The following is a 57,671-nucleotide window of genomic DNA, read 5'->3' as shown; positions in this document are numbered from 1 at the left end:
GGATCTGACATTTGCAGATCAAGGCAGTCTGCCAGACTGGGCAAAAGGTGATGTTGCCGCAGCCGTGCAAGCAGGAATCGTGAAAGGCTACGGTGATAACACATTCAAGCCCGATCGGACGATTACCCGTGCCGAGATGGCTGTCATGATGGCGAATGCGCTGAAAGTAAGTTCAGATGCACAAGCCGGAATGTCTGGCAATACATCCGTTAAACCAAGCTTCACCGATGCATCGCAGACGCCATCTTGGGCACAAGAAGCACTGGATGCAGCGGTGCAGGCCAAGATTGTGAGCGGATATACAGACCATACGGTTCGTGCAGGAAGTGAAACGACCCGAGCGGAAGCTGCGACGATGATCTATAAATTGTTGCTGGCGATGTATGTGTAAGAAGTAAAGAAAGACCTTAACCAAATACGTAATGCCATTTTGGAGCAGCGTAAAATCAGCTTTATGTACCTGGAAAAAATGCCAGGAACGGATGGCAATCGGTATAACATGCGTGAGGTTTCTCCATATGGACTCTCACTTGTTCAGGAGAATTGGGTGTTGATTGCACGTTGTGATATGCGACAAGACATTCGTCATTTCCGCTTGTCACGCATGACTGAACTTTCCGTGCTGGAGGAGCCTTTCCTCTTGCCGTCTGGCTTTGATCTCAACAATTATCGACCTCCTGACGACTGAACCGAACAGGTATTAATTAGGGCGAAACCCGAAATTGCTGACAAAATTTTGGAGGCAATTCATTTTTATATGGATGCATTTGAGGAGCGAGAGGAAGGTATGATTTATCATTTGCGTGTCCGCTATCCCGAGGGAATATTGCATTATTTACTAGGCTGGGGTGGAGATATCGAGGTCTTGGAGCCGGAGTCTTTACGCTTCCGAATTCAGGAAGTAGCCAAAGATATCTTAAAACACTACTGACATACACTTGTCAGTAGTGTTTTTTTATACTGTGGTATATCACAGATAAAGAGGGTTGGTTGAAGGATGAGAAGTACAACGGAAGTATTGAAATCATTTGAAACGACAGTAGAACGATATTTGGCAGAACTGAAAAAATTGGATATGGGTAGCTTACATAGAAAACAGAGTGAGGAGGAATGGTCCATTGGACAGATGTATGTGCATTTGATTCAATCCGCGCTTTTCATGCATCTGCGTAATATTGAGCAGTGTTTGAGCAGCAATGATTCGACGCTAAACTCCGATGAGGAAAAAACAGAACTGGGTAGGCAAGTGTTCGAATTAGGACAATTCCTTGCCGTTCCTATTAAGGTCCCTGCTTCCCCGCAGTATACCCCGCAACCACCCGAGAGCATGGAGTCCTTGATCGATGGGCTTCACATGGTCGTGGAACGGATGAGGAGTACGGAATCCCTGTTACACCAAGCGTCCGTAAGCAACAAAATACTTCATCCAGCGCTTGGAGCTCTAAACGCTCAGGAGTGGTTTTTGTTAATAGAGATGCACTACAGACATCATTTTTTGCAATTGGATCGATTGGAAACGAATCTGGAAATGTAAACGAGAGTTAGACCAACTCTTTACGCGCGGAAATCGCGATTGATGATAGCTTGCTCGATGTTAGAAGACGAGACACAGTTACTACTGGATTTAACTTAAGCCAGAAATGTTAACCCAACCAAAAGGCCCAAAGATCGTCTATGGGCCTTTTGGATTTACGGATAATCAAATCCTCCACCGGTGATATTCATTTCCGAAGACGCTGGTGTTTGTTGCTGTGAAGGTTTAATTCGCAGTGGAAAAGTCAATGAAAGCTCTGTAAGCAACGCTGTACAATCCCTTGAAAACCAGTACAATTGATCCTATAAACCATGAGATAAAGAGGGGTGCTTCTCTATGACAGATACGAGTGGAAATCGCAAAGTTGACGGCTATCTAAAGAAATTAAAAACGTGGAAGGAAGAGTCCACGAAGCTGAGAGAGATCATTCGGAATTTTGAACTGACAGAAGATATGAAATGGATGCATCCTTGGTTACATGCTGGATGGGAAAAACATCGTTTTAATCCATGGATTCAAAGAGTACGTCGCCATTCTGTTTATCAAAGGCGCTTTGTTGAAAGACACCCACGGCATTTTGGTCCAGCAAACGGAGAATGTACAGGCAGGGCGTCAGATCCGATTCACCAATGTTGAGCAAATCGTGGAGCAGGAAGCCATTCTGAAAGCCTACATCCAAGAAGCTATTGAGGTGGAACAAGCCGGATTACAAGTGGAAATGAAAAAGACTGCCGAGTATAGCGTTCCAGAGGAACTTCAACAGTTATTCGATGAGAATCCTGCTTTCAAAGATGCATTTGAAGCACTGACACCCGGACGGCAGCGGGCATATCTCTATTATTTCTCACAACCAAAGCAATCCAAAACGAAAGTGTCACGAATTGAGAAGTCCATGCAGCCGATCCTGGATGGCAAAGGATTGAACGATTAATTTTATAACGACAAGGTCGGAACGAATATACGGGCAACAGGTCAAGTCTTTCGGATATCATCTGAAAGACTTTTTGCTGCTTCTCACGGCATTCGAGGCAAGAAGAAGCTAGACGAGATTGAGAGCCTGCGTTCCGCCGTTCTGTGGGACGAGGTGAAAGACAACCTGAAGCGCTCCGCGTTAAGCCTGTCCGGTGGGCAGCAGCAACGTCTCTGTATCGCTCGTGCACTCGCAGTGGAACCGGATATTCTGCTGATGGATGAGGCGACCCCTTCGCTTGATCCCGTCTCAACCTTCAAGATTGAGGAGCATGTGTATGAACTGAAGGAAAGTTATATTCCGCTACCCAGAGCTTGTTCGCCGAGCCTGTGGATGCGCGTACGCAGGATTATATTAGCGGCCGATTTGGGTGATTGTTTTTTCTTTGAGAAATGTGGGTGTCTTTCAGATATGATCTGAAAGGCTTGTTGCCCACTCATGATTTTGTGCTCCGAACTTTATTGTCTTGCAACTCGTGTTAATCATCCTGATTCCATTTTTTCAAAAATGTTGAAGTAATTTTTTTCGTGCCCTTGCCAACCGTTGAGTAAGGACAGACTCAGTCAAATGCAGTTCTTGACGGATTTCTCTATAAGATTTTTCTTTCATATAGAAAAGAATTAAAACTGCTCGATATTCTGGTTTTAATTCTTCAATTGATTGATGGAGCAATTTACTTTTTTCTTTAGCTTCTACCTCACTTGCTACACAATTTTTTTCAGAAAAAGCCTTATGTATATCAACATAATTGTGCGGGTGATTTACCATCTGATGCTCACGTTTTAATTTCCGTAAATGATCGAGAGCAGTATTGCGAGTAATTTGTTTGATCCAAGCTAGGATGTTTGTCTGAGAACGTATTTCAGAACCTTTGGTGATGATCTTTATAAAGGCGTCATGAATTATATCTTCTGTAATTGAGTGGTCATGAGTTATTAAATAAACATCCCAATAAACAAAGCGGTGGAATGAAAGATATATCATCTTTTGTTTGCTAATATCTAATTCATAGAGCGATTTGCATAATAATAAATGGAACCATTGTAACCAGCTGCATTGTGTTACTTGCCATCACTTTGCTTATTTTCTTTTTTGTAAAAGGCAGTGTCGGAAAAAAGTTATGGATGACAATCTTTTTTTCCATCATTATTTTCACCATTTCAGCAGTATACTTTTACTCTAATTTACCGCAATACACCTATGAAGAAGCTGCTAAGAAAGTGGCGGATGCCGAGAAGCAGGAAGGAAAATCAGTTCAGATTCAGATTCCCATGTATAGAGAAGATAAGCTGGGGGTAGGGAAAGATTCATTTTTTCAAATGACGAACCACACTTATTATATTTACTTGAATGTTGATGAGAAGCCTCTTGTATTTAAGTTCAATCCTCTAGGTGGTCAGTTTGAAGAAGTTCCATGATAATCAGATCGGCATGTTTTCCGATATCGACCGTCCCTGTAACATCGTCAACACCCAGGATCTTCGCATTGGTTCGGGTCACCATGTCGATGACCTGTTTGTTGTTCAGGTTGGCCTGTCTCATGTAGTGGTCCATCTCTCTCCACATATCATAGTGAGTCACGTAAGGCATGGCGGCATCGGTGCCTATACCAATGGTGATGTCGTTTTCGATCGCTTGCTTCACGCCTGTGAGCATGGAATCGTAGACTAGTCTGGAATTCTCTTTTACCGTTGCACTTACCTTCGTTACGCTAGTATCCAGTGAAGCGGATGGATAAGTGGCTTGCAGGGTGGGGATGAGTGCGGTATAGCCATTCAGGGCATTGGGATTATTTTTGTACAAACGAATGATTTCGTCATCCATCTCCGAACCGTGCTCAATAATATCGACGCCACCTTGTAACGCGACTCTAACGCCTTCCGTGCTTTCCACATGGGCTGCCACCCGCAGGTCAATCTTATGCGCTTCATCGCAGATCGCCGGAACTTCGTCCACCGTCATATGCAAACGGCCAGCTTCGCCCACCATTTTCGCATCTGTCAAGCCACTCGTCACACAGATTTTGATCAGATCCACGCCGTGTTTCACATTGATGCGTACATTTCTTCGTGCTTCCCACGGGGAATCGCCCACCAGAGCCAGGAATGGAGCACCATGTCCGCCCGTTACACTTAGGAAAAACCCGGAGACAAGCAGATTAGGGCCGACAAAGTCACCATTATTAATCTCATCTCGCAGCTGGACATCGGTGTAAAAGAATTCCCCCACACTGCGCATCGTTGTCACACCCGCATGAAGTGCGGTCAGCGCGTTGCGTTTCATTCGTTTTTTCAAAACGTTTCTACCAAACTTGGTGTTCAATATCCGATCATAGGCAAACTGTAGCAACCCTTCACTGACCGAGAGACTGAACGGTTTACCATCTGCAAAGAGGTGCACGTGGGCATTGATCAGTCCTGGCATTACGTATTTGCCGGTGAGGTCGATCGTTGTGTAGTGACTAGGGGTATGCAGGTCATTTTCTTTGCCGATATCCTGAATAAGTCCTTGTTCATTGACGAGAATGGTCATGTTTTTTTGCAGATTACGGCTTGAGTCGCCGTAAATCAGATTGACGTTTTTCAATGCGTAAGCGGTGTTCATGTTGTGTTCCTCCTTTGGATATGGGTGAAGCGAGTAGTTAGGGTAATGAAGATACCTGGTTAAATAATGAATAATTAATTCATTTTTAGATCAAAAAAATAGGTTGATCTATGATGAAGTTTTTTGCGTGCAAACCAAGTGAAGTTGGTATGATCTGCACGCTTTGTCTAACCGGCATAAGTGTTGAGACGGAGCATTACTCGTTGAGACTCTTCATACCGTACAGTCTGTATACATACAACGCTTCGAAAATTTGCTTCCGGCTGTCCTCACTCATATCCCTCTTCAATAGATCCAGGTTCATGTCGATCACGTTGTGCGCGAGGATGTTCAGTAAGATCAAGTTCTCCTCGGTGCCAATCTCATACCGTTTATATTGATTCTTCAGATAGGCCTTCTTGGTTTCGATCATCAGCTCAACAAGCTCGTTCTTGGCGTTGGTGTAGATCGTACCTTTATTCTTTTCGAAGATGATGACGATCTGATTACGGTACTTCCGTAATACATCTACCTGTTCCTGCAACAGTGCGGACTTTCGCTCGGTATTCGTTTCCTCGAACAGAGTCTGGTTATCAAAGTGAATCGTCTCCACCAACACATTTTTCAAATAATCTACCAGATCCGATGGCACGACGGCGTAGAATAGTTCTTTCTTGTTCTTAAAATAAGTATAGATGTTGCCCACGGAAATATTGATCTCATCCGCGATATCGCTCATCTTGGCATCCACATAGCCTTTTTCAAAAAAGACCTTGAGCGCCGCATATTCAATCTCTTTCCTGACTTCGTCTTTCTTGGCTTGCACCATCGGGAACGACTCCTTAATAATGAATGAATGATTCGTTATTAGGATAGACCTTTTTGAGGGGGGTGTCAAATAGGGGGAGGCTGAACTAAATCTTGGCATATAGAAGATCTAGTGCTTATTCGTATGTTTATTTAAAATAAGCCACTAGGACAGGAACAGTATGGATGAAGACATTGAAATACATATTATTCATTTGGGGAAAAGTGACACTAATAGATTTAATCAATAATTAGTGGAGGAATTTGAAGCTTTATGCGAGAGCGGCGTGATGAATTATGTTGTATATGGGAAGATATAGAGGTAATGAACAAGGAGCACTTAAACATGTGCTCCTTGTTTTAATATTAGATAGTCTTATTTCGAATTTAAAAGTTCAATTATGTCAGAATTTTCTTTCTTTATGGCGAGTGTTTTTTTTTCATTGTTCGGTAATAGTTGCTCGAATGTTACGTTATATAGTTCCAAAGCTTTTTTCCAATCGCCTGTATTTGTAACCTCAGAAGCTTTAGAAAGAAATTTTTCATAAATAGCCTTTTGTTGTTCATTAGAAGGGACTTCGTCATTGTTAAATTGTAGACCTAAATAAAACATCTGTTTTTCTGGATTATATGCATAGTGGGTTGAGGCGACTTCAGCTTCATCTGTTTCAATGTTTAGACTTGATTCTTTCATAGTCTTAATTAAGTCATCGAGAGATGCTTCTTTTTTCTCATTACACGAAATAAGCAATACAGAGATAAGGGCAATTAGGCTTATTATTATAGTAAAACGTAACTTGGCCATTATTTATCCTCCCGAGACTTTAATGTTAAGAAGCATTTTAATTTTATTTATTATTTTAAAAAATATAACAGTTATTTGGCTTGATTCACATATTTAATTATACTTTTAAAATCGATAAGTCCAAATCCATAGTGATCATCTCTTCCTTTTTTGCCTAAATCGAGCGAGGTTTCTTTAAAAGTTTCGACAAGCTTTTTTCCATCCATTTCAGGATCAATTGTTTTCAAGAGTACTGCCAAGCTTGATACTAAAATACTTGAGGCAGATGTACCAGATATAATCTGATTTTTACCCTGTTCGTCCATTAAAGATGTGGGAATATCAATCCCTGGGGCACTCAAAGTTATGTCAATATTAAAATTATTTGTTTGCACATAGTTATTTTTTTGGTCAATCGCCGCAACTGTGATAACTCCTTCATATGCAGATGGATATAATTTTTGACGTGTCATATCGTTACCTGCGGATGTGATAACCAATATGCCCCTATTAAGTGCTTCATTAATTAAATCCTTTAGTTTTGCATTGTTCTTATAGGTACCTATACTCAGATTAATAATATCAACGTTGTTTTCTAGTGCAGCGGATATTCCCTTATTTAAAGATTCAATTTCTATTTTTTGGTCTGTTCCAACATCAATTGAATATATTTTCAAATGGTTTCTTAGCAATTTTCCATCTAATGATGGGGTGTCTAAAAATTTACTTGTGCAAAATGCCGAGGTAATCAACGTACCATGTTTACTATCATTATCTTCTGATCCAGTTATTTTAATTTCTTCCATATCCATATTTTTCAAGCAAGAACTCGTTTTATCAGTGCCAGTGTCAATAATTGCAATGGATAAAGGTTTCATTGCAATTTCATCTTTTACTGGATAATAATTTAGATTACTGTATGGCCACTCTTTAATACTATCTGTCGCTAAAATTACCTCTATTTTATTATGAGGTTTCAAAATTAGAATAGCAAAACATATAATAATAGATATGATAATACAACTGTAAAAAATATGTTTAGATTTGATCATAAGTAACCCCACTTACAAAGTAATAAGTTATACGACAATATTCGTTGTCGTATAACTTATTATTGATTATTTAAATACCTACTCCATAAATACCAGCATAATAGTGCGAACCAATCAAAGAACAACGAATGCTTACATATTGTTCCCAAGTACTGTTCTGATTGACTGTGAAGGAGTATACTCCAGCCAAAGATACACTATGCGAAGCCGACAGCTTAAAGGAAGCTTTAGCCTCGTTTTGGGTCCAAATCTCTGGTTTTTTATAGTAATCGGTTTCAGTAATTTGTCCCTGTAAAGTGCAATCACCTACTTCAGAAATACCAACTGCTGCTCTTCCGCATGCTTCTCCAGTGAATTCAACGTGTTTTTGTCCGTTACTGACTTTAGTGATCTGAGTAACATAGATCTTTGAATAAGTTGTACCATCAAATTGCTTCAATTCAGCTGTGGCACTGAAATTACCATCTGAAGGCCAGTTTTTACTTGTCATCTCTTTTTGGTTAGGCAAAGCGTATACGTTTACATTATCCTCAGTAATCTCGTCAATTCTCTCTTGAGTTACTGTGAATTCAATCCAAGAGCCATCTTCAAATTCCAGCTTATCATTGGTAACTGTTGGATTCTTTTCTCTATACTCTTCAAACTCTTTCATACGTTCTTCATGAGTCAGAACGTTTAATTCTTTCTTTTCTTCGTAATCTTCTTGTAAGAAAGAAATATCTTCTTCTGGAAGTCCAACTGCTTTAGTTGAAGTCAGGCTTCTGATACTAGGATCTGTTGTAACAATAATTTGATCATTTCCATTCAGATCCAGGACTTGTCCAGTTTCAGCAAGTTGACTTTTAATTTTTTCATATTGTAATACTTTAGAGGCCTCAGACTCAGTTAAACCCTCGGTAATTAATTCATCGAGCTTTGTACTGGGGGAATTTAATTCTGTAGCGTTAGTAACAGGAGCTACTGACATAAGTAAAGAACATCCTAAAAGTATAGATATTATTTTCTTCAATATATTTCCTCCTATATTTGCAATAATTGCAAATGCGCATTTGCCGTTGTTAATCTTAACCCTGATACGTAAAAACTTAAATAGGTCAAAAAGTCTAAAAAATGTATTATTTTGTCGTTTTTTGATATTATACAAAAGGAGATCTTATTTATATTAAGATACATGCTATTTAATGGATTAAATCGCTGAGTCCAGTGTTATAATTATTTATTATTAATAGAAAATAAATATAGGAGGAATTTTATTTATGGATACACTCAAGACAAAGCTTGTTGAATTGCAACAACTTGCTAAAGAGAGGACTGTCAAAACCCAAAGTATAGAGTATGATTTAGAAACATTAGTCAAGAAAATAGAAAGAAAAACAATTAAACTCGATCCTGAATATCAAAGAAATCATAGATGGAGCGAAGAAACATCTTCTAAGTTAATTGAAAGTCTAATTTTAAATATACCGGTTCCTTTAGTTTACCTCTCTCAAGACATTGATGTTGATGATGAAGCAGATGATTTGGCAAGATACTCTGTAATAGATGGACAACAAAGGTTAACTGCAATTAATAAATTTATGACAAACGTTTTAGTATTAGAAGGAATGGAAGTGTTAAAGCCATTAAACGGATCTTTGTACAGAGACTTACCACCCTTTTTAATAAGAAGGCTGGAAGAACGGACAATCAAATGTCTAAGAATTGATTCAACACTTGATCCACAAGTTAAATATGACATATTTGAGAGGTTAAATTCCGGATCTGTTAAATTGGAAGCGCAAGAGTTGCGAAATGCAATTTATAGAGGTCCTTTTAATAAAATGATCAAGGAGTTAGCGGAAAATGAAGATTTTAGAATGCTAAACCAAGTTGATCTGGAAAGACCTGAATTAAGTAAAAAGGTTCAAAAAATGGAGGATGTTGAACTGGTTCTTCGCTTTTTTGCTTTACAGAATAATAATTATAAAAATTTAAGAGGAGGATTCAAATCATTTCTTTCAGAGTCAATGAGTGAGTTTAATAAACTATCTGAGGATCAACTAACTGGATTTAAAGATAAATTTTTGAGTACAATGAAATTAATAAGAGATCGATTTGGAGATCAGGCGTTTGCAAAGTATAGGTATGAAGATGGTAATTTTATTCAAATGTCTAAGTTTAATGCAGCTGTATATGACTCATTAGCTATAGCAGTAGCAGACATTATTGATCTTAATTCTCCTAACTTTTCATTGTTGAACAGGGAAACTTTCCGAAATTTGTTCAATGATAAGGATTATTTTGAAGCAGTTTCAGGAAGTGTTAATGACAAAGAAAAGGTCTCTACACGAATAGATGCAGTTAAGGAGTTACTAAAATGACTTCCGCGGAACATACCACAATTAATGATGGAGCGGAGGTTAGTACTTTCGCTTCCCTTTTTATTGAAGAATTAGAGGAACGATGGTCTGAAATAGATATATTAATAGAACAAATTAAATTACAAAGTAATGATGATGTAAAAGAATGTTCTTTGTAGATCGGCGGTAGCTCTGTTAGTTGCTCATATTGAAGGTTTTATGAAAGAAGCGGCATCAACATTAATAAGAGACTTAAACCAGTATTGTACTTTCTTGGACTTTCCAAAACGAATTCAAAAAACCTACTGCAGTTTGTTCTTGTCAACTATAAATGATAGTGGAGGCATCGATAATAGGATTCAGGGTAGGTTACTTGAGGAGTTTTCCAAATTAAATGCTCGTCTTACTGTCGAACCTTTTCTATTTGACAGAAATAAAAATCCATCACCGAGTGTAATTGAACTTATTCTTAATAATTTTGGTATCAAGGATTTTTTTAAGTTACTGCATAATTCAAAATTAGATGTTGTGTTTGAAAACAATATTTCTGAAACGAAAGAGCTTTTAACAGATTTAAAAGATTATACAAAGCAAGCAGTTGTAAGCTATCCATATAAAATTAATTTATTGGATTATCAAATCTTGATTAAAAATGGACAACTTTTAAGAGATGATTCATTGTGGGTAGTATTTATAGATGAGTTATTAAGAAAACGACATTCTATCGCACATGGAGCGAATTTTCAAAATGAGATAGCAGTAAAGGAACTAGAAGATGCAAGGATTAAAGTTCAGATACTGCAATACACAATTGCGTTAGTACTGTTTAACTCTTCGATTACGACTCTCTAAAGCTGCTCTTAACTTGATTTGTGAATGGTACGTCTTAGCGTACCGATTCAAGTTCATTTTTATGTTATCCTCTCCTTAACAAAGGAGTGGTGACATGACAAGTACCAACAGCGAAGAACTCTCTTCGCAGTACGCACAACTAGTCCAACAGGAAGACGATTACGTTAACCAACTGGTCACATGCAACAAACTCATTCTGGACGCCATGGACATCATTGCAAAGCGAGCAGGAGTGCTACACATGGACACGGTGAAACAGGCTGCGTACCATCTGCACGCCATGGAACAGGATCTAAACCGAAAGTTATTTGAAGTCCGACTGGAGAAGAGCATTTTGGCAAATCAAATGAGGCAGTCTACATAAAGTCACCTTAACAAAAGGACAGCGCAGGATCATATTAGATGATCTTGAACTGTCCTTTTGCCTTTCCATCCATACGTTTTTCGCTTCCAATTAAGCATTGACTTTCCTTCCAAATCCCCCTACACTTCAATTATTAAAATACTTTTAAAAACATTCATTGAATGGTTCGAAACGAACGAAAGGAGGCATACAACTAACCATGTTACCTACATCACACAACACCCAACAGGTGAAGCGTATCAACGTTGAACTTGTGAAGAACACACTCAGATCCATGGGCGTAGGCACGAAGGCTTCCATAGCGAACCTGACCAAACTAAGCGTAGCCACATGCGGCACAATCTTGAACGAGTTGCTTCAGACAGGCGAGATTATCGATCTGGGTCCAGACGAATCGAGCGGGGGAAGACCGGCGAGTCGGTATCAGTTTAATGCGGACTACGCAAGCGTACTATGCCTGATTATAAGAACGGAAGGAGGCATTCACTCGATCACACATACATATGCCAATCTGAACGGAGAGGTGGCAGACGAACAGACACTCTTTTTGGATGAGATTAATGTTACGGTGGTGGAGGAGTTAATTGCGGAACTGATCGAACGACATCACAATGTGCAGGCGATTGGTATCGGCATACCTGGGGTGGCACACAACGGCGTTATCGGGATTTGCGACGTACCGGAGCTGGCGGGTCAACCACTCGGGAAAAAGCTCAAGGAGAAATATGATGACGTGGAAGTGGTCATTGGCAACGACATGAACCTGACCGTCTACGGACTGTACAACCAGCAGCAATTTGAGGAAGAGAAGAACTTTGCGGTGGTGACTTTTCCGGAGAACCATTTTCCGGGTGCAGGCTTTATCATTGATGGTCGTCCGCTGACCGGGAATACGCAATTTGGGGGCGAGGTCTCCTTTTTACCTTTTGGCGTGTCACGGGAAGAGCAGCTGCGAATGTTAAAAACGCCGGAAGGGTTGCAGGAACTGGTCGTACAGACGCTGGTATCCATCATCGCGATCATCAATCCGGCTACGATTGTGGTTACAGGCGATACGATGGACCCGGCCATGCGAGATGGCCTGACGCAAGGTTGTCTGAATCGAATGATTCCACTGGAGCATATGCCGGAGTTGATCATTCAAAGAGATACTCGGCGCGAATATGTGACTGGGCTGGTCGCGGTGACGCTGGAGAGCCTGACCTACCGCATTCAGGTAATTGAGAAGCAATGGTAGACAACTACTTTTATAAAGTTAAGCAAAATATTTTACGCGATAACGGAGAGTGCGGAACCAATTTGAAGAACGCCTTTATCACTTTATTTTCCCCTTCAGGAAGGGAATCAGAAAAATACGGGGATAACAGCGGGCGGAAGATGGTACTGCAATCGTAGTAGTTATAGAGTGTAACAATCCTTTCTGAACACAATGGAGGAACTTATTTTGAATCAACAAGCAGGTACGCAAGGGAATAAGAAAAAGTTCAACAAGCTGTACGCCATGCAGCTGGCAACGATTTTTCTGGGATTTATCGTATTTGGCATATCGGAGAATATTAAGGGGCCAGCCATTCCGCGTATTCAATTCGACTTCAACCTGGATGAGAAACAGCTCGGGACGTTATTGTCCCTGAACGCACTGGGATACCTAATCGCCTGCTCGTTTACGGCTGTCCTGGTTCGCCTATGGGGGATCAAGGCGGTTAGCATTATCTCATTTGCATCCATGATCCTGTCGGGTGTACTTATTTATGTGTCTCATACCTATCCGCTCTTTGCTTCATCGTACTTTATCATGTACATCGGGAACGGCATGCTGGAGATTGCCTTGGCGATTCTGGGTGCGCGGATCTTTGTGAAAAACACTGGTACGATGATGAACCTGTCCCATTTCTTCTATGGGCTGAGTTCAACGGTGGCGCCTTTGCTGGCGACGGGTGTGATGTCCTTGACGGTATTTGGACACGAGCTGGACTGGCGCGGCATGTATGTCGTAATGTTGTCACTCTGTCTGCTGCCGATCATTGCGGCGTTGCGCAGCAAGTTTCCGGGGGATGATCTTGCTCATGAAGATCGGACCTCACTCAAGACGTTAACACGTGATCCAGCCATCTGGCTGATGGTGCTCATTCTTTCTTTTGGCGTGGTATCGGAACTTGCGGTTGGAGGTTGGCTCGTTAACTTTCTGGAGAAAGCCTATACGTGGGACACGGTCAAAGCATCCGGGCTGCTGTCTGCGTTCTTCCTCACGTTCTCGCTGGGGCGCTTGCTGCTTGGTCCGCTGACGGACCGGATCGGATTTGTATTGTCGCTGATTCTGTTCTCGGCCTTCTCGGGAGTGTGTACGTTCGTGGCGCTTGCAGGGGGAGAGCGTCTTGCGATTTTCTTTGCGATATCTGGCGCGGGAATAGCGATGATCTATCCAACAGTTATGGCGTTTATCGCACGCAGATATCCGAACGGCAGTGACACCGCGATTACGTTCACAGTTACCCTGATGGGGGTTGGTAGTGTCATCGGTAACTATGTGATTGGCTGGGTGATTGAAGGTGTGAAGAATCTGTACGGTTCAACGACTCAGTTGGGGCTGTTGCGCGGGCTTCAGGCGGGATATGGATTCATCGGTTTATGTGCGGTGATCTGTGCGGCATCGGGAGTAGTGTTGTATGTGTATTTGAAAAGACGACAGGAACTGATTTAGAAATCATTTGAAACGATTAAGCCCCGCCGATTTTCAAAATCGGCGGGGCTTTACATATAAATTAGATGAGTTTTATCATACGATTTCAAAAAATCAACATCAAACTGCGCATCTCATTTCCTTACTTAAACAAACCTATGACTCGCTTTGAGCCGTTCTTCTTTTCCAACGTTTCAGAAGCACATACAATCCAAAAGCGCCTAAGAAGATCGCCGCTGCTGGAATAATATAAGGCTTAACAATCTCGTCCACATGCTCCCATTGAGATCCCAATTTGAAGCCTAAGTAGATGTACAATGATGTGATCGGAAGCATGGCCAAGAATGTAAAGATACTGAATTTAAACACATTCATCTTCGCCATTCCACAAGGGATGGAGATCACGGTCCGAATGCCGGTACAAAACGTCCATAGAAAGCTACCCCGCTGCCATATTTCTCGAAGAACTTATCGGAAGCATCCAGATGGTGGGGGCGAATCAAGAAATACTTGCCGTATTTTTCGACCATTGGTCTGCCGCCGTATCGTTCCAGGGCATATAACGTCAGAGGTCCAAACGTTCCGCCTACGGTACCAGCCAGAATTGCCAGCCAAAGCTTCATATCCCCAAGATACACCCAGTATCCCGCCATGGGCAGCACAAGTTCAGCGGGTACAAATTCAAACGACAAGGCAATGACCAGACCTGCGTACGATAAATCTTTAAAAAAGAGTATAAATTGCGTGATCCATTCCGTCATGCTTTCCCTCCAAGAATCTACCTTCGTGGCAGTAATCGACCACACCTACAATACATTTGCAACCGAGTTTCCGGACGGTCGAATCACAAACAGCACAACCAACGACTTATTTTCGCACGACCAGGATTACCGGACGGGTAGAAGAATTCGCGACAAGTTGGGAGAAGTTTTAACCGACGATGTAACGTTTGCGCTTGACCAATTCGAGCTCATCCAATCCGGGCAGATTCTACACAGATGCAGAGCTTAACCGTATGGGCTCAACATGAGAGTGGGAGGATCAAGTAACGGAAGATAAAAAGTTGGAGCTTGAACGGATACGCGAAACGTTCGACGAAGGGGGACAAGTCCTCTATATCGAAAATACAGAGCATTTGAATTTTGCCGACGTACAGTTCATTTCTCCGATTTTCAACATGCTGGGCATTACAGGGAAGATTGCGCCCGAAAGAGCGAACTTCGCTATTAATGCATATATGCTGGATTTTTTCGATATGTATCTGAAAAATCAAGGCGGAATCTTAATGAAAGGACCGGATAGCCGCTTTCCGGAGGTGAAGTTCGTAACTCGCTATTATAAATACGGAACAGGCTACCGATTGTCGATTTTATGACGATCTAAACCCGCTCTTATAGATCAAACATTGAGAATGAAAATCAGGCATCGATTGAGTACACCAGCCAAAATAGCGAAAAAAAATTTGATTAATCGATTGGGTATTAGTCCTCGTCCACCTGGATCGATTCGTCTGCATTCGATGGTTGATTGGTCAGCGTTCCGGAGGCATTTCCGCGGAGAGAATGGCCAAACAACCATGAGCTTCGGTTATATCTTAAAAGTCTAGTGATCGTATCAATCGATGTAGGAAGTAGAGACCTCTTACCTGAAGATTAATCGTTTTGTTCAGGTAAGTTCGGATTTGTTCTGCAAGCTTGATCACCTGCTCAATGTTTTGGAATTCTAACAGTGCAATTGATTGCTTTAAGTGTACAGTCTCCTCGGAATAAACAGAACTTTGCAATATCTGGATCATCTTAATTTTAAGCAAGTGTGCTTCATTATATAGACGGTATTCGTTATCAGAGTTACGTTCAGTAGTGAACAGGCCACTTTTCTCCCAGTATCGAATCGCTGATTTAGGGACCCCCGTCCGTCTAGAGACCTCGTGGATGCGGAAGCGCTGGTTCAAGTCGAAAACTTGACCTTCGTCGGCATACGAATTCAACTCCTCTACCAGTTGTTCCAAACTTGCTTTTTCCTGATGCAGTTTGACCTCCCTTTCCCTAATGACCCACAATGCGTCATCCAACTCATTTCTTTGGAGACCATGTAGCACCTCAGTCGTCACGTCCATCCCGAATGCAGGGGCCATGGCTTGAATACATGCCAGATAGGCTTCATGCCTTCCCGTATACATGCGATAACCATTGGCAGAACGCTCAGCAGGAGGAATTAACCCCTTCGCTTCGTAGTTTCGCAACGTGCTAGCGCTTATCATAAATTTATTCGCCAGTTTTTTGGGTCGCATTCCCATGTTATCCCGCCTTTCTAATAAAAAGAACATTGAAACTATTGTAACGTTAACTCTACCCTTATGTTGATTTTATTTGAACTTTCCTAAAAAACCTTCCAATTGGCTTACATGTTGTATGATGAAGGCAATACAAATCAAGGAGGAATAAAAATGACCTTTAATCCAGTATTCCATTACGAGATGACAATCGAGGAGATTAGCCAGGTAGGCAATCGGTACATTGAATCGGCATGGAAGCCCTTGTATGACTCTATGCACGATCAACTAATGGTCGCTTTTCATGAGATCGAGGATGCTGTCTATGGGCTGTATTTAGACAAGCTGATGCCTCTTTTTTTTGATGGCCTTGAGGACGCGGGCTTTGAAGCAATGGAATCACTCGATGATCATGATTTCGTTATCGGAAAATGTTTACTATTTCGAAATTCGCTAGAAAAGTGGGGAACAGAGGAAAATAGGTCCAGGTTATTTTGGAATGTTGTACGTAGTAAAAAAAGCCAACAACCTATTGGAACTTTATTGACGGAAATACCTCATTCCCATCTGAAATTTGAGATTCCTACAGCACCTGTACTTTATTCGTTGAGGGAAATTGAGAGAGAACAGATCGTGCAAGGAATCCGACGTATTAAGGGATAGATCGAGATCGACGAACGCAGTGCCAGTATAAAATGATTCATTGGAAGGTGGGGTTGATTGAACGATGTATGGAAAACTAGAGCTAGTGAACGGAAAGTGGAAGTTAAGCGAAGTTCACCCGCATGTTGTAATTCGCTTGAAGCAGCTGTTTCCACGCGTTGCAATGAAACAAGCGGACACATTTTTGTTTTCGAACAGATCGAATATATGTGCGGATCTTGTCTGGTTTACTCAGCGTTTTCCGATGGAGATAACTTCTGAAGACAGGGCTAAGTTATTGCGTGGCCACGATAAGTTCTTTGAGAAGAAAGCGTACATGGAACAGATACTCACTCCTGATTATGACCCCATCTTACGCCCAGGCCTCAAACCTGGACAAAAGATTCGCCACTATCAATTACAGGCTATCGATCTGTGCTTGGAACGCCGTTCTCTGCTCCTCGGTGATGATCTTGGCCTCGGAAAGACGTACACAGCGGCTGGCATGTTGCTAGAACCGGATACACATCCCGCTGCCGTTGTCGTTCAGGCTCATCTCCAAGACCAATGGAAAGAGAAGATTGAATCCTTTACGGAGCTTATTGTTCATAAAATTGAAAGAACACGACCATATTCGCTTCCCGTTGCAGATGTTTATTTGTTCAAGTATAGCCAGCTTGCCGGTTGGAAGAACTTCTTTGCAGACGGGCACTTCCAATGTGTCATTTATGACGAAATCCAAGAACTTCGAACCGGTCTTACAAGTAATAAAGGAGAGGCCGCGAAAATTTTATCCGATGCAGCAGAATTCCGGTTGGGTCTTTCGGCAACACCGATTTACAACTACGGTACTGAGATTTGGAATGTCTTACAATTCCTCGACCCCGACCTATTGGGAACCTATTCAGAGTTTATTCGGGAATGGTGCAAGAATGATCGGAAAGTTCATGACCCGGTTGTACTAGGTAGCTTCCTTCGGGAGCATAATGTCATGCTCCGGCGGACGAAAAGAGAAGTTAGCCAACAGTTGCCCCCCCGTCAACCAGATCGTCGAGGTGGTCGAGCCCGATTTATCAAAGTTAAAATCGGTGAAAGCACAAGCAAAACAACTTGCCTTAAAAGCTTCCCAAGGGACATACCTGGAACGTGGTCCAGCAGCTCGTGAGCTGGACCTTTTGATGAGACAGGCAACGGGTGTGGCTAAGGCTGCAGGTGTTGCGCAGTATGCGAAACAGTTGTTGGAAGCAGGCACCCCCTGCTTCTTGTTGGATGGCATCGCGATGTTTATGAGATATGGCTTAAGGAATTGGCAGATTATCGCCCAGCTATGTATACGGGCAGTGAGTCAGATATTCAGAAGATCGAATCCGTTAGGCGGTTTGTTCAAGGGGAGACAAATGTATTCATATTATCGTTGCGTAGCGGTGCAGGGTTGGACGGTTTGCAGTATCGCTGCTCGACTATATTGTTCGGAGAGTTGGATTGGTCGCCTAAGGTACATGAACAAATCGTTGGTCGTTTAAATAGGGAAGGTCAAGAGGAAAAAATCACAGTAGTATACTTAAATTCAAAGGAAGGTTCCGATCCGGTAATGCTAGACGTATTAGGCTTGAAGCATGCCCAATCAGAAAAAATAATCGACCCTCACGACCTATCGAACACTAAGTCAATTCAAAAGCTAAACAAGACCCAAGCGCTTGCCAATCAGATTCGATAAAGGAATTGAATTGTACGAACACCCTTGTCGCTCCGGACAATGCAGACGAACTACCATAACGATTCTTCTCCGAATGACTTCCTACTGCTGGATACGAACAGGTCGATGGAATGGAATTTGAAATTACAGAGTTAAAGACGGACTTAATTTCGTTGAGCTATGGTTTGCAGATCAGGACAATAATTTAGGTGTGATTGTTAAAAACATCTTCTTTGATTATATTCAAATCAAATAGAGCAGTTTGCAAGTTGTCAACTGCTCTATTTTTCGTTTAGCCGTTAATGAACTGGATCAGCATAGTATGACGTATGAGCCACATAAGCCTTCCAAAAATGTTGGGAAGCATCATCCAATCTACAAGTGCTTTTTCAGTTTTTCATATGTGCTGAGTTCGGTACTATGAAGGATACCGTAGTTCCCCCACCAGGTGTACTTTGAATCGCTAAGCCTTGTCCATATATTTTTTTGAGACGACGATCCGTATTAATTATTCCCACCCCGGATGTCCCAGCTTTTTTCTTGCCATCCAATAGGGAAGAAAGTTTGGTCTCATCCATACCGACTCCATTGTCGTGTATGACGAATTTGATGCAGTTTTCTTCTTTCTTAGCTGTTATGGTTAGTTTTCCTCCGCTTGCCCGGTTCAATATTCCGTGACGAATTGCATTTTCAACGATAGGCTGTATCGTGAGTGGAGGAAGTTTAGCCTCCAGATGATCAGGCAGGTTCCATTCGACTTCCAAACGCTCTCCGAACCGTTCCTTTTCGATGTATAAATAGGTTCGTAGCAAATCAAGTTCATGGGAAAGGGGAACCAGACGCTCCAAATTTCTCGAATTAAAGCTTCCCTTCAGATAATCACCAAATGCTACGAGCAAGGCAATCATTCGATCTGGATCTAAGAGGCTGAGTGAAGCGATAGAATTGATCGTGTTGAATAAAAAGTGAGGCTGAATTTGAGCTTGGAGCCAGGCAGCTTCCATCCGCAGCTGCTCGTCAACAGATTGCTTGAAATGGATTAATGCACGGACTCTGGATTGTAGCTCTAACACTTCAACCGGTTTTGCCAAGTAATCATTAGCTCCTGATAGAAATCCAGTATGAATATCCTCAGGTCGGATTCTTGCCGTAAGCAGCAATACGGGCAGCTCGAAAATGGTGAATTTCTTACGGATCAACTCGGTAAGCTCATAACCGGACATCTCGGGCATCATGACATCCACAACAACCAGATCCCATTGGTTATGGCTAATTTGTTTGAGTGCCTTCTCAGCACTGTTCACAGTTGTAACTTCATAACTGTTCAGCTCCAGCAATGACTTTATAACCTTCAAATTGATGGCATCATCATCAACAATAAGGATAGACCCAGTGACACTCTCCATCTTGTATCCGTTCTCTGAAGAAACAGCTGCCTCACTATTTCCTTTCATCGTGTGTTGTATCTGAACGGGATGATCCTCTATGACGTTACCCTTATTTAAACCCTCTATAGATGTTGTTGTTGTTGTTGCCAGAGGAAGGTTAAAAGTGAAAATGGACCCTTTTCCCAAGACAGATTTCAGCTCCAATGTTCCGCCATGAAGTTCCACTAAATTTTTGCATATACTTAGCCCTAGACCTACACCGCTACCTTGAGAGGTGATACTCGAATCAGATTGTTCATAGGGGGAGAAGATTCTATGCTTCATCTCCTCGTTGATACCGATACCCGTATCCGCAATATGGATATAAACAGTCTCATTCAGGACTTCTGCACGAAGGGAAACACGGCCTTCCCTAGTATATTTCAGAGCATTATGCACTAAATTAAATATAATTTGAATAAGGCGGTTTTCATCTGCTGCCACGTTAGGCAGTGAATCGGGAATTTCATTCACCAGCTGCACGTTTTTATCCACCGTCATATAGTTAAGCATCTGGATTATGCCCCCTGACACAGCAGATAAAGAAACACTCGCTATATTTAGCGTGATCCGGCTGTCTTTGAGAAGAGTGATGTCTATCAGGTCATCGAGCAGATGTGACATACGTTGTCCAACTTTAGTGATCAGCATTAAATCTTCTTGGTCCATCGTATCCATCCTACTGTTCCTTCGAATGATAATGGATTGAGCTATATTAATGATCGCGTGTAGCGGATTTCGAAGTTCATGTGACGTATTAGCAAGAAATTCATCTTTCTGCTTGTCCACCTTTTTGAGCTCTGCGGCTTGTTTCTCAGCACGTATTGCCGTTTTGGTGAAGCGTACAAACCAGAAAGAGGCAAAAACAACAAAAGCCACAATAAGGTCGATGGCGTAGAAAGGTGGATCATTATCAAACCTAGACTTTAAAAATCCGCTGAATATCATATTGATTGAAACGGCAATTCCGGCAAGTAATATTGAAATTGCTGCTTCTTGGCCTGTCCTGACGGCTTGCCTTGAAATAATAGGGACAAGTAATATGGCCGAGAGCATAAAAATGGCAAGAATCTTAGATGTGTAATCTAACCAGGCAAGAGGGAAGAATAGGTTAATAGCTGCATAAGAATAAAAGAAAATAGAGAAGATAATGATCAGTTTCTTAAAACTATTAACAGACAGCAGATGCTTTGTACATAACACTAAACAGTATGAAAGGGCAGAATATCCAATGATTCTCATCCGTATTGCCCATTCAAAGTTTATAGGAAGCCATTGAAGCAGCATTCTGTCATCGTCCATCCACGTAACAATCAAGGCAAATATAATAATTCCGGCAAAATAAAAAAGCTCTTTCTTTCGATGGCCGACGAAAAGCAGGATAACGACATATAACATGTGGAGCAACAGAATAATGCCGACTAGCAGCTGCATGTTCTCACTATTATATTTTTCTTTCATGACTGCAGCTGAAGTTCCAAATTTGATGGATTGAATAATTCCGCCTTTGTTATGATAGTGGAAATTGCTGACGTGAATCACAATATCAATGTTTGACTGCTCCACTGTAAAGTTACCTGTATACGGTACGACCTTAGAGATCGTTCCAATTGAAGTTTCATCAGGGTGGCCTGATTCGTATAACAGGTTACCGTTAATATATAAGCGATAAGCAGTCTTAATTTCAGGAATATGAATGCCATAGGACGTATTCGATTTAGGCAAAGATACACGAAGTCGATAACTTCCAAAATTGGCTTCTGGACTCGTATCATTAAAAGTACCGGGAACCTTTGTTGGATTTGCAATACTAAGCCTGTCACTAAAGGATATACGGGGAGAAAGAAAGATATCGGGGTGAAAGTTCCATTGCCCGTTCAGTGTGATCGTCTGTCTATCATCAAATTGCCAACTAGATAAATCAAGTTCCCCTTGTACTGCATGAGGTTGACTTGGAGGAGAGTACTCCGTATACCACAACAGCCTCATTCCGATTAAAGCTGCTAAGTAAATTAGGATAAGCCATGTCAGCCTATGTTTTAATATGTTTTTCTTAATCTGAATGAATGATGGCAACATTAACAATCCTTTATCATACGGTATAGTGGACTAATAAAAAAACCAGACTCTCCTAAAGAATTGGCATAAGACAACAACTGCCTCAAAGTGCTGATTTTAAGCGGTTCTGTTTCTTCTCCCACCCCCTAAACCATTGTTGAATATCGTCTCCCGGGGGCATATCGTACTCCTCTTCTAGTACTGCTACGAGTTTTTGATAACACTCTAAAGCCTTTATTGGTTCGCCCATCTTGTCATAGAGCTTCATCAAAGCAAATGAAGACTTTTCCTCAGCCGGATTGAGACGGTTTATTTGTAAGTATGTTGTCAAGGCTTCGCTAAATTTCTGTTGATCTTCATACCACTGTCCTACACATAGAGCTGTATTAAGCCATAATTGTTTGAGTCTTTGTCGCTCTCCCTCTGCCCACCAGTAATCGTATTCTTGCAGATAATCACCTGTATAGCTGTTAATTTTCTTAAGGTAGGTTTCCAGATTGTTTTCCGAAATATCTTTAACGTCCGGAGAAGAATCCCACTCTGCTACATCCAGGATGACATTCTCTAGCTCCAATAAGTAGCCGTCATTCGCACTCTTGATCTGAAACCTTTTTTCATAAGGGGTGAGGCTTTTGCGAATATGGTAAATCGTTGTGTAAAGTTGTGAATATGCTTTATTTACATCTACATTAGTCCATAGCGAGTCCAAGATAAATGATTTGCGAACTAGCTGTCCTCTGTGCTGAAGTAGATACAAAAAAAGTTCCTGCGCTCTGGTGGTTCTCCATTGGATTAACGAGAAGTGGCCAGATGCTTGCGGCTCTTCAATCATGACTTGTTTGAACAACGTCATCTTAAGTGGTTTTAGAGAATCAGCGTGATTAAAGCTCACGGTATTACTACTGATTATCCGATTCATCGTTTTGGACAATCGATCAAAACGGACCGGTTTTAAAATATAATCAATGGCGTTCACTTCGAAGGCTTTTACAGCGTATTCTTGATAGGCCGTGACAAATACAACGTTCAAACCAGGTTCATGCTCCATTAATCTTTCGGCTAACTCAATACCATTCATCTCTGGTAATTCAATATCAATAAAAGCAATATCCACCCTTGTATGTTTTGTTATATCTATGGCGTCATAGGGGTTTGTAAATTTACCGATAATTTCAAGACTGAAGTTAGCCATCTTCATTAAATGATGCTCTAAATAAGACAAAGCTAAAAGTTCATCGTCAATAATAATAGCCTTCATCTTGGAATACTCCTTATTTAACTTGTGAGTTTATTTTACTATATTGATTTTATCACGGATGTTGAAAAATGGAATTAAAACTCGAAATATGTAGTCACCTATACATATTCTTATACAAAGAGATGATGAATAGAGATGATTTTGATAAAAGGACGTGGATTTTTAGGTGTTATTAGTAGCACAGTCTGTTAAGGATGGTGGATATCAGGATACATCACGCTAAGGGTTTCAGTATACAACACAGAGTTATGCCAAATTGCTTGAAGAGAAGAAGCAAACAGGAAGCCATTCTCGGCCTGGAAACTGCTATGACAATGCCTGTATTGAGTCGTTCTTCTCCCATTTGAAGACGGAGCAGTTGTATTTGGAGAAGCCTCAAAATCTGGAACAAGCAAGAACCAAAATTATGGAGTATATTTCGTTTTACAACAAGGAACGTTTCCAAAACAAACTCGGCGACCTCTCCCCGATTGAATTCCGGGAAAAAGTCGCCGCTTGATAATTTTCTTTTTTGATTGTCTACTTGATGGGGCTATGACCAATTCAGATGGTTGTATATATCTTTAATAATGATGATAATCTTAGTCACGGCGTGCACGAACCAAAAAAAGCAGGACATAAATGACTTAGAAGTTGTTTTTGGAAAATGGGACCTTGATTATCAAGGTGCTGTGGGAGATACATATCCTATAAACCTTTATTCTATTTCACCTAAGATAAAATACAGAGTAGGTGCTGAAACTAAAGAAACAGTGCTTCCTTCTTCATTATTCGGCTTAATGTCGATAACTCCAGAAAAATATAATCGATTCTGAATGAATCACTCAACATTTTAAAGTAGCTACCATGTACTTGGGTAACTAGTTTGAAATTCCATAAACTGATAAAGCCCCACTGATCGTCGTGATCGGTTGGGCTTTGCATATGAATAACCAAGTTAGATTAGTACGGTGTATCACCTATCGCAGTATCTTCAACAAATCATAACCACGGGCCATGTAGAGTAAGGTTTTTTTCAACATAAACCAGCTACTCTACTACACAGTCCGCATTTCCTCAACAAGCCTATGACTTGTTCAAAGCCGTTCTTCTTTTCCAACGTTTCAGAAGCACATACAAACCAAAAGCACCCAAGAAAATCACCGCTGCCGGAACGATATAAGGTTTAACAATCTCATCCACATGCTCCCATTGAGAGCCCAATTTGAATCCTAAGTAGATGTACAATGAGGTGATCGGAAGCATGGCCAAGAATGTAAAGATACTGAATTTAAACACATTCATCTTCGCCATACCACAAGGGATGGAGATCACGGTCCGAATGCCGGGTACAAAACGTCCATAGAAAGCTACCCCGCTCCCATATTTCTCGAAGAACTTATCGGAAGCGTCCAGATGGTGGGGGCGAATCAAGAAATACTTGCCGTATTTTTCGACCATCGGTCTGCCGCCGTATCGTCCCAGGGCATACAACGTCAGAGGTCCAAACGTTCCGCCTACGGTACCAGCCAGAATAGCCAGCCAAAGCTTCATATCCCCAAGATACACCCAATATCCCGCCATGGGCAGTACGAGTTCAGCGGGTACAAATTCGAACGACAAGGCAATGACGAGACCTGCGTACGATAAATCTTTGAAAAAAAGTATAAATTGCGTGATCCATTCAGTCATGCTTTCCCTCCAGAATCTACCTATTTTTTTATAAGAAGAAACGCTCCTGTATAAAGAGTAACAATAGCGAATAGAGCTTGTCAAAACTCACATGCATAGCCATTTCAGCAAACACTGTAGGGATATGTTAGCCCATACATAAGTTAGACAACGTTCGACATGGATGCAGCAGACGTCTGCGAGTGGAGGAATGATATTATCTCTCTGAAAATGTTTCCAGTTATAGTATGATAAGACTATCACCAGCCTCTTCACATATGGCCTGCATCCTCTCGTCGTCTAACAGTCATAGGCCATATCGAAAGTTCACGAAGACCATCCTATACATAAAGATAAGGAGATTCCAATATGACCGTAACATCAATCATCAGTCAGATTCGCATTATCGAATACGATCCCTCTTATGCTGCCGCACTCGCTGATATGTGGAACCGCAGCAATGAAAGCTGGGGAGGCGGTACCAGCCTCAGAACAGAGGATACGGTTCGCCAGGAGATGGAGAGTTCCTCTAATCTCCACGCATTTCTGGCCGTTCATGAGCAAGAGGTCGTAGGCTTCTGCAGCTTCGCCCACTACCGCTTTGACGAGAATGCACTATATGTACCGTTATTGAATGTGCGTCCTGACTATCACGGCTACAAGGTTGGACGTAACCTGATCCTGAATGCCGTGCGCAAGACTGTGGAGGCCGGATGGCCGCGCCTGGACCTGTTCACATGGGCAGGGAATACGAAGGCGGTACCGATGTACAAGAAATGCGGATTCTTCTGGGAGAAAAAAGATGAGAACGTGCATCTGATGAATTTCATTCCCACCATATTACAGACCGAAGCACTGTCTCCTTATTTCAAGGAGCTGGATTGGTATGCAGACAGCACGCGCGAACTCGTGATCGAGCCGGATGGCCGGCGGGAGCGTGGGTTTGATTTCTTTGACTATACCTGGAGCAAGGGAGATATCTCCCTGCGAGCCGAATTCGAGAAGTCCGGTCGCGGGCTGACGGCTCTTGAAACCCCGGATTATGAAATTTCCACAGAGATTGACGATCATGATCTGGTGTTTGGTTCTGCATACAAGGTACGCTATCGGATCAAGAACTGCTCAGCAGCGGAGCTGGCGGTCGAGATCAAGGGCCAGGACAATAAAAATATTCGTTTTGCGCTGGACGCTGCACAAGCAGTGGCTCCGGGAGAAACGGTTATCGTAGAGGGCGAGTTCCACCTTGATCCGGTTCAAGAGGAGCAAAGTAATAATAAGACCCATCCCGTTGTCACCAGCACATGGCTGATCGGCGGCAAGAAAGCCGAATTCCGTATGGGCGTTGCCCCGAAATTCCCGGCCAAAATTAACACGGCATTGCCCGTGAAGGAGCTATATACAGATGTCCCGGCCGAGTTGTATCTGAACGTGGAGAATAATTTTGATTCCGATGCAGAGTTCGCTTTTGATCTGCCAGAGGATGAATTCCTGAAGTGGGCAGAACGTTCGGTACGGATCACGGTTCCTTCCAAAGGTAAAGCATCTGTGCCGATATCCTTCACCTTGCGTTCGTATGGACTCTATTCACGAGAAGTAGAGGTAACTGCTGTTCCGGCGGATGGACAGGCGATCTCTTTCACAACCAAGCTGTCTGCTCTGATGAAGGGAACGGAGGGACGTTATGGTGGAGAAAACGGGGATCAGTGGGTGGCTGTAAACGGTGCATTCTCCCTCCACATGAGTAAATTCGATAACAACATGTGGATTGAATACCCTGGCTCCCATCACACGTTCTGGTGGACCTATCCGAAGCTGGGCAAGCCTTTTGCAGAAGAGTTATCCAAGAAACAAGCAAAAGAAGTGAATATCTTTCCCGAAGGGGAAATTCAGGTTCTTGAAGCGCTGTATGAGTCGCAAGCCTTTCCTGGTTTACAGATCAAGTCTGTTGTCAAGCTGTCTGCGAACGGAATTGCCGAATTCTATCAAGAGATTGAAAATACACGCAGCACAGCATGGGAAGAAGAATTATTCCTGATGAATAACTTCGGTTTCTACGGCAGCAAGTTAATTCTCCCGTACCAAGGCCGTTTTGTGGACATGGAGGATACTTACACAGGCGATCCTAACCATTGGGACAGCGCAAAAATTACGGAGAACTGGCTGTTCTGTAAGGAAGCGTACGGTGCATGCGGTATATACTGGCACCCTTCCCTGAAGCTGCTTCGTCCGGAATACACGCTGGGCTTGGAGCATGAGCTTGGCCGAATTCCGGCAGGAGCCGTGGTGCGAACAAAGCCGACTGTATTTGCTTTGAACACCTTTGCCAAATGGCAGGATTTCCGATCTTTTGCCCGAAAACAGCCGAGTGCGGTTATACCGACACTGGACAATCATCTTGAACTGGTATTGGGTGGTGGCAATCCGTTCACTCAGGACGTACTGACAGCAGAACTGATTGAACGGAAAATGGTTCCGCTCGCCGGAAATCTGGAACTGTATGTGCAGAATGGTGGTGCACCGGAGCGTTTAGCTGCTGATATGGAATTAAACCGCGAGCAGGATCTGCGCTCCGCTCCGTTGGAGTTCTCCCCTGAGGAAAAGTTTGCGACAGCAGAACGCGATTTCGGCTGGAAGGTTCGGGCGGTTTATCGTGGTGAGGATCGTATTCAGGAACGGACGGCTCTCTGGTTTCCACAGACAGGAACAACCGTTGATCGTGTAATTGAAGAAGGTCCGGCAGGACCCGATTACACGGTGAGCAATGGGGTTCTTTCGATGGCAGTTGCGCCTGGCTTCGGGAGTGTGGTGCATTCCTTGAAGCACCAAGGCGAGGAATGGCTGGATAGTTCATATCCGGAAGCAGCCCCGCGTTCTTGGTGGAATCCATGGTACGGTGGACTTGGCGTGGTTATCCCCGGTATGAACGGTTTTAGCCGCCAGCTGGAGCAGAGAAGTGCGGCTTGGACGGAGCAGAGGGATCAGTACGGTAACATCTGGAAAGGAATTCAGATCACAACCCGCATTGAGAAGCATGAAGCGAATCGGGGAATCACGATACACCAGCATTACCTCATGCTGCCGGGAGTTCCTGTCCTTTGTTCACTGCATTCGGTGACGAATGAAAGCGGATTGGCGCTGACGGATTACTCGCTAACAGAGGAAAAATTCTTTATACCTTCGTCTGTGTTTGCTGAAGGTTGGGTTGAACATCCCGAACAAGGGCGGTTCCCTCTCGGGAAGGTGGATGCAGGACTTCCATTGAAGGGGCTCTTGCGAATTGGTGCGGTTTCACGTAAGAACATGCTGCATGCCGTAGATGGTTACCCCAACCAGAACGCTTCTGCGTTTGCGAACAACCAGGTGGTCTGTCAAAATGTGAGTGAACATCTGAACATTCCCAATGGGGAAACCGTCTGGATGAAACCAACGTATCTGATCGTGGGGCAAGTCGCTCTGAATCCAGAGGATGTACGAAGCCTTCGACAGCTCACCTTTGCAACTACTAACGACGAAAAGGAGGCTTCACATGCCCATCATTGATATTCATATTCATCTGTCGGACATCGACAGCTTTCATCGAACGGCGATTGATCTGTCCAAAGTGGACTACACTGCCGCCGGCCTCAAGGCGGAATTTGATCAGAATGACGTCATTCTCGGCATCGGCATGGGGGTGACGGAGCAGACGAAGGGTGCATTCCCGGACTCCAGTTCTCCCAATCCGATGGGACTTGATTTGGAAGAAACAGTTCCGCCATTCCTTATGGAATGTGTGGGTATCAATCCAAACGCGCTGGATGGTAAACACGCTCAGGACGAGTTAGACCGGATTGAAGCACGATTGCAAGCGCCTGAGGTAGCTGGAATCAAACTTTATGCGGGGTACTATCACCACTACGTCTATGACAGGATCTACACACCGGTTTATGAGCTGGCAGCCAAATACAACCTGCCTGTGGTCATTCATACGGGGGATACGTACTCCATGAATGGATTGCTTAAGTATTCACATCCGCTGACGGTGGATGAGTTGGCCTTTCAGCAGCGCGGCGTGAACTTCATGATCTGTCATCTGGGTGATCCGTGGGTGATGGATGCTGCTGAGGTAGTGGCGAAGAACCCTAACGTGTACGCGGATTTGTCCGGTCTTGTGGTCGGGGATCGGCCGCACTTCGAACGGTTCATGAATGAACCCCTGTTCATGGATCATTTCCGCCGGGCTTTGGTCTATTCGGATCATTATGAGAAAATGCTGTTTGGAACCGACTGGCCGCTCGCGCCCATCGATCTATATGCCGAATTCGTCCGTCGTCTTGTGCCGGAGCAGCATCATGAGAAGGTGTTCTATGAAAATGCTTTTGGGCTGTTCCCACGCATAGGACAGCGAATCGCGGATCTGGGTTAAAACCTAAGTAACCGAATTATTAATATCTGAGGGAATGTAAACCATGTATGTCATGGAAGCATGCGATGTTCATGCTGAATCCCCGTCATGTAAACTCCTGCCACATCTGCTGACAGGAGTTTTTTGTCCAGGAGAACAGTGAATTCATCTTACGCCTAATCTGGAATAAGGGGATTAGAAGAATAGAGGTTGAGTCACCATCTTCATGTATTTTTTTAAGTCATCTTTTGCATGCGATTGCTGTTCCCAAACCCCAAGGTTCCAACTCATATAACGGATACCCAGATAACGGGACGCCAGTGAGAAGTGTTTTTCGAATTGCTCTTGTGGAATATCGTATCCATGAGAACTTAGGGCCTCCCGATAAATCTCTACTTGTCTCAACTGGCTACAACGCAACGGGAGATCGAAGAACAGCGAACCATACCTTGCTTCCTCCCAATCGATAAAATAAACATCCTCATTGTTGTGTACCAATACATTGCCGGGGTTCAGATCATTATGGATCATCGTATGCATGTGTTCATCCCTAATTAGAACTTCAAGATCATTCACGATGCTACTGGCTACAGCTTCAATTTCCGATATAATCTGTGATCCAAATTCCTCAATGAATACCGGGTTTTCTAAGGCAGCGTTCCACGAAGGTCTCCAACGTTTTTCCATCATTTCGATGATATGAGTCCGATCCACAGCAGGTAACCAGGGGAGTTCTTTTTTTAACCCCATATTCGTTCCATGTATGTATGCTAGCGCTCGTAATTCTTTATGCTGAAGCAAGTCCATATCCAGATGACTATAATCGGTTTGGTAGTCCACATCCTGAATGCAGATCAAGCTGCGGTCTTCAGTATGAGGTTCATTTGATAGACTAAAGGGCACATTTGCGCCCTGTGAAAATAATCTGGACAAGGCAGAACGTTCAATAAACGTGGCCTTTTTCGTAACGAGAGAAACGTGCTTTTTCACTCCATTCATTAGGAGTTCAATATGATGTCGAAGCAATTCCACGGCCTGAGTTCCCGTACTGATAGGGTTCTTTTCCATGCTTAGGATGTGAACCTCCGTTGATACATATTGATTGATGGTTTGTTTTATTAATTGTTGTTCTGAGGTAGACTCCATACTCATCTGATGTCTCCTTTCTGTTCGTCAGTTCAGTAGCATTGTTAATATTATCATAGATAAGATGTATAGATTGTCGAAGAGAATGTAAGAATATCGTAGCTAAATACGTTACGCCAATGATCGTTCCATTTGTTTTTCCGAATAAAGAGAAATATAATGGTGGATGCACAAAATTTCAGAATTTTTTGGAGGAAACAACCGTTATGAGATCTTTTCAATTTTACAATCCGACCCGGCTGATTTTTGGTAAAGGACAACTTGAAGCACTACAAACAGAAGTTCCAAAATACGGAAAACGTATTTTGCTTGTATATGGTGGCGGCAGCATAAAACGAAGTGGACTGTACGATCAGGTGATCGCCCAGTTGAATGAAATCGGAGCAGAGGTAACGGAATTGGCTGGTGTAGAACCTAACCCGCGTCTTTCCACGGTTCATAAGGGCGTAGAGCTATGCAGAACCCATAACATTGATTTGGTTCTTGCGGTTGGTGGCGGCAGTGTGCTTGATTGTGGTAAAGCGATCGCAGTAGGGGCCAAATACGATGGAGATATGTGGGATGTTGTGGTGCGCGAAGCAACCCCGCAAGGTGGACTTCCGCTGGGAACGGTGCTGACCATGGCAGCGACAGGTTCCGAGATGAACAACGGTTCAGTGATTACCAACCAGGATACGCAGGAGAAATGGGCGTGGTTCAGCGAGTATTCCTTTCCGGCGTTTTCCATTCTTGATCCGGTAAACACAACTACCGTGCCTCTGGATCAGACCGTATACGGCATGGTGGATATGATGTCTCATGTGTTTGAACATTACTTCCATTTGGATACCAATACACCCGTTCAGCTTGGATTCTGTGAGACGATTCTCCGAACAGTCATTGAGACAGCGCCTCTGCTAATCAAAGACTTGGAAAACGATGAGCTACGCGAAACCATTCTCTATTGCGGGACAATGGCGCTTAACGATGTGCTGAATATGGGGCTTGCCGGGGACTGGGCATCTCACAATATTGAACATGCCGTGTCGGCCGTGTATGACATTCCTCATGGGGGAGGCCTTGCCATTCTGTTCCCGCACTGGATGAAGCATAATCTGGATGTGGATGTAGATCGATTCAAACGTTTGGCTATTAACGTATTCAATGTGAATCCTGCCGGAAAGTCGGACAAACAGGTTGCTGAGGAAGGCATTGAAGCGTTGCGTACATTCTGGACTTCCATTGGTGCCCCTAGCCGTCTGGCTGACTATGACATCGACGACAGTCAGATTGATGCGATGGCTGATAAAGCGATGCGCTTTGGTCCGTTCGGCTTTTTTAACCAATTGCAACGTGAAGATGTGGTGCAAATTTATCAAGCTTCGCTGTAATGCCAATAGCACATTCACTTTATAGGTGAACCTAATCAACAAGGACGTTCCTGTATTTCCAGGAGCGTCCTTGTTTTGGTATCGTTCTATGTAAGAGCCTGATAGTAATATCAGGTCTTCTGGAATTACACTTTTGGCTCAACTGGAGTTGCATCCTGCCGTTTCAAATACAACTTGCTTGGACGATGCAGAAGCACAATGAGCAAGGCGAAGAGATGAATAAGGATGAATAGCGTGCTCTCATTTGGAATGGAAATAATGAGGGCAAGACTCAGGAACGTCACAGTGAGCTTGAACTTTTTCTTCGTAATGAAAATAACAGCCAGTAAACTTGGCCCGATTATAAACAGCATCCTGCTTATAACTAGGCCAGAGAGGTAAGCCATGTCATTGCCTTTGCGTGATAAAGCAAAATATGCTTCCGTGTTCTGGTTGAAATCCATGAGGAAAATGATGAACGAAACCACCAGATAAATCAGTTTGACACTCAATAAAATGCGGACAACGTTTAATAGCGTGGGTAATGCTGCTTTTACCATATCACTTCTCCTATCTCCTGTATCATATCACATCTATAAACGAAGATTCCGCTGGTTGTATTCTCGTTCAAGGTCCTCCTGCTTCAGATACATCTTGGCCGGCTTGTGGAGCAGCAGACTGAGCAGCATGAAGATGTGCAGCAAGACGAGGAAATTCTGGAAAAACACAACGCTGAAAAAGAAGGTTAGGCTCATAAATGTGACGGTTAGCTTATATCTTCGCCTTGAGATAAATACGATGGTAAGGATCGGAGGTACCAGGATCATCAGAACACGTAGTCCTATGCTTGCAAAATAGGCGATCTGATCGGATAGCGGAAACGCGGAGTAATCCGCACTATTACGGAACAGGTCTACGATGAGGAAAGCCATGGAAATCCCGATGTAAATCGATTGCACCCCTAACAAAGCGCGAATGACATTTAATAATGTGGGCATTTTGGTAATCAATTGGATGGCTCTCTCCCTATGCGATATATAGTTCTTTAATTATAAGGTATGGATGTCAAATTTTGAATTAACCCAAAGTCTACATTTTCCACTCGTACACAGTGGCCTTTGACCTAGAAATAAAACTACTTAGGAGGCTGCTTGTTATAAGGTAATAAATGCTGTCTATGTTGGATCTAAATAAGGTGCAGTGATCTCTTTTTGGTGGAATTTGTAAGAGTAGTACAATGATGAATAAAAAAATTATTCGTAAGCGCTATCCTACTGGCGGATTATTTGATATTGACCGATATAAAGTAGATACATAGAATTTGGATTTCATTATGACGAAGATGGATGTGAATGTAATTATGGTATTTAGCAAGGCAAGAGAACGCATGATCAACATGTCGTTCAGAGTCAAATTGCCGTTGATGATCAGTCTGCTGGTATGTATCGTACTGGCGGTAACTGCGGTAGTATCCTACACTGTAGCGGCTGTCATTACGCTCGACAAAAGCAAAGATGAGATTAAAGCAACCTCTGACCGGATTGGTGCAGGCTTGTATGCCTCATTAAGTTTGGAAGAAAAATCCACATTTTTGATTACAACACATCGGACCTTCCAGGATCTGCTGGAGATTCGGAATACGGAAGGACAGGATGGCGAGGACTTTTTCTCGGAAAATAATGAACTTCTTGATAAGGCAAGTGGCATACTGGCGGACAGTCTGGCAGGCATGGAAGGCAACAACAGTCTAATTTTGTTGGATCGGAATGGCATTATTGTTGCAGCGAATGATCCGGCAGTTATCAAGGCGGAACGTGGAGACCGGGCGTATTTCCAGGAAGCGATTCAGGGTAAAGACGTGATTAGTGAAGGTATAGTAGCCAAGTCCTCGGGACAACTCGGTACTGCTTTTGCCATGCCGATCTACAATGAGAATCAAGAAGTACAGGGGGTGCTCGTATCTGCGGCATCCACTTCGTTCTTTGTTAATCAGCTACAGAATATTAATATTAATGATGAGGGAAAAGTCATCATTCTGGACCGTATAGGTACAGTCATCTACAATTCGACGGATGAGAAGATGGAGGGCCAGAAGATGGAGTCCGGCGAATATCAATCATTAATAGATCTTGCTCAAAGCACTGAACTTCAACAGGGGGAAGCCAGCACCGCTGAGAAGGTGGTGTATTATTCCAAAATCCCAAGATCCGACTGGACCGTCATTGTTGAAGATAAACTAAGTGATGTGCAGAAGCCTTTACGTGCAATGGCGAAGCAGATGTATATTGTTCTGTTTAGTGGAATCGCGGTTTCCATCGTGGCGGGTATTCTGATCTCGTTGCTGGTGACCAGACCCATTACTAGACTGACTGTGCTATTCAGACAGCTTGCAGGCGGGGATCTGACGGTGCAGGCCAAAGGTAAATATAGCGGAGAATTCAAACAACTGGTGGATAGCTTCAACACCATGGCTGCTGGCAACAAACAGCTGATCTCCAGCATGAACCATTCCATCAATGTACTGAAAACTAGTACATCGGAGTTGGAGAAGTCCACCCAGCAGACCTCAACTTCCATTGCCGAAACAACGACAACTGCATTTGAGATTTCACGAGCCATGGAATCCCAGGCGAACGACACGGAAGCCATTGTGGACAAATTCATGAACGTGGGCAACAAGATTGCAAACGTGAATGGAATGTCGCAGGCAGTGAAGTTCAAGGCAGACGGGATTACGGATGCATTTAAGAACAATCATGAAGTCATTGATGCGCTCATTGCGGTGAACGGGCGGAACGAGATTGAAGTTGGCAACATTTCCAAAATCACAGTGCAACTCGCCGAGAGTTCGACCGGCATTCACCAAATTACGGGTACGATTGCCGAAATTGCCAATCAGACGAAATTACTTGCGCTGAATGCTTCCATTGAGGCAGCAAGAGCAGGGGAACAAGGACGTGGCTTCGCCGTGGTCGCTTCAGAGATCCGCAAGCTGGCAGAGCAGACGACGGTGCAATCGGAGTACATCAACCGAATTGTGATGCAGACGATTGAGCATGTGGAGCAGAATAACCGAAGTGTACAGGCTATCGAAGCGATTGCGGAACAGCATAAGAGCAGCGTTGGCCAGACCAAGGAGACATTCAATTTTGTTACCGAGAATATGAATGAGATGATGAACCAGGTTCAGGCCATTGCCTCCGAGATCGAATCCATTGAACGGGACAAAGATGACGTCATTGGAGCTGCACAGAACTTGTCGGCTTCTGGTGAAGAGGTATCCGCATCTGTTGAGGAAGTAACAGCAACAATGCAGGAACAGTCTGGCATGACAGAACATTTGGCAGACATGGTACAGAGAATAGATGAACTGACCAAACAACTTGCCGAAGAATCATCAAGGTTCAAAACAAATTAGGCTAGCCTGAGTTTAAAGACAAATCCAGTAGCTATAAAAAAACCTCCCGTCCCGCAGAACATCTGGGATTGGGAGGTTTTGGCTATAACGAACGTTACTTGATTGAGACCATATGTGACTCAATCCATATATGAGATCAGTTATTTACCCATAAGTGGGACGTATATTGACCATATTTAGGTGTGTTCTATGTTTTCTATATCCTCATAAGGAAACCACATAGGACCTTTTGCCGTGCTTATCTTAGCTCGTACAGGATCGGTGGATACTTCTACTCCTGTAGGAGTTAGTTGTTCATCGCATGAATTGTCAACACGAACAAAAATGGGGCTTGCATCGAGTAATCCATTATCCAGATGATTTTTCTGGATTTATGAAGAATTTTGATGACGTTATAAGGTCACCTCGCCAGATATAAAGCGCCAAGACTGGATCGAGCTTCGATTCAGTTGTGTGAACCATCCCACTCTGATGAAGAATAAAAGATCCGGGTGCTCTTGGTGTTGGCTGTTCGCTGCCTTTTGTCCAAACCCCTGTCCCACCTATGGGTATGTATATTTCATTAGCAGGATGCACATGTGCTGGATAAAGCGTTTCAGGAGCTAATAAGGTAAGTCCCATGAGCAAGTGGTCAGCCCTTCCCAGATCTTCCGGTCCGATAATTTGCGCGAAAGATACATGTGATTCTAGGTTTGGATGTAGCGGATGTGGTGGATAACCGAAGGCCCAGTGGAGGAATGGTGCCAAAGGCCTGATAGCTGCCGCAAGGCTTGACTCCGCACCGGTATCACCAAGTGTCAATGCAATATCGAGATACTTAGCGACGGGTGATCCTTGTGGACTGGGAAGTTTTCCAGAGCTTGGCACCACAGGCCACACCTGCAAAATTTGGCTTATCTCGTCGAGTATGTCGGAATCGTTGGTCTCATAATGTTCGAGACGTCTGTGTAGCTGATTTAAGAATGTGTCTATCAACCTGTTTATCTCTTCCATGGTGTTATTCAACCTCCAATAAACAAAAGTGAAATCCGAATTTTCTTCTTGCTTGATCCCCAAGAACTTGGCGAAAAATGATCTTGACGATGCTACTCTAATTAAGACAAAGCTTGCTACTGAACCTGGAAACATCCGTTTAGAATTTCCGTACTCCTGGCCAAAGAAACTATTATTTCCAGTATAAACAATACAATCAAAGTGAAAAAAGATCATTATTCTCACAAACATTAACATTAACTAATCCTCTATATATTGTCATAATAAAGGACAATCAGGGTCTATTACCCTTAGGCATATACTACCACAAACATGCGATTTTGTTTGATTTTCCACTTGAATAAAGAACGATTGTTCGCATGTAATGCAAACAAATGATCTTATGAGGAGTGAATAAGATGCCAGCATCACCCTCAGTTATTGAAATGAGAACCTGACATTTAAGTCAGACTCTTCTTGGCGATGTACTTTGTCTCTAGATCATCTGAATCCTGACGTTTCAAGAATATCTTGCTTGGTCGATGTAACAGCACAACCAGCAAGGCGAATAGTTGAATAAGTCCTGTTAATAGTCCTTCATTCAATAGGCCGAGAAATAAAGCGATGCTCAGGAACGTCACAGTGGATCTAAACTTTCGTTTGGTGATGAAAATGACAGCAAGTAAGCTAGGACCGATCAAAAATATGATTCTGCCAGTAATTTCATTAGAGAGATTAATCAAATCATTTCCGTTAACTTGATAACCCGCAAAAGCTTCAGGATTTTGACTGAAAATATAGAGGAACACACTGAAAGCAACGATAAGGTATATAACTTTAACACTCAACAAAATGCGGACTACGTTCAGAATCGTGGGTAACTTCATCATAACATTCATTTCTCCTTTAATATGGTTAGAGAGGGATGCAACGAACTGCTGAAAAATTGTTGGAATTAGGGCGGCAGAGGTACAGAGGGACTGCACGAATATGAAATGTTCACAAAAAAATTCGCTAATGAATTTAATTGAAATGTTATAAAAAACCTTCCGCCCCATGACACATCTGGGGTAGGAAGGTTTTGACCGTATTGCTTATTCAACGTTTATCGTACGAACCATCCGGTGGGCTGAGGAGCCATGTCTGCCGTATCCCGAAGATCGTGAACCTTGACATTGCTGCCGTAGATCATGGAATCACTGCTTAGACGGAACGAAGGGAAACTGTTCTCGGATTGCAGACGCAGACATGGTTCAAAGTAAATCTGTTGCTGTTTATTGATGAGAAAAGGAAGCGAACCTGCTTCTACGGCAATATCATCGCTATCGGGATCGTTCAAGATCAGAAGTACCGCAATTCCGTCACAACCGCATCCATCGGTATCATAAAACAATTTGAAATAGCCTGGCCGATCTCCCAGCTTTTCAGTAAGTCTTGCTTCTGCCAGCGGACTGACTTGAATGATCATGACGTCGTTCACACTCCTCTAATCTCCATTAAATTCGCTTACATTTTAATATATGGACCATGAATGCAGATTAGAAGGTAAAATAAAGGAAAGGAGGCATGACCCATGAGAATATTAACGTTGGACGATCAGCCCATCGAACAGTTCACTTATCTGAATGCCATCCCCGGAGGGGAAGTGGTCGAGGCACAACTGCCGATCTATCATGGTACAGTCACGGGTCTGCCGGACGGTGTGGATGCGCTCATTGTGACCTCGGATCTGCAAGGGATTGTGCCTGCTACGGAGCGGAAGAATGATGCCACATTTGGCGGAGAGATGGGTTCTCATGAGGGGATGTACAACAGCGTTGGAAGGACTGCCGAACTTGACAACGACCATATGCACGATGCTTTTGAGGATCAACTTCTTGGCAAAGTTCTGCCCGCTTATGTCCGGTTGTTGCTGGAAGTGGAATGACCCCAGCTCGATCCGGAGCGGATAGGCGTGCTATTGTGTGGGGACCTGTATGCCCTGCGCGGGAAAAGGGGAGCCAGCGGCAATCCGGTTCCCGTCTGGCTCGCCTTCAGGGCAGCCTTCGGCTGGGTTGCCGGCGTGCACGGCAACCACGATCTCACCGATGAAGCAGATGCTCATCGGTTGCACAGCGGCGAGGGCATCCACTACATGGATGGCCCAGCCGCAATAATTAACGCAGGCCTCCCAACGGGTGGCCCTACGTCAAGTGCCGCCCAGCCCCGGCAGCTGCGCATCGCAGGCCTGGGCGGCATCATCGGCAGGCCGGACAAGCCGAACCGGCTGCCGGCAGAGCCGTACCTGCAATCCGTGAGCAAGCTGCTGAAACAGCAGCCGGATTGCCTGCTTTTGCACCAAAGCCCGGGCATCGCCGAGCTTGGGCTTATGGGCGAACCGCTCATCCGGCAGGCCTTGGAGGCCGGGCCGGAGACGGTGGTGTTCAGCGGACATACGCATTGGGATACGTCGTTGGTAGAGCTGAGCAACGGCACACAGATTGTGAATGCCGACAGCAAGCTGTTTATTTTGACACGTTAGGCAATGGTTGACGGAGGTGAGGTTTTCTTATTTTGCGGTGTCTTGGTGAAGTCTCTCCTCATGTCCTCGCAGCCTATATATGAAACCCATTTCATCACCATTCCTTATCTGGTATGATAAGCAGGGAAAATAGGGAAAATTAGAGAAAAAGGAAGGTTCCGCTTATGACACCGATCACCATATATGACATCGCCAAGGAAGCGAACGTATCTGTATCGACCGTCTCCCGAGTGCTGAATGATACAGCACCTGTGCGTGCAAGCACCAGGGAGAAGATTATATCCATCATTGAAAAACACCAGTTTCAGCCCAACGCACAGGCGCGCAGTCTGATCAAGAAAGAGACGGGCACCATCGCTATCATCCTGCCGGACATTACCAATCCTTTTTTCCCGGAAGTCTTCTGGGGCGCGGAGAACGAGGCGCGCGGATTGGGGTATACGTTCTTTCTGTGCAATACGGCAGGGGACTACAACAGGGAATCTGAATATTTGTCCATCCTGCGAGAGAAGCGGGTAGACGGCATTATTTTTCTCGGCGGACGAATCAACATGCAGGTCTGCCCGGATGACATGGCTCAGGAATTAATTGATATGGGCAAGCGTATGCCGATTGTGCTGGTCAATGGCAATATTGCCAAAGGCGGGTTCCACCGGGTGTACACGGATGAAGGGGCAGGGGCAGCCTTGGCTGCTGAGCATTTGCTTGAACTGGGGCACCGGGATATTGCCTTTGTAGGCGGTTTGAAAGAGTTATCCACCACCATGGTCAAGGTCAGAGCTGTACAAAAGAAACTTCGCGAGCATGGACTCGAAATTCCGAAAGAGCGGCAATTGCTCGGCAGTTTCTCCATCGACGATGGCAAACGCGAAATGTCCAAACTGCTGGATCGTGACAATCCGCCAACCGCCGTCATCTGCGTCAATGACAATACGGCGATTGGTGCGATCAAGTCCACGATTGAACATGGGCTGTCGATTCCGAAGGATATATCCATCGTGGGTTACGATGACACCCCTCTCGCCAGTGCCGTTATACCGGAACTGACAACCGTATCCCAGAATACGTATCAGCTTGGCAAACAGGCTGTGGATGTGCTGCATGAGCTGATTAATCAAGGTAAACCGAAGAAGCAGATCATTCTGCAACCGGAGCTAATTATTCGTCAAAGTACAGGACCTGCTGCAAGATAAAGGGCCTGTATTTGGAAAAGAAAGCGTTGACATTCTCTCGAAGAGTGAAATATAATGAGTGCGTGAATGAAACCCCTTTCATAAAGTGGAACGGGTTTTATGTTTCAGCTTAATGAAACCCATTTCATGAAACGGGTTTCATTGCGGATATCCATTCATTAGTTCAAGGGGGCGTAACGTATGAGAAGAAGTCTTAAGGTCATTTCGTTATTGATGCTGGTCATGGTAATGGGTCTGACAGCCTGTAGCAGCGGGAGTAACAGCGGTTCTTCCGATGAGTCCGGTGGCAAGGTTGATCTGAGCATGACGATCTGGGGCTCGGAGGATGAGAAGAAGATTTATCAGGAGCGACTCGACATTGTGAAGCAGACGTATCCCGATATTAACGTGAAGCTGAACGTGGTAGCCGGGGACTATGACCAGAAGGTACAAACGATGATCGCCGGGGGAACTGCACCGGACATTATGATGATTGCCGAGAACTATCAGGCGTACGCCTCCAAAAATCAGATTGTTCCACTGGATGACATGATCAAGGCGAACAATGTGAACATGTCCGAGCGCTATTCCGATGATATCGCGAACCTGATGAAATATGATGGCAAACAGTTCGGTATGCCGGATCGTGCAGGCGCGATGGTGCTCTTTTATAACAAGGATCTGTTCGACAAGGCCGGGGTGGAATATCCAACCAAGGATTGGACTCAGGAGGATTTGCTCGCCGCTGCTCAGAAGCTGACGGTGAAGGAGAATGGCAAGACGGTTCAATGGGGTTACTACCCAGGGAGCTGGTGGCCGCAATGGATGCAATTGATTTACCAAAACGGTGGTTCACTGTTCGATGAGAGCGGCAAACCAACTTTTAATACCGAACCTGTTCGTAAAGCGCTGCAATTCATGAATGACCTGACCTTCACGCATGGTGTTGGACCAACACCAACGGAAATAGCCGACATGGGAAATATCGGAGCTGACCCATTGTTCGCCCAAGGCAAGATTGCGATGGAGACGACAGGATTCTGGAATATTGGTTCACTTGCCAAGGTGGAAGGCATCAATTGGGATATCTCCCCGGTATGGGGCGAAACGAACGCATTTTTCAACGGCTTCACGATTACAAACGCGTCCAAACATAAAGAAGAGGCCTTCAAGATCATTGAAGCACTGACGACACCTGAAGCGCAGATGCCAATGATCAAAGCAGGTCAGGATGCTCCGGCAACGAAGGCGGGTCTGTCCAGCGATGAGTTCCTCAATGCAGAATATGGCGGCAAGAAAATCAACATGGCTGCTTTCAGCGAGTCTAAAATCTATGCTGAACCGTTCAATCCACAGTGGAATGAAATGATGAAGCTGATTAATGACAAGCTGGGTGTCTTCTTCAACAATAAAGCTTCATTGGATGATACATTGACCGAGATTCAGAGTGGACTGGAAAGACTCTACAAATAGAGGTTCTTTCTGAACATGCATAAATAGCATCGACAGGGGACAGACGGAATTCGGCATGAACCCGGGTTCCGTCTGCTCGCTTCGTCATGGGAGGGCTTAACGTGAGAAAAAAGGACGGGAAATGGTTCTACATCTTCATCTCGCCTTGGCTGATCGGGTTCCTTGGGCTTACTCTGGGTCCAATCCTGTTTTCCATCTACATGAGCTTCACCAATTGGGATCTGTTCCAGTCTCCTGAATTCATCGGCGTGGACAATTACAAAACGCTGTTGACCGATGATCCGATCTTCTGGAAGTCGGTGGGCAATACGTTCTTCTATGCCCTGATATCGATTCCGCTGGGGATGTCCATTTCCCTCTGGATCGCGTATTACCTGAACAAGAAGATCAAAGGGATTACCTTCTTCCGTATCCTGTTTTATCTGCCTTCCGTTGTGCCGGTGGTGGCGAGCTCATTGCTCTTCATTCATCTGCTGGCGCCAACCGAAGGGTTGATTAACCAGGCGCTTGCTCTATTCGGCATTCAAGGTCCTGCCTGGCTGCTGGACCCGAACTGGGTTAAGCCAGCGTTGATTCTCATGTCCTTATGGGGTGTTGGTGGTGGGGTCGTCCTGTTGCTCGCGGGTATGAAAGGCATTCCGCAGGAGCTGTACGAGGCCGCTGCCATCGATGGGGCGAAGAGTACACAATCCTTCTTCCATATTACATTTCCAATGCTGACGCCCGTCATCTTCTTCAATCTCGTGACCGGTATGATTGGAGCGCTCCAGACCTTCGCGCAGGTGTTCATCGTCACGGCCGGGGGGCCTGACAATTCAAGCCAGATGGTCGTTCCCTACTTGTTCCAGAATGCATTCCAATTCTACAAAATGGGATATGCATCGGCCATTGCCTGGGTGCTATTCATCATCATCATGGCGTTGACCCTGGTGGTATTCCGTTCATCGGCGCTATGGGTGCACTACGAGGAGGGAAAAGCCAATGAGTAATCCATCGACTGTGGAGAAGACGATATCCTATATTTTTCTGATTCTGGTCGGGGTGCTGCTAGCTTCGCCTTTCCTGTACATGATCTCCATTGCACTGGCAAGTGACGCAACAACCGTCAAGTCAGCTTTTACCTTCGTACCGCTGGAGTTCCAATGGTCGAACTTCTATACCATCTTCACGAATAACAATCTTGGAACGTATCTCAAAAATTCAGTCATCATTACCATATTCACCATCGTTGGTTCGGTATTGTCGGCTTCGATCGTATCCTACGGCTTCGCCCGAATCAAGGCGAAGGGCAGCCGTTTCCTGTTTATTGTGTTGCTCAGTACGATGATGATTCCGGGTGAGGTTACGATGGTACCGCAGTTCATCATCTTCCGTCATCTGGACTGGATTAATACATTCTACCCGCTGATCGTACCGAGCTTCTTCGCCGGGGCGTTCAACGTATTCCTGATTCGGCAGTTTGTCATGAGTATTCCAAAATCACTGGATGAAGCTGCCATGATCGACGGTATGGGACATCCGGGAATCTACTGGAAGATCATCATGCCGCTGACCTATCCAATTCTGGCTGCCATTGCAATTTTCTCGTTCTCCTATAACTGGGGGAACTTCATGGGGCCGCTCATCTATATCAATGATCCGGAGAAAATGCCACTGGCGCTCGGTGTGCAGCTGTTGACCACTGTTGGTGGCGGACAGATTCCGCCATGGAATCTGGTCATGATCGCTTCCCTGTTCCTCACCATTCCGATGGTGCTGGTGTATCTGTTCGGACAGCGTTATGTCTATGAGGCCAACATTAGCGGCGGAAGCAGCGGAATCAAGTAAACAGCTGGTGTATGCATGGATTGAAGCTGTTGTGAAGTTCAAAGGATGTAATCATCGTACATGGAGAAAGGATTGCATAGACCATGGCGCATATAGAAAAACGCAGCAGAGGCAAACGGAGTTATATCCTCATGGGTGTGGCCCTGATTGCCCTGCTGGCAGGAGGAGGAATTGTTATCAATCATTTTGCCAATGAATCATCCAAAACACTTGTATTTCAAGAGGAACCGGTACGTCTGATGATGGATCAGTCCTATGATCATTTTGAAGGCTGGGGTACGTCCCTTGCATGGTGGGCCAACGATCTGGGCGGATGGAAAGACCAGGCCAAGGTCAGTGAAGTGATGGATCTGGTCTTCGACCCGGAGAAAGGGCTGGGTCTGAACATCGTCCGCTACAATATTGGCGGTGAGGAAAATCCGGAGATGAAGGCCCTTCGACCCGGCGGTGATGTACCTGGCTTCCAGCCTGAACCGGGTGAGTGGGACTGGGATGCCGATGCAGGTCAGCGGGCTGTACTAAAGGGCTCGATGGAGCGCGGAGTTAACATTGCCGAAGCATTTTCCAATTCCCCACCCTACTGGATGACGATCAGTGGATCCGTTACAGGAGCCGTGGATGGGAGCAATAACCTGCGTGACGATCAGTATGATGCGTTTGCCGATTATCTCACAGAGGTTGTGAAGCATTATCGGGACGAGTGGGGGATCACTTTCCGCACACTGAATCCGCTGAATGAACCTTCCTCCGATTGGTGGAAGAAAGGCAATATGCAGGAAGGCAGTCATTTTACCAACGAGAAGCAGGCCGAGATTATTAAGAAAGTAGCAGCATCGTTGAAGAGTAAAGGATTGGACGGTACCGTCATCAGTGCCGCAGATGATAACAGCATTGACGAAACGGTGCTCAATTTCAGCCTCTATGATCAGGATACGCTGGACGTGATCCAGCAGATCAATACCCATTCCTATAATGGTAGCAAAATGGAAGAGCTGCGCACGCTGGCAGAGCGATATGGCAAGAAGCTGTGGATGTCCGAGTACGGAACAGGCGGCAGTGAGCCGCACAGTCATGAGGATATGACCTCGGTGCAGGAACTGGCAGAGCGGATCATGTTCGATCTGAAAATCATGCAGCCATCTGCCTGGGTATATTGGCAGGCCGTTGAAGATGAAGGCGCCAATAATAACTGGGGCTTCATTCATGCCAATTTTAACGGAGAAGAGCAGTATGAGATGACCAAGCAGTATTATGGCATGGCCCAGTTTACGAAGTACATTCGTCCGGGTGCAACAATTATTCCAACCGATGCAGGACGCACCTTGGCTGCTTATGATGCAGACGCGAAGAGACTGGTGCTGGTCATTCGCAATGAATTGTCAGCAGGGACTACGGCGTTTGAATTGGCAGGGTTTGAATATGGAAAATCATCCACCGCTCAGGTATACCAGACTTCACCTGATCGAAATATGGAACAGCTTGAAGACATTCCGGTGTATGCCAACGGACTTGAGGTGCCTACGGCAGACAATTCCATTACAACGGTTGTACTGGAAGGCGTGACATTGCAGGCGAACTGATAATAGCGACCTTTTAAAGTTATTCTGTCATCGTAGTGCCAGTGTAAATCTTCTTTAGTTCAACGGATACGGCTCACCTATATTGTAAATGAACCACAGGACATATGAACTTCAATACAGAGAAGGAGGGGGATTACAGTGACAGAGAAAACATCCCTTTTGCTCCAGGAACAGGAGAAGAACATCACAGGGGCTGAGAATGGTGTTCAATCCGAATTGACATACGATGCACGCAGCTTCTTCCTGAACGGTAGGCGTGTATTTCTGAACAGTGCCACGATCCATTATTTCCGCATGCCGAAGGAGGAATGGGGTGAGGTTCTGCTGAAGGCGAAGCTTGCCGGCATGAACTGCATCGACACCTACTTTGCGTGGAATGTGCATGAGCCGGAAGAAGGACAGTGGTCCTTCGAAGGGGATAATGATTGTGGAGCATTTCTGGATCTGTGCGCAGAACTGGGTATGTGGGTCATTGCGCGTCCGGGCCCGTTTATCTGTGCGGAATGGGATTTTGGCGGTTTTCCATACTGGCTCGGTACGAAAGACGGAGTGAAATTCCGGGAAAATAATGAGACGTATCTGCACTATGTGAACCTGTACTTTGATCGGCTCGTGCCGATCATTCGTGAGCGCCAGTTATCCGCCGGAGGAACGGTCATTCTCGTTCAGGTGGAGAATGAATACGGATATCTGATGGATGATGCCGCGGCAAGTTCTCATATGAATACGCTGAGGGATGGATTGCTGCAGCGGGGCATTGACGTGCCGCTGATCACTTGTGTTGGCGGGGCAGAAGGCACGATTGAAGGGGCCAATTTCTGGTCGGGTGCCGACGGACATTATGAGAAACTTCAAGCCAAACAGCCGGACACTCCCAAGATGGTCACGGAATTCTGGACCGGATGGTTCGAGAACTGGGGAGGGCCTTCGGCCATTCAGAAGACGGCGCCATTGCTGGAGAGACGCATCATGGAAATTCTGCGTGCCGGATATACCGGAATCAGCCATTACATGTTCTACGGCGGCACGAATTTCGGTGGATATGGCGGCAGAACGATGGGTAGCAGCGATATTTTCATGATTACGTCCTATGACTACGATGCACCCCTGAACGAGTATGGACGAGTGACACCGAAATATGCTGTCACGAAGAATCTGTCCTATTTCGTTCATGCATTTGGGGCGCTGATCATGGAAACAGAAGAAATCCCTGCTGAACAGAACCAGGTACGTCATCCTGAAGGGGTGTCTGTGCGAGGCAGGCTGGCTGGCAACCGGAAGATCTGGTTTCTAGAGAGTCACAAGGATGAACGCGAGACGATGCACATTACGCTGGAAGAAGGCAGAACTCTTCCTGTATCGCTGAATCCGGGTCAGATTGTTCTGTTGCTGGACCGGGTACCGATTGCTGAACACGTATATCTGACTGCGGGTACGATGATTACGGGCAATGAAATGATAAACGGAGAATTGACCTTGTTCATCGTGGCTACTGCAGGGCAGCGTTCTGTTGTTGAATTGGAAGCCGGGGTATTGAATGTCACGGGTAGTACGGTGCAAGTGCTGGTCGAACATGATTCAGCAAGGAACGTATACCGCTTCGATCTGTTCCATTTCCAAGAACCGGGAATGATCCAACTGGAAGCAAACGGCACACCGATCCGTTTCGTCATTCTGGATCAAGAGACGATGAATCGAACATGGCGATTGGAAGCAACAGATAAGAAGGGACTACGTTATGCAATTGGGTTCGATGACGTGGACGTGTTGCCATCTGGTCAGGTCAAGGGCATGATCACGGATCCGGATCGCACAATTACGCTACTTGGTGACTGGACCGATGGAGAACGAACGTTAACAGGTCGCGAGTTCTTTGCCAACGAGGAGAACAGTGTACAGTACGATAAGCTGAATCCAGAGGGGCGCAATACACCAACTCCATCCATTTCACCAGCTGTACCGAATGGGCCGATTCAGGAGTCTATTACAGGAATACAGCAGCAGCAGCAGCATCCATGGACTTCGCCGATTGCACCAACGTTGCCTGCTTCTCCGGAGCTGTCACGTGTTTCGTTAACCGCGAAGCAGCGCTCGACGAGTGCACAACCGGAGGACTTTTCCCAATATGGACAAGATTTTGGTTATCTGTTGTACGAATGTGATTTTGGAAGTCCAACCGAAGGAATCACCAGCCTTATTTTGCCGAATATCCAGGATACTGCCAGAATCATCGTTAATGGTGTTCAGCAGGCATTAGTGCGTCAGGTAGGTGCCGCAGGTGTGCAGTTACAGGTAGCGCAAGGGCAGAACACACTTCAGATTCTGGTGCAGCATATGGGCAGATTGAACTTCTCTCCGTATTTGGGTGAGAGTAAAGGTCTGGTTGGTGCTGTGTATTTGGATGGCAAAGTTCAGGATATTCGTCGGAATTGGCGTACGGAGAGTGGACTTGTGCATCTCGATGAGGTGAACTCTCTCCAAGGGTCTCCACTTCTGAGCAGAAGCTTTACGCTGGATGGCATGGATCGGGCGATTCTCGTGGGTGCTCTGAGTAAAGGACTTCTTATCAATGGCATCGAAGTTCCAATGGAAGGATATCAGGATTGGTTTGCGTTTCAGACGCTGGATATATCCCTCTATATCAGACCCGGAGAGACGAATACGCTGGAAATGCCGTATAGCCGCTCACCATTGAATCGACTGGAACTGATCACGTATCCGAGTCAGGGAGAACTGAAGGATTGGCGTATGGCAGGGACGGATGCATTGCTTCCGCAACAATGGGAGAGCTACGAGGCAGGACAAGGATCGGTCCATCCTGGAGCACAGGGGTCAATCCAGCGTGCAGCGCAGCATGGTATCGCCAAAGGTGGCAATTGTACTGCCAATCTGGTGACCCATACCTCGGGTGATGGGATCTCAAGTGCGTCGCTGAGCGAGAACTCTCACTCTACATCCAATCTCCTTCGGGAACAAGGCTTGTACGGTCAGCCGCTCTGGTACCGCTGGCGTTTCGCCAAGCCTGTAGTATCTGAGTATTATAAGGTGAACCTGATGCTTCGCCTGACCGGGATGAGCAAAGGAACCATTCACCTGAACGGGCATCATCTGGGCCGATATTGGCAGATTGGTCCGCAAGAGGATTACAAGATTCCAGTAGCCTGGCTACAGGAAGAGAATGAACTACTTTTATTCGACGAAGAAGGCAGAACGCCAGAACGAGTACGATTCCTGCTGGATGCGTTATCCCGTTATCCGTGGGTTGTGGTGGAGTAGATCATGTATTGACTGAACCTGTCTCACCGATTCAACTATGCTTGGGAACGATAACTAAATCGAGATAGTTCAAGTTAAGAGCAGCCTTTTGTAGAAATGAGTCCTAGTACAATTAATTCACATTAGCATGGCGGAGATAAATCAACGAGCAATGGATTAGGACTCAGAAATAGCATCACATAGCGCATAAACGTACCTTTTACCGCAGTCATACCACCTCATTTTCTTAGTCAAAATAACCCGGGTTCGTGAATCTTCGGAACCAGTCTTGTGAGTGAATTGGGCTAAGGGGATGGGGAAACTGTGGTGTTCAGGTCTGTACATTGAGCAAAGATGACACTGTAGCTTCATGTGTTGTAACCGTTTACATATAAGGGAAGTGTTCATCCATGATCTGTGAAGGGAGTGATGCTTCATGTAATTGGAATTTGAACAGATAGTCGTGAGGTGTGCTTACAGAGGGATGACTCCAAGATAACGTTTATTCAGCCATGTGGTATTTCTATTCTAATTAATCATTCCAATCACTCATGGATAAGGAGATGACCTGATGTTAACGAAGAGGAAAGACAGAGCAAGAGGATTCAGCGGCTTCAAGTCCGGAATGATTCTGCTGCTCGGAACATTGCTTCTATTAACTATGTTATTCCCCAATACAGCAAGAGCAGCAACAAGTGTCTATACGATATCCGCCTTTACGAACACAAGTGAGTCCAATATGTATATCTATGAATCGTATAATGCAACCCACTATGGTTTGCTGAAAGGGCCAGCCTATACACCTCCGGCCGATCTGATCCGCGATCCCAGCATCATGAAGCACACAGATGGCCTATACTACGTCGTCTACACCACGAATTGGTCAGGTAACACCATCGGCATCGCCTCCAGCCCGGATAAGGTAAACTGGACATTTGTCCGTAACATTACATTATCCACACCTACCACAATCGCACACACCTGGGCACCGGAATGGTTCAAAGACAGCAACGGCAGTCTGAATGTTATCGTGTCCCTCTCGCCAGGCAACTATGAGAATTTCAAACCTTATGTCATCACCGCTTCAGGCAGCAATCTGGCGTCTACCTCATGGTCTGCGCCTACTGAACTGGCAGGCATTGCTCCCAATTATATCGATATCTTTATCGTGAAGACGGGTTCAACCTATCATGCCTTTACCAAGAACGAGACAACCAAATACATTGAATATGCGACATCGACTTCGTTAACCGGCCCTTATACCTTTAAAGGGACAGGGGATTGGGCAGGCTGGGGCTCTTGGGTCGAAGGTCCGGCGCTTGTTCAGCTGGATAATGGTTCATGGCGAATCTACTTTGACGGTTATGCTACACAAAAATATTATTACAGCGACTCTGCTGACGGCTTCCAGACCTGGGGTGCCAAACAGGAGATTGCGGGTCTTACCGGACTCGTCCGGCATATGACCGTCTTGAAAGAGTCCGGACAGCCGGGTGATATCCGCAAGTTGGAGTCATTCAATGTGCCGGGCAGCTTCATTCGTCATTATAACTATCAGGCGCGAATGGATGCGAATGTTAGTCCAGCGGAAGATGCACAGTTCCGTATCGTTCCTGGACTGGCGAATGCAACGGGCATATCGTTTGAGTCCTTGAACTATCCAGGTTATTTCCTGCGGAACAGCAATGGCAACATAACACTGGTGAAAAATGACGGCAGCGCCGCGTTTCGTAATGATGCTACATTCAAACGCGTGAATGGACTTACTAATGCCAGTTGGACATCATATGCCTCGTTTAGTAACCCGAACCTGTATCTGAGACATTACAATAATGTGCTGCGATTGGAAGCTGTCGTTACCGCACTTGATAAGTCAGACGCGACCTTCCGAGAGATCGGGCAATAATGTATTTTCGTGTTCTGGAAAAATACAAATAAGTTAAACTATACATTTACACGATAACGGAGAGGGCAGAAATAACTTGAAGAAGCGAAGCGTGCGCCTATAAGCTTTCTGAAGAGAGCTGCATCGGAAGCATACGCTATCCCCGGATTTTCCCCTTTTAAAGAATAATTAAAAAATTAGGGGATAACAGCGATCGGAAAGTTGTTCTGACATCGGAGTGCTTGTGTAAATTCATAAGGAGTGAAGTGGATGAAATGGTTAAAACGAATGAGCTCGCTGCTGCTGGCAGGTAGTTTGATCACAGGTAGCCTCGGTATCGGTACGGAGGTATCTGCTGCAGGAGCTTACACGGCTGTGGCCGATCCATCGAAGCAATATCAGACGATGGAAGGATGGGGGACCTCCCTCGCATGGTGGGGCAAGGTAGTTGGAGAATATTCGAATCGGGATGAATACGTGGAAAAAATGTTCAATACGAATACCGGACTCGGTCTGAACATCCTGAGGTACAACATTGGAGGCGGGGATAATCCAACGTCCAATATTCTCGAATATCGCAAAGCCGTTCCAGGCTACCAGCCTTCTCCAGGGGTGTATGACTGGACTGCTGACGCGAATCAGCGCTATATGCTGCAAGCAGCCAAGGCACAAGGCGTGAACGTAATCGAAGCCTTTGCGAACTCTGCACCTTACTGGATGACGATCAGTGGAGGTGTGTCGGGTGCAGCCAATGGAGGTAACAACCTCAAGCCTGATTATGTTGATGATTTTGCTGATTATCTGACTGAGGTTGTGAAGCATTTCCGGGATAACTGGGGGATCACATTTGATAGCGTAACCCCGCTGAATGAACCGATCTCGACCTGGTGGAAGCAGGGCAATGATCAGGAGGGTATGCATTTTGACCGGGCGGATCAGAACACGATTCTGAGTCAGGTACAAGCTTCGCTGAATGCGAAAGGGCTGTCCACGAAGCTGAGTGCGCCGGAAGAATACAGTCTGGATGATACAAATGTGTCGTTCAACAGCTACAGCAGTGCGGTCAAATCAGCGATCAGTCAGATCAACACCCATACGTACGGCGGAAGCAATCGCACCTCTCTGCGCAACACAGCGACGTCTGCGGGTAAACATCTGTGGACCTCGGAATACGGGGATGGGGATGCAAGTGGACTTACCATGTCACGTACTATTCTCAAGGATATTCGTAATATGGGCGCGAGTGCGTGGGTATACTGGCAAGCTGTGGATAGCGCGGAAGGCTGGGGATTCTTCAAAAACGTGCTGAACAATACGCAAACGACCAGTTATACTGTGAATCAGAAATATTATGTGATGGGCAATTACAGCAAATTTATTCGTCCGGGATACAAGATTATCGGCATGAGTGATGCCAATACCCTTGCGGCTTATGATGCAGATTCCGGCAAAGTGGTGCTGGTCACGACCAATTCGGAATCAACGGATACAACCGTAACCTATGATCTGAGTCGCTTTACCAACGCAGGCACGTCTGCTCAAGTATATCGCACCTCTTCAACAGAGAATTTGCAACAGCTAACCAACATTCCGGTTCAAAACAAAACGTTTACGGCTACAGCCAAGGCCAATTCGGTCACAACCTACGTCATTTCCGGTGCAACTTACAATGGCAGCACAGGATATGAAGCCGGGGCTATCTACAAGCTGATCAATCGCAACAGCGAACTTGCACTGGATGTTAACGGAGCTTCTTCTGCCGGGGGTGCAACGATCATTCAGTGGAATGATAATGGAGCGGCCAACCAGCAATGGAAGCTGGAGTCTGCTGGCAATGGATATTATAAAATCCGCAATGTGGGCAGTGGGCTTTTGCTGGATGTGAATTCGAGTTCCACACAAGGTGGAGCCGCTCTGATCCAATGGCAGGAAAATGGGGACAACAATCAGCAATGGTTACCTGTAGATGTTGGGGGATATCTTGTACTCGTGAATCGCAACAGCGGTCTGACGGTAGATATCAATCAAGGGTCCCTGACCGCAGGTGCCTCCACGATCCAATGGGCTGATAATGGTGGAGCCAATCAGCAGTGGAGTCTTGTCAAGGTAAATTAATGTTGAATATACAGCCTGAGTGAGCGTACTTTCTTGCGTGGAAAATTTTCGTCATGGAGCTCCTTTCTTGAAATGCAGTATTCGGAACCAACACTGTACAGTTCAAGAAAGGAGCTTTACCCAGATCAATTAGCGTGAACCCGGGGAAGTGTGCTTCGCCATACAATGCTTCTGGTGCGTCAAACCAACCGTTTTACGCACAGCTTTCATAACAAGTCGCTAACTCCGTCAGAGTGTGCCAATTGGTTAAATATGGTTCAGCGTAGTAAAATAACTTAGGATACCCATAATGCGTAAGCAAGCAGGCTGTCGGGGTTATATTCCAGGAATAGGAGTGTAATGATAACGATAGGCAAATATCATAATGTATTATGGATGTGACAAAGGAGACGAAGTATGAGCAATCGATTTACGTTTGACAAATTTCCTGAATTGAAGACCGAACGTTATACTCTGCGCGCAGCAGAAGAACAGGATGGTCCAGATCTATTGGAACTATATTCGGACGAAGCTGTTGTTGAATTTATGCCGTTGACTCCCTTTGAATCTGTGGAGGATGCGCTGGGAGAGATGAGCTGGTATGCGAAGATTTTCAAGGAACGGTCTGGTTTGCGCTGGATGATTGAAGATGGTGAATCCGGGAAAGTGATTGGAACCTGTGGGTTTCTTAACTATGAAGATGTACATAACCGGGCTGAGATCGGATACGATCTGCACCCTGCCTTTTGGGGCAAAGGCGTCATGACGGAGGTGGCGCGTGTTATTCTGCACTTTGGATTCATGGACATGCAACTGAACAAGATCGAAGCGAGAGTGGAACCGGAGAATAAGGCGTCCATTCGACTGTTGCACAAGCTTGGTTTTCAGCAGGAAGGTGTACTGCGACAGCATGAGTTTGAGAAGGGCAGATACATTGATCTTGCGGTGTTCTCCAAGCTAAGAAGTGAGATGTAAGTCAGACGATGGAAGCGTCAGCCTTGTCCTTCTGAATTCGCTCATGCTATATTGGAGAGATGTGAGGAGATGAGGATATGAAGCTGGTGTCCTGGAATGTGAATGGATTACGGGCATGTGTTACCAAAGGATTCATGGATTATTATAACGAAAGTCAGGCAGATATTTTCTGTCTTCAGGAGACGAAGCTGCAGGCAGGACAGATCGAGATGGATCTGGGAGAAGACGTCTATCAATACTGGAATTATGCGGTGAAAAAAGGGTACTCTGGAACAGCTGTATTTACCCGAATCAAGCCGTTATCCGTCTGGTACGGGATTGAGGAGGACAGCGAGCCGGAAGGCCGGATGATTACGCTGGAGTTTGACCATTTTTACCTAATCAATGTATATACACCCAACGCGAAGCGGGATCTGACCCGGCTTCCTTATCGTCTGGAATGGGAGGATCGATTCCGGGGTTACGTGCTGGGACTGGAGCAGTCCAAGCCGGTTATCGTTTGCGGTGACCTGAATGTAGCTCATCAGGAAATCGACCTGAAGAATCCGAAGCCCAATATGGGGAACTCCGGATTTACGCTGGAAGAGCGTGGCAAGATGACCGATCTGCTCGCTGAGGGGTACGTGGATAGCTTCCGTCATATGTATCCAGACCGTACGGATGTGTATAGCTGGTGGTCCTATATGCCGAAGGTAAGAGAACGGAACGTGGGTTGGCGCATTGATTATTTTCTCGTGTCCAATCAACTGGCTCCGAAGGTGGCAGATGCGCATATCGACTGTCACGTTCTGGGCAGTGATCATTGCCCGGTGGGCCTCACCCTGCAACTGTAGCTATCTTGGCAAGTCAGGAAGAAGTCTATATTTTTAACCATTAAGACATAACAACCGTGAGTTTCCACTAGTGGAGATTTGCGGTTTTTTCGCGTGGTCTGTATCTGCCCAGAGGTACAGGCCGTCATTTTCTAAGCCACAGGTAGGGGAGAGAGACTGGACTTTGGTTGGGGAAAGAACTGGACCCTGGATGTTCCGTTTCCACCAGTTCTTGGGTAGGATTGAATAATACATATAGAAGATGACATTGGGGAGTAAGGGGAAGTGAACGATGAATAAGGGCTTACGGAGAGGATTAAAGGGTTTGGGCGGTCTGATGCTGGCAACGGGACTTCTACTGCTGGGTGGTACCGCGTATGAGGCTTATCAATCGGCAAAAGATATGAAGACTTACACTCCGCCAGGCAAGTTCTATGAGGTGAGTGGTCGCAATATGCATCTATACACAACGGGTAGAGGGGATGCAACCGTGGTTCTGGCTTCAGGTTGGGGTACGCCCAATCCCTATGTTGATTTTAGCTCGCTGTATGACAAGTTGAAATCACAGGTGAAAATTGCGGTGTATGATCGGTTCGGCTACGGTTACAGTGATTACACGGATCAACCTCGTGATATTGACACGATGGCAGAGGAAATCCATCAATTGCTGCGAACATCCGGTCAGCGCCCACCTTACATCATGGTAGGTCACTCTCTGGGCTCTCTGGAGACACTCCGATATGCACAGATGTATCCCGATGAGGTGGTTGGCATGATCATGATCGACGGAGGAAGTCCTGAATATTACAGCACCGTGGAGATGGGGAAATCGGAATGGTATTTTGATTCAGCCCGTTTTCTCGTGAAAACAGGAATCGCACGTACCTTGCTGCATTCGGATCGCATGATGGCATCTCTGGTCATTGACCCTGATCAGGTTACGGAACCGATGAAAAAGGCGGCAACCATATCTACGCTAAAACATGCCTACAATGAAAACATGATGGAAGAGATACGGAACGCCAAGATGAACGCAGCTTGTGTTCTTGATCATAAAAAAGAATTCTCCTTTCCGATAAGCATTTTGACGGCTAGTTCAGAGAAGCCTGATGAGAGCAGTCGGGCATGGCAGGCAGATCAAGCGGAGTTTGCTTCATGGTCAAGACAGGGAACACAGCGGACTGTGCTAAACGCCAAACATGATATACATAACAGTCAGCCGGACATTGTAGCCGCCGAAATTTTGAAAATGGTAAAGTCGTCCAGTGATTTATGACTAATATGACCCAACAAACAGATGGTCAACAGGATAAGGATAAGGAGGAGGGATGGATGAAGAAAATTAGAGTCGTCACCCGATTCCTGTCTATACTCGTGGCAAGCTGCCTGTTGTCTTTGACGGTATTAACGGTATCGGCTGTATGGGCCAAGAACACCGTTAATGCGGTACCTGTCATCCATTCGGTTGAGAAATAACAAGAAATATCACACACAAACCCATATGAAGGAGTGGTAATGATGGTTATTCCGAAGAAACATTTAATGGTATGTACAGCACTGGCGATGGCACTTGCACTGAGTGCTTGCAGCAGTTCAGCAGAACAACCTGGCGGTGAGACAGAGAAGGTCGATACCGAAGTTTCATCGGGCACATCCGAACAGGCGACGAATGATGCCGTGAATAAGGGAACGAGTGAAACAGCATCGAGTGGAGTCGTGGAGACGGAAGGTACAACTGCACCAGCAGGTACAGCATCAGGAAACAGTGGGGAAACGGCTACAGGAACGGAAGACATGCCGGAGTACTTGCCAAGTGATTTCCCACTCCCGGAAGATGCCACAATCCGTTTAGCCAACTCCGGTGAGAATGAGGGCAAGAAATCAGCCATGATGATCTTCTCCACCGAAGAAGATATGAAGACGGTAACCCAGCTGTATAAGGACTATTTCAAAGCCAAAAAGATGACGGATGCAGGTCAGACGATTGATGACAAAAACATCATTATTCAGGGAACTGACCCAGAAACACAGGAAACCTGGTCTTTGATTGGTGGACTTCTGGCGGGCCAGGATGGCGTCATTGAGTTAACGTTGACCTGGACGGAATCTGAGGTGAAATAAGATGATGGGTTCATCTAAAATACATGAAAAATAGATCAAACGCACCTTGCCTTGCATCAGAGTAGCGCTGTTGCTACTCTGATGCAAGGTATTTTTATTTGAAGCTGGAAACCTGACAAGTTACATGTTATGTTATATCATTATACTAGATAAAGTACGCAACTATAGAAGAAGACAGGAGAGATTGAACATGATTAAAGTTGGTATCGTAGGTTACGGAAATCTGGGAAAAGGTGTAGAGAAAGCCATTACCCAAAACCCGGATCTGGAGCTGGTTGCTGTATTTACACGTCGTAACCCGGAGCAGATGGTTGCAGAAGGTACAGAGGTTCGTTTTGAGCACATCTCTGCCGCTGAGCAATACATAGGCAAAATTGATGTCATGATTCTGTGCGGGGGTTCAGCAACGGATCTTCCAGAGCAAACACCTGCTATTGCACGTTTGTTCAACACGGTAGACAGCTTCGATACACATGCCAAAATCCCTGAATTCTATAAGGAAGTTAACGCTGCTGCAGAAGAAGGCGGCCATGTGAGCGTCATTTCCACAGGTTGGGACCCAGGGTTGTTCTCCATGAACCGACTGCTCGCCCAATCGATCCTGCCTGAAGGTAAAGAGTATACATTCTGGGGTAAAGGGGTCAGCCAAGGTCATTCGGATGCGATTCGTCGTGTTCCTGGCGTTAAGGCTGGTGTTCAGTACACCGTACCTGTTGAAGAAGTGATCAACCGGATTCGTGCAGGGGAAACGCCAGAATTGTCCACACGCGAGAAACATCTGCGTCAATGTTATGTTGTGGCTGAAGCTGGTGCGAATCAGGATGAAATTCGTGAAACAATTGTATCGATGCCGAATTATTTCGCCGATTACGATACAACGGTGACGTTCATTACTGAAGAGCAGCTGAAGGCTGAGCATGCAGGCATGCCGCATGGTGGGTTTGTTATTCGCAGCGGTGTTACAGGTGCAGGGCAGAAACAAATTGTTGAATTTGGTCTGAAGCTCGACAGCAACCCTGAGTTCACAGCAAGTGTGCTGGTGGCTTATGCAAGAGCCGCACAGCGTCTGAGCGTGGAAGGACATAAGGGTGCCAAGACCGTATTTGATATTCCACTCGGTCACCTGTCTCCCAAATCGGCTGAGGAACTCCGCCGCGACCTGCTGTAATCTATAATCCGTAGTCTATGACACATCATAAGCTATATAATAAACAGCCCGTCCTTCAAATAGAAGGACAGGCTGTTTGCTTTTGCTGTGAGTGAGAGCGTGTGTAGGGCTCGGCTCCTCTGAATGGAATCTACTTCACCCAGTGATCAGGCATGCTCAGATGAGCTGGCAGTTTGGTGCTTGCACTGCCTTTTGCCGAATTCATCTGGGATTGTGTCACGAAGATACTGTCTCTTAGATCCGCTCCGCCCAGATCCGCGTCCCGCATGTCGGCCCCGATCAGATCGGCACTTCTCAGGTCAGCATTTCGAAGGTCGGCAGCAATCATTAAGGTACCTCTGAAGCTTGCACCTCGCAGATCGGCTCCTTTTAGATTCGCCCCCAGAAAGTCTCTTCCGGTACGCATGTTTGATTTGGATTTCCCGTGTGCGGTGGGTTGAACCTTGGCACGAACCATTTCGCTTGCTTGTAACAAGAGCTCGTTCACGACTGCACGATGAGCAGGAATATCCAGAAGTATCATGGCAGATGGCTGCAAATTGCTGAGTCGC

49 protein-coding genes and 6 pseudogenes (2 of these 55 only partly in view) are annotated in these 57,671 nt (G+C 45.1%); 37 read left to right on the top strand and 18 right to left on the bottom strand.

The genetic code is table 11. The features are described from left to right. The 5 genes and pseudogenes from ACR32F_RS24565 to ACR32F_RS24545 all read left to right on the top strand — a co-directional run. Positions 1–391: the 3' portion of an S-layer homology domain-containing protein gene (locus tag ACR32F_RS24565; protein WP_440111663.1), read on the top strand. The gene continues 3,164 nt to the left of window position 1, outside the view; only the last 391 of its 3,555 coding nucleotides appear in the window; the start codon falls outside the window, past its left edge; its stop codon occupies positions 389–391. Positions 392–415: 24 nt separating this feature from the next. Then, a pseudogene (locus tag ACR32F_RS24560) lies at positions 416–931 on the top strand (helix-turn-helix transcriptional regulator). A gap of 66 nt (positions 932–997) precedes the next feature. Next, complete coding sequence (locus ACR32F_RS24555) at positions 998–1,534, top strand: DinB family protein (protein ID WP_440111661.1); 537 nt, start codon at positions 998–1,000, stop codon at positions 1,532–1,534. Between the two features lie 336 nt (positions 1,535–1,870). Continuing rightward, a pseudogene (locus ACR32F_RS24550) lies at positions 1,871–2,465 on the top strand (YdeI/OmpD-associated family protein). 84 nt (positions 2,466–2,549) lie between these two features. Further along, positions 2,550–2,878 (top strand): annotated as a pseudogene (locus ACR32F_RS24545) (ATP-binding cassette domain-containing protein); the annotation flags it as partial. Positions 2,879–3,005: 127 nt separating this feature from the next. Here the strand turns inward: ACR32F_RS24545 and ACR32F_RS24540 are convergent. After that, entirely contained in the window at positions 3,006–3,488 is a 483-nt protein-coding gene (locus tag ACR32F_RS24540) for an RNA polymerase sigma factor (protein WP_440111659.1), read from the bottom strand. Positions 3,489–3,562: 74 nt separating this feature from the next. Between ACR32F_RS24540 and ACR32F_RS24535 the strand changes: the two genes are divergently transcribed. Further along, on the top strand, positions 3,563–3,922 hold the full coding sequence (locus tag ACR32F_RS24535) for a hypothetical protein (RefSeq protein WP_440111657.1): 360 nt from the start codon (positions 3,563–3,565) through the stop codon (positions 3,920–3,922). Here ACR32F_RS24535 and ACR32F_RS24530 read toward each other — a convergent pair. The 5 genes from ACR32F_RS24530 to ACR32F_RS24510 form a co-directional block, all read right to left on the bottom strand. Beyond that, positions 3,885–5,108, bottom strand: a complete 1,224-nt coding sequence (locus ACR32F_RS24530; protein WP_440111655.1) for an amidohydrolase family protein — start codon at positions 5,106–5,108, stop codon at positions 3,885–3,887. The two genes, ACR32F_RS24535 and ACR32F_RS24530, sit on opposite strands and share 38 nt — an antisense overlap. A gap of 196 nt (positions 5,109–5,304) precedes the next feature. After that, a complete protein-coding gene (locus ACR32F_RS24525; protein ID WP_440111653.1) occupies positions 5,305–5,916 on the bottom strand; it encodes a TetR/AcrR family transcriptional regulator in 612 nt (203 codons plus the stop codon). A gap of 354 nt (positions 5,917–6,270) precedes the next feature. Then, complete coding sequence (locus ACR32F_RS24520) at positions 6,271–6,699, bottom strand: hypothetical protein (RefSeq protein WP_440111651.1); 429 nt, start codon at positions 6,697–6,699, stop codon at positions 6,271–6,273. Between the two features lie 71 nt (positions 6,700–6,770). Further along, positions 6,771–7,730: a S8 family peptidase gene (locus ACR32F_RS24515; protein WP_440111649.1), complete on the bottom strand. Its 960-nt coding sequence runs from the start codon at positions 7,728–7,730 to the stop codon at positions 6,771–6,773. 70 nt (positions 7,731–7,800) lie between these two features. Further along, the gene (locus ACR32F_RS24510; RefSeq protein ID WP_440111647.1) at positions 7,801–8,739 is read right to left on the bottom strand and encodes a hypothetical protein; all 939 of its coding nucleotides are present in this window, start codon (positions 8,737–8,739) and stop codon (positions 7,801–7,803) included. A 247-nt stretch (positions 8,740–8,986) separates the two neighbouring features. Here ACR32F_RS24510 and ACR32F_RS24505 point away from each other — a divergent pair, with 247 nt between their 5' ends. From ACR32F_RS24505 to ACR32F_RS24480, 6 genes are all read left to right on the top strand, one after another. After that, positions 8,987–10,090, top strand: a complete 1,104-nt coding sequence (locus ACR32F_RS24505; protein WP_440111645.1) for a DUF262 domain-containing protein — start codon at positions 8,987–8,989, stop codon at positions 10,088–10,090. Continuing rightward, positions 10,087–10,248 carry a hypothetical protein gene (locus ACR32F_RS24500; RefSeq protein WP_440111643.1) on the top strand — a complete coding sequence of 54 codons (162 nt, stop codon included), beginning with the start codon at positions 10,087–10,089 and terminating at the stop codon, positions 10,246–10,248. The genes ACR32F_RS24505 and ACR32F_RS24500 overlap by 4 nt, the downstream gene beginning before the upstream one ends. A gap of 40 nt (positions 10,249–10,288) precedes the next feature. Beyond that, positions 10,289–10,921, top strand: a complete 633-nt coding sequence (locus ACR32F_RS24495; protein WP_440111641.1) for a hypothetical protein — start codon at positions 10,289–10,291, stop codon at positions 10,919–10,921. A gap of 94 nt (positions 10,922–11,015) precedes the next feature. Beyond that, positions 11,016–11,285 carry a hypothetical protein gene (locus tag ACR32F_RS24490; protein ID WP_440111639.1) on the top strand — a complete coding sequence of 90 codons (270 nt, stop codon included), beginning with the start codon at positions 11,016–11,018 and terminating at the stop codon, positions 11,283–11,285. Between the two features lie 199 nt (positions 11,286–11,484). Beyond that, positions 11,485–12,522 (top strand): ROK family protein, encoded by a 1,038-nt coding sequence (locus tag ACR32F_RS24485; RefSeq protein ID WP_440111637.1) that lies wholly within the window; start codon positions 11,485–11,487, stop codon positions 12,520–12,522. Positions 12,523–12,786: 264 nt separating this feature from the next. Then, the gene (locus ACR32F_RS24480) at positions 12,787–13,986 is read left to right on the top strand and encodes an MFS transporter (RefSeq protein WP_440120003.1); all 1,200 of its coding nucleotides are present in this window, start codon (positions 12,787–12,789) and stop codon (positions 13,984–13,986) included. A gap of 135 nt (positions 13,987–14,121) precedes the next feature. Here the strand turns inward: ACR32F_RS24480 and ACR32F_RS24475 are convergent. Further along, positions 14,122–14,726, bottom strand: a pseudogene (locus tag ACR32F_RS24475) (DedA family protein). Between the two features lie 25 nt (positions 14,727–14,751). Here ACR32F_RS24475 and ACR32F_RS24470 point away from each other — a divergent pair. Further along, positions 14,752–15,340: pseudogene (locus ACR32F_RS24470) on the top strand (alpha/beta hydrolase family protein); the annotation flags it as partial. A 219-nt stretch (positions 15,341–15,559) separates the two neighbouring features. On the opposite strand, the gene ACR32F_RS24465 reads toward ACR32F_RS24470, so the two are convergent. Then, entirely contained in the window at positions 15,560–16,261 is a 702-nt protein-coding gene (locus ACR32F_RS24465) for a MerR family transcriptional regulator (RefSeq protein WP_440111635.1), read from the bottom strand. A 150-nt stretch (positions 16,262–16,411) separates the two neighbouring features. On the opposite strand from ACR32F_RS24465, the gene ACR32F_RS24460 reads away from it, so the two are divergent. The 3 genes from ACR32F_RS24460 to ACR32F_RS24450 all read left to right on the top strand — a co-directional run bounded on the left by ACR32F_RS24460 (position 16,412) and on the right by ACR32F_RS24450 (position 18,402). Next, positions 16,412–16,900, top strand: coding sequence for a DUF6022 family protein (locus tag ACR32F_RS24460; protein WP_440111633.1), 489 nt, complete (start codon positions 16,412–16,414; stop codon positions 16,898–16,900). A gap of 64 nt (positions 16,901–16,964) precedes the next feature. Continuing rightward, a complete protein-coding gene (locus ACR32F_RS24455; protein WP_440111631.1) occupies positions 16,965–18,044 on the top strand; it encodes an SNF2-related protein in 1,080 nt (359 codons plus the stop codon). A 13-nt stretch (positions 18,045–18,057) separates the two neighbouring features. Then, positions 18,058–18,402 (top strand): hypothetical protein, encoded by a 345-nt coding sequence (locus tag ACR32F_RS24450; protein ID WP_440111629.1) that lies wholly within the window; start codon positions 18,058–18,060, stop codon positions 18,400–18,402. Between the two features lie 562 nt (positions 18,403–18,964). Here the strand turns inward: ACR32F_RS24450 and ACR32F_RS24445 are convergent. Together ACR32F_RS24445 and ACR32F_RS24440 are read right to left on the bottom strand one after the other, a co-directional pair. Then, positions 18,965–21,991: an ATP-binding protein gene (locus ACR32F_RS24445; RefSeq protein WP_440111627.1), complete on the bottom strand. Its 3,027-nt coding sequence runs from the start codon at positions 21,989–21,991 to the stop codon at positions 18,965–18,967. Positions 21,992–22,163: 172 nt separating this feature from the next. Then, positions 22,164–23,318: a response regulator gene (locus ACR32F_RS24440; RefSeq protein ID WP_440111625.1), complete on the bottom strand. Its 1,155-nt coding sequence runs from the start codon at positions 23,316–23,318 to the stop codon at positions 22,164–22,166. A 223-nt stretch (positions 23,319–23,541) separates the two neighbouring features. On the opposite strand from ACR32F_RS24440, the pseudogene ACR32F_RS24435 reads away from it, so the two are divergent. Then, positions 23,542–23,817, top strand: a pseudogene (locus ACR32F_RS24435) (transposase); the annotation flags it as partial. Between the two features lie 566 nt (positions 23,818–24,383). Here ACR32F_RS24435 and ACR32F_RS24430 read toward each other — a convergent pair. Then, positions 24,384–24,989, bottom strand: a complete 606-nt coding sequence (locus ACR32F_RS24430) for a DedA family protein (RefSeq protein ID WP_440111623.1) — start codon at positions 24,987–24,989, stop codon at positions 24,384–24,386. 348 nt (positions 24,990–25,337) lie between these two features. Here ACR32F_RS24430 and ACR32F_RS24425 point away from each other — a divergent pair, with 348 nt between their 5' ends. Then, positions 25,338–28,508 (top strand): GNAT family N-acetyltransferase, encoded by a 3,171-nt coding sequence (locus ACR32F_RS24425; protein WP_440111621.1) that lies wholly within the window; start codon positions 25,338–25,340, stop codon positions 28,506–28,508. Further along, on the top strand, positions 28,495–29,373 hold the full coding sequence (locus tag ACR32F_RS24420; RefSeq protein WP_440111620.1) for an amidohydrolase family protein: 879 nt from the start codon (positions 28,495–28,497) through the stop codon (positions 29,371–29,373). The genes ACR32F_RS24425 and ACR32F_RS24420 overlap by 14 nt, the downstream gene beginning before the upstream one ends. A 174-nt stretch (positions 29,374–29,547) precedes the next feature. Here the strand turns inward: ACR32F_RS24420 and ACR32F_RS24415 are convergent, their stop codons facing one another. Further along, positions 29,548–30,504, bottom strand: a complete 957-nt coding sequence (locus tag ACR32F_RS24415) for a phosphotransferase family protein (protein ID WP_440111619.1) — start codon at positions 30,502–30,504, stop codon at positions 29,548–29,550. A 200-nt stretch (positions 30,505–30,704) separates the two neighbouring features. Between ACR32F_RS24415 and ACR32F_RS24410 the strand changes: the two genes are divergently transcribed. Then, the gene (locus ACR32F_RS24410; RefSeq protein ID WP_440111617.1) at positions 30,705–31,868 is read left to right on the top strand and encodes an iron-containing alcohol dehydrogenase; all 1,164 of its coding nucleotides are present in this window, start codon (positions 30,705–30,707) and stop codon (positions 31,866–31,868) included. 125 nt (positions 31,869–31,993) lie between these two features. Here ACR32F_RS24410 and ACR32F_RS24405 read toward each other — a convergent pair whose 3' ends face one another. Further along, a complete protein-coding gene (locus tag ACR32F_RS24405; RefSeq protein WP_440111615.1) occupies positions 31,994–32,407 on the bottom strand; it encodes a hypothetical protein in 414 nt (137 codons plus the stop codon). Positions 32,408–32,440: 33 nt separating this feature from the next. Then, on the bottom strand, positions 32,441–32,857 hold the full coding sequence (locus tag ACR32F_RS24400) for a hypothetical protein (RefSeq protein WP_440111613.1): 417 nt from the start codon (positions 32,855–32,857) through the stop codon (positions 32,441–32,443). 323 nt (positions 32,858–33,180) lie between these two features. Between ACR32F_RS24400 and ACR32F_RS24395 the strand changes: the two genes are divergently transcribed. Beyond that, a complete protein-coding gene (locus ACR32F_RS24395) occupies positions 33,181–35,265 on the top strand; it encodes a methyl-accepting chemotaxis protein (protein ID WP_440111611.1) in 2,085 nt (694 codons plus the stop codon). Positions 35,266–35,613: 348 nt separating this feature from the next. Here the strand turns inward: ACR32F_RS24395 and ACR32F_RS24390 are convergent, their stop codons facing one another. From ACR32F_RS24390 to ACR32F_RS24380, 3 genes are all read right to left on the bottom strand, one after another. Continuing rightward, the gene (locus tag ACR32F_RS24390) at positions 35,614–36,495 is read right to left on the bottom strand and encodes a dimethylsulfonioproprionate lyase family protein (protein WP_440111609.1); all 882 of its coding nucleotides are present in this window, start codon (positions 36,493–36,495) and stop codon (positions 35,614–35,616) included. Positions 36,496–36,698: 203 nt separating this feature from the next. Next, positions 36,699–37,127 carry a hypothetical protein gene (locus tag ACR32F_RS24385; protein ID WP_440111607.1) on the bottom strand — a complete coding sequence of 143 codons (429 nt, stop codon included), beginning with the start codon at positions 37,125–37,127 and terminating at the stop codon, positions 36,699–36,701. Positions 37,128–37,342: 215 nt separating this feature from the next. Next, positions 37,343–37,717: an iron-sulfur cluster biosynthesis family protein gene (locus ACR32F_RS24380; protein ID WP_440111605.1), complete on the bottom strand. Its 375-nt coding sequence runs from the start codon at positions 37,715–37,717 to the stop codon at positions 37,343–37,345. A 93-nt stretch (positions 37,718–37,810) separates the two neighbouring features. Between ACR32F_RS24380 and ACR32F_RS24375 the strand changes: the two genes are divergently transcribed. From ACR32F_RS24375 to ACR32F_RS24300, 16 genes are all read left to right on the top strand, one after another. Continuing rightward, positions 37,811–38,164, top strand: coding sequence for a hypothetical protein (locus ACR32F_RS24375; RefSeq protein ID WP_440111603.1), 354 nt, complete (start codon positions 37,811–37,813; stop codon positions 38,162–38,164). A gap of 27 nt (positions 38,165–38,191) precedes the next feature. Then, on the top strand, positions 38,192–38,758 hold the full coding sequence (locus tag ACR32F_RS24370) for a metallophosphoesterase family protein (RefSeq protein ID WP_440111601.1): 567 nt from the start codon (positions 38,192–38,194) through the stop codon (positions 38,756–38,758). A gap of 164 nt (positions 38,759–38,922) precedes the next feature. Then, positions 38,923–39,951 carry a LacI family DNA-binding transcriptional regulator gene (locus ACR32F_RS24365; protein WP_440111599.1) on the top strand — a complete coding sequence of 343 codons (1,029 nt, stop codon included), beginning with the start codon at positions 38,923–38,925 and terminating at the stop codon, positions 39,949–39,951. Between the two features lie 180 nt (positions 39,952–40,131). Further along, positions 40,132–41,403, top strand: coding sequence for an ABC transporter substrate-binding protein (locus ACR32F_RS24360; protein ID WP_440111597.1), 1,272 nt, complete (start codon positions 40,132–40,134; stop codon positions 41,401–41,403). A gap of 101 nt (positions 41,404–41,504) precedes the next feature. Beyond that, on the top strand, positions 41,505–42,392 hold the full coding sequence (locus ACR32F_RS24355) for a carbohydrate ABC transporter permease (protein ID WP_440111595.1): 888 nt from the start codon (positions 41,505–41,507) through the stop codon (positions 42,390–42,392). Further along, positions 42,385–43,230 (top strand): carbohydrate ABC transporter permease, encoded by an 846-nt coding sequence (locus ACR32F_RS24350; RefSeq protein ID WP_440111593.1) that lies wholly within the window; start codon positions 42,385–42,387, stop codon positions 43,228–43,230. The genes ACR32F_RS24355 and ACR32F_RS24350 overlap by 8 nt, the downstream gene beginning before the upstream one ends. Before the next feature lie 83 nt (positions 43,231–43,313). Continuing rightward, complete coding sequence (locus ACR32F_RS24345) at positions 43,314–44,810, top strand: glycoside hydrolase family 30 protein (protein WP_440111591.1); 1,497 nt, start codon at positions 43,314–43,316, stop codon at positions 44,808–44,810. 138 nt (positions 44,811–44,948) lie between these two features. Beyond that, positions 44,949–48,086 carry a beta-galactosidase gene (locus ACR32F_RS24340; protein WP_440111589.1) on the top strand — a complete coding sequence of 1,046 codons (3,138 nt, stop codon included), beginning with the start codon at positions 44,949–44,951 and terminating at the stop codon, positions 48,084–48,086. A gap of 550 nt (positions 48,087–48,636) precedes the next feature. Continuing rightward, positions 48,637–49,971 (top strand): AbfB domain-containing protein, encoded by a 1,335-nt coding sequence (locus ACR32F_RS24335; protein ID WP_440111587.1) that lies wholly within the window; start codon positions 48,637–48,639, stop codon positions 49,969–49,971. Between the two features lie 249 nt (positions 49,972–50,220). Further along, on the top strand, positions 50,221–52,065 hold the full coding sequence (locus tag ACR32F_RS24330; RefSeq protein WP_440111585.1) for an RICIN domain-containing protein: 1,845 nt from the start codon (positions 50,221–50,223) through the stop codon (positions 52,063–52,065). A gap of 396 nt (positions 52,066–52,461) precedes the next feature. Continuing rightward, on the top strand, positions 52,462–53,019 hold the full coding sequence (locus tag ACR32F_RS24325; protein ID WP_440111583.1) for a GNAT family N-acetyltransferase: 558 nt from the start codon (positions 52,462–52,464) through the stop codon (positions 53,017–53,019). 77 nt (positions 53,020–53,096) lie between these two features. Continuing rightward, positions 53,097–53,852, top strand: coding sequence for an exodeoxyribonuclease III (locus ACR32F_RS24320; RefSeq protein WP_440111581.1), 756 nt, complete (start codon positions 53,097–53,099; stop codon positions 53,850–53,852). Positions 53,853–54,123: 271 nt separating this feature from the next. Beyond that, positions 54,124–55,107, top strand: coding sequence for an alpha/beta fold hydrolase (locus ACR32F_RS24315; protein ID WP_440111579.1), 984 nt, complete (start codon positions 54,124–54,126; stop codon positions 55,105–55,107). Positions 55,108–55,163: 56 nt separating this feature from the next. Then, positions 55,164–55,307: a hypothetical protein gene (locus ACR32F_RS24310; RefSeq protein WP_440111577.1), complete on the top strand. Its 144-nt coding sequence runs from the start codon at positions 55,164–55,166 to the stop codon at positions 55,305–55,307. Between the two features lie 39 nt (positions 55,308–55,346). Continuing rightward, entirely contained in the window at positions 55,347–55,952 is a 606-nt protein-coding gene (locus tag ACR32F_RS24305) for a hypothetical protein (RefSeq protein ID WP_440111575.1), read from the top strand. Between the two features lie 190 nt (positions 55,953–56,142). Continuing rightward, on the top strand, positions 56,143–57,120 hold the full coding sequence (locus tag ACR32F_RS24300; protein ID WP_440111573.1) for a diaminopimelate dehydrogenase: 978 nt from the start codon (positions 56,143–56,145) through the stop codon (positions 57,118–57,120). Between the two features lie 130 nt (positions 57,121–57,250). On the opposite strand, the gene ACR32F_RS24295 is transcribed toward ACR32F_RS24300, so the two are convergent. Beyond that, positions 57,251–57,671, bottom strand: the end of a protein-coding gene (locus ACR32F_RS24295) for a pentapeptide repeat-containing protein (RefSeq protein WP_440111571.1). 431 nt of this gene lie beyond the right edge of the window; 421 of the gene's 852 nt are visible here — the last part of the coding sequence; its start codon lies beyond the right edge, outside the window; it ends in the stop codon at positions 57,251–57,253.

The sequence above is a fragment of the Paenibacillus hebaui genome (genome assembly GCF_051934385.1).
Classification (GTDB): domain Bacteria; phylum Bacillota; class Bacilli; order Paenibacillales; family Paenibacillaceae; genus Paenibacillus.
Note: the sequence above shows the minus strand (reverse complement) of the source record. Positions and strands in the feature narration are given on the sequence as shown.

Excerpts from the sequence above, each read along its gene's own strand:
- ACR32F_RS24410 (WP_440111617.1), top strand. The coding sequence starts at position 30,705 with ATGAGATCTTTTCAATTTTACAATCCGACCCGGCTGATTTTTGGTAAA.
- ACR32F_RS24425 (WP_440111621.1), top strand. The coding sequence starts at position 25,338 with ATGACCGTAACATCAATCATCAGTCAGATTCGCATTATCGAATACGAT.
- ACR32F_RS24405 (WP_440111615.1), bottom strand. The coding sequence starts at position 32,407 with ATGGTAAAAGCAGCATTACCCACGCTATTAAACGTTGTCCGCATTTTA.
- ACR32F_RS24360 (WP_440111597.1), top strand. The coding sequence starts at position 40,132 with ATGAGAAGAAGTCTTAAGGTCATTTCGTTATTGATGCTGGTCATGGTA.
- ACR32F_RS24505 (WP_440111645.1), top strand. The coding sequence starts at position 8,987 with ATGGATACACTCAAGACAAAGCTTGTTGAATTGCAACAACTTGCTAAA.
- ACR32F_RS24540 (WP_440111659.1), bottom strand. The coding sequence starts at position 3,488 with ATGATATATCTTTCATTCCACCGCTTTGTTTATTGGGATGTTTATTTA.
- ACR32F_RS24485 (WP_440111637.1), top strand. The coding sequence starts at position 11,485 with ATGTTACCTACATCACACAACACCCAACAGGTGAAGCGTATCAACGTT.
- ACR32F_RS24460 (WP_440111633.1), top strand. The coding sequence starts at position 16,412 with ATGACCTTTAATCCAGTATTCCATTACGAGATGACAATCGAGGAGATT.
- ACR32F_RS24385 (WP_440111607.1), bottom strand. The coding sequence starts at position 37,127 with ATGATGAAGTTACCCACGATTCTGAACGTAGTCCGCATTTTGTTGAGT.
- ACR32F_RS24420 (WP_440111620.1), top strand. The coding sequence starts at position 28,495 with ATGCCCATCATTGATATTCATATTCATCTGTCGGACATCGACAGCTTT.
- ACR32F_RS24365 (WP_440111599.1), top strand. The coding sequence starts at position 38,923 with ATGACACCGATCACCATATATGACATCGCCAAGGAAGCGAACGTATCT.
- ACR32F_RS24375 (WP_440111603.1), top strand. The coding sequence starts at position 37,811 with ATGAGAATATTAACGTTGGACGATCAGCCCATCGAACAGTTCACTTAT.
- ACR32F_RS24520 (WP_440111651.1), bottom strand. The coding sequence starts at position 6,699 with ATGGCCAAGTTACGTTTTACTATAATAATAAGCCTAATTGCCCTTATC.
- ACR32F_RS24490 (WP_440111639.1), top strand. The coding sequence starts at position 11,016 with ATGACAAGTACCAACAGCGAAGAACTCTCTTCGCAGTACGCACAACTA.
- ACR32F_RS24480 (WP_440120003.1), top strand. The coding sequence starts at position 12,787 with ATGCAGCTGGCAACGATTTTTCTGGGATTTATCGTATTTGGCATATCG.
- ACR32F_RS24350 (WP_440111593.1), top strand. The coding sequence starts at position 42,385 with ATGAGTAATCCATCGACTGTGGAGAAGACGATATCCTATATTTTTCTG.
- ACR32F_RS24305 (WP_440111575.1), top strand. The coding sequence starts at position 55,347 with ATGATGGTTATTCCGAAGAAACATTTAATGGTATGTACAGCACTGGCG.
- ACR32F_RS24445 (WP_440111627.1), bottom strand. The coding sequence starts at position 21,991 with ATGAGGCTGTTGTGGTATACGGAGTACTCTCCTCCAAGTCAACCTCAT.
- ACR32F_RS24395 (WP_440111611.1), top strand. The coding sequence starts at position 33,181 with ATGACGAAGATGGATGTGAATGTAATTATGGTATTTAGCAAGGCAAGA.
- ACR32F_RS24300 (WP_440111573.1), top strand. The coding sequence starts at position 56,143 with ATGATTAAAGTTGGTATCGTAGGTTACGGAAATCTGGGAAAAGGTGTA.
- ACR32F_RS24310 (WP_440111577.1), top strand. The coding sequence starts at position 55,164 with ATGAAGAAAATTAGAGTCGTCACCCGATTCCTGTCTATACTCGTGGCA.
- ACR32F_RS24330 (WP_440111585.1), top strand. The coding sequence starts at position 50,221 with ATGAAATGGTTAAAACGAATGAGCTCGCTGCTGCTGGCAGGTAGTTTG.
- ACR32F_RS24315 (WP_440111579.1), top strand. The coding sequence starts at position 54,124 with ATGAATAAGGGCTTACGGAGAGGATTAAAGGGTTTGGGCGGTCTGATG.
- ACR32F_RS24440 (WP_440111625.1), bottom strand. The coding sequence starts at position 23,318 with ATGAAGGCTATTATTATTGACGATGAACTTTTAGCTTTGTCTTATTTA.
- ACR32F_RS24430 (WP_440111623.1), bottom strand. The coding sequence starts at position 24,989 with ATGACTGAATGGATCACGCAATTTATACTTTTTTTCAAAGATTTATCG.
- ACR32F_RS24415 (WP_440111619.1), bottom strand. The coding sequence starts at position 30,504 with ATGAGTATGGAGTCTACCTCAGAACAACAATTAATAAAACAAACCATC.
- ACR32F_RS24555 (WP_440111661.1), top strand. The coding sequence starts at position 998 with ATGAGAAGTACAACGGAAGTATTGAAATCATTTGAAACGACAGTAGAA.
- ACR32F_RS24495 (WP_440111641.1), top strand. The coding sequence starts at position 10,289 with ATGAAAGAAGCGGCATCAACATTAATAAGAGACTTAAACCAGTATTGT.
- ACR32F_RS24450 (WP_440111629.1), top strand. The coding sequence starts at position 18,058 with ATGAGACAGGCAACGGGTGTGGCTAAGGCTGCAGGTGTTGCGCAGTAT.
- ACR32F_RS24525 (WP_440111653.1), bottom strand. The coding sequence starts at position 5,916 with ATGGTGCAAGCCAAGAAAGACGAAGTCAGGAAAGAGATTGAATATGCG.
- ACR32F_RS24325 (WP_440111583.1), top strand. The coding sequence starts at position 52,462 with ATGAGCAATCGATTTACGTTTGACAAATTTCCTGAATTGAAGACCGAA.
- ACR32F_RS24530 (WP_440111655.1), bottom strand. The coding sequence starts at position 5,108 with ATGAACACCGCTTACGCATTGAAAAACGTCAATCTGATTTACGGCGAC.
- ACR32F_RS24455 (WP_440111631.1), top strand. The coding sequence starts at position 16,965 with ATGTATGGAAAACTAGAGCTAGTGAACGGAAAGTGGAAGTTAAGCGAA.
- ACR32F_RS24345 (WP_440111591.1), top strand. The coding sequence starts at position 43,314 with ATGGCGCATATAGAAAAACGCAGCAGAGGCAAACGGAGTTATATCCTC.
- ACR32F_RS24335 (WP_440111587.1), top strand. The coding sequence starts at position 48,637 with ATGTTAACGAAGAGGAAAGACAGAGCAAGAGGATTCAGCGGCTTCAAG.
- ACR32F_RS24515 (WP_440111649.1), bottom strand. The coding sequence starts at position 7,730 with ATGATCAAATCTAAACATATTTTTTACAGTTGTATTATCATATCTATT.
- ACR32F_RS24465 (WP_440111635.1), bottom strand. The coding sequence starts at position 16,261 with ATGGGAATGCGACCCAAAAAACTGGCGAATAAATTTATGATAAGCGCT.
- ACR32F_RS24500 (WP_440111643.1), top strand. The coding sequence starts at position 10,087 with ATGACTTCCGCGGAACATACCACAATTAATGATGGAGCGGAGGTTAGT.
- ACR32F_RS24320 (WP_440111581.1), top strand. The coding sequence starts at position 53,097 with ATGAAGCTGGTGTCCTGGAATGTGAATGGATTACGGGCATGTGTTACC.
- ACR32F_RS24390 (WP_440111609.1), bottom strand. The coding sequence starts at position 36,495 with ATGTTAATGTTTGTGAGAATAATGATCTTTTTTCACTTTGATTGTATT.